Source organism: Paracoccus sp. PAR01, from assembly GCF_014851995.1.
In the GTDB taxonomy this organism is placed as follows: Bacteria; Pseudomonadota; Alphaproteobacteria; order Rhodobacterales; family Rhodobacteraceae; genus Paracoccus; species Paracoccus litorisediminis.
On sequence record NZ_JACVAW010000024.1, the window covers coordinates 1 to 43,605 of the forward strand.

Below are 43,605 nucleotides of genomic sequence, written 5' to 3' on the forward strand. Positions count from 1 at the left end.
CGCGGGTTTCATACTCGGCGATAACGCTGGCCTCGGCCTCCTCATCGTTCAACTCACCCCGATCAAACTGCGTCAGCCACAATTGGATGAGGTTGGCGGAGATCTGGTGCGTGCGCTGCGCATCCCGGCGGCCGATCACCCCGGCACGGATGTCCTGGCAGAGTTGCGGCTTTAACGGGGTCGAATGCCGACGATAGGGGACCTCGTGATGTCATGAGCCTTCTCCGATCAAGGCCCGTTCCGCGTATCAGTTTTTCAGGGTCCCGTGGTCCAGCCCGAGGGGTTCACTCCAGGGTTCACTCCATATTTGACTTCTATATTGAGACGCTGAAGCGGCTTGCCCCCGACGCGCAGTGGTGTGCGGCGGGGATCGGCCCTGCGCAACTGTCCATCAACGAATGGTCAATCCGCAAAGGGGGGGCACACTCGTATAGGGCTTGAAGGCAATGTCCGCCTTGATCGCGAACGCCTCGCGCCGTCGAATGCGGCACTCGTGCGCCGTGCGGTTGGTCTTTGCGAAAAATATGAGCGTCCCGTCGCCAGTTGGCAGCAGGCCCGTGCCATTCTGGGCCTACCGATGCGAGGGGGATGAAGCTCTCCCTCGATCTCTTCTGAAATATTCTTGGAAGCCCGGTGGCGAAGTCCCGAACGGTAGTCATTCCGTTTTAACGGGCTGCTGTCGCGCCCGATGATGTTGTCATAACCTCGGCTGCCGTCCGGGGTTATGCCATGTGATTGCGCTTTCCGTGGCGCTTGAACCGCGGGGTTTCGGCCTGTCATGGGTCATACTGCCTGCCTGGCTCGGACCATCAGCCTGCTTGGGCTAGATGGCGGGCTGATCGCGCCCCCCGGCCTCAGACAGGTTCCGCCATGGCTTTGACCGCTGCACGCAGATCGAAGCCGTGGGCTTGCAGCATCTCGAATGACGCGCTGATCAGACGTCGGCCCGCCATGTGAAGGGCGGGTGCGGATAGAGTTTCGACGGCGATCAGTCGGCCCGCCCGGAAAGCCAGCACCAAGGGCTCGGCCTGCGGCTGGGGCAGGGACATCACCCGGTCGGCCCCGGTCGAAAGCCCAGCGATTTGAAGCTTGAACTTGCCCTGATCGGACCAGAACCACGGCAGCGCGGCATAGTCTGCTGCGGAGCCATGCACCAGACACCGGGCGATATGGCGGGCGTGATCGACCGCCGCCTGGACGGATTCCAGACGGATATGCACGCCATCCGGATCGGGGAAGGACGCGACATCCCCCAGCGCCGAGATGGCCGGGTCCGAGGTGAGCAATTGCCCGTCCACGCGGATGCCATTGTCGCAGACAAGCCCTGCATCCGCCGCCAGTTCGACGTTCGGACGCACCCCGGTCGCGACCAGCACCAGATCCCCTGCGATCTGGCGACCATAGCGCAAGGCGACACCGGCGGCGGCCCCTTGCGGGTCGTGCAGGATCGCATCGGCCAGCGCGTCAAGGATGACCTCGCTGCCCATCTCGCGGTGCAACTCAAGGAATCGCGCCGACATCCCGGGGGAAACCGCGCGGGCCATCAGGCGGGGGGCAGCCTCGATCACGGTGACGGCGACGCCTGCCGCGCGGGCCATGGCGGCGAATTCCAGACCGATGAAACCGCCGCCGATCACCACGGCATGACGTGTCGCGGCCAGCCTGTCGCGGATATGGGCGGCGTCCGACAGGGTGCGCAACTCGACCACGCCCGGCGCGTCCAATCCCGCGATTGGCGGGCGAAAGTTCCGCGCGCCGGTGGCGAGAATCAGGTGATCATAGGCGTGGCGCGCGCCCGCTTCCGTCACGACCTCGCGGGTGGCGCGCTCAATGCGGTTGACGCGGGTGCGGTCCTGCAAGCTGATGGCAGCGCGGTCGTAGAAGCTGGCGGGTTTCAGCGTCAGCGCGCCTGCATCGCCATTGGCCATATAGGCCTTGGACAGCGGTGGGCGCTGATAGGGCAGGCCGGGTTCCTCGCCCAATAGCAGGATCTGGCCCTGATAACCTTCCTGTCGCAGGCTTGAGGCAGCCTGTTGGCCGCCCTGACCGCTGCCGATGATGACGATGCGTTCCATCCCGCCCCCGTTACAGCTGCGATTCCGGCAGGTGGATCACCAACCCGTCCAGTTCCGGGCGCATCTTGATCTGGCAAGACAGCCGACTTGACGCCCGCACCTCGGAGGCGGCGCAATCCAGCAGGTCGCTTTCGCCATCCTCTTGCGGACCGACGGCGTCAGTCCATGCGTCGTCGACGTAGCAATGGCAGGTCGCGCACATCATCGAGCCGCCGCATTCGCCGATGACGCCATCGACATCGTTCTGGACGGCGGCGCGCATGATGCTTTCGCCTGCGGTGACCTCGACAGGGGTGACGGTGCCATCGGCGGCGATGAAGGTGATTTTCATGGTCATTCTCCTTGCGGGACGCTGGGGTCAGCCCAGTTTGACGGGCAGGTTGATCGGGCCGCGAAAACCAAAGCCGCGCCACAGCACGGCTTCGGGTTCGGGCAGGGTCATGTCGGGGAAGCGCTCGAACAGGGCTTCCAGCATGATCGCGCCGACGGTGCGCCGCGCGATATGGGCACCGCCGCAATGATGCGGCCCCGAGCCAAAGGACTGGTGCAGGTTTTTCGCGCGGAACGCGTCGAAGCGCTCGGGGTGGTCGAACAGGTCCTCGTCATGATTGGCCGAGGCCTGAATCGTCATCACCGTATCGCCCTTGGGGATGTGAAAGCCGCCGATCTCGACATCCTCGGTCACCAGCCGGGACGAGGCCTGAATGGGTGCGACCCAGCGGATGCCTTCCTCGAAGGCTTGCCCCCATTTGCCCGCGCGCCGGACCTCGGCCAGTTGCTCGGGCTCGGTCAGGAAGCCATAGACGATGGTCGAGAGCGCATCGCGCGGCTCGTTGATGCCCCCGCCGATGGCGATCTTGATATTGGCGATGATCTGGCTGGTCGGGATCGGGTTTTCGGCATTCACCATCACCGACAAAGCCGAGCGATCGGGTGCCACACGCACCCGCGCGATGGCCTTTTCCAGCAACGCGTCCATTTCGGCATTGGCCCGGTCCGAGATCTCGAAGGGCTCGGGTCGCCAGCCGAAATTCCCCGCGCCGTCGATCAACGCCTGTGACCAGAAGATCATCTGCTGGTCGCTCGCCTCGGGGATGCCAAGGATATGGGCAAGGATGCGGGCGGCAATCGGGCCAGAGAGATCGCGATGCAGGTCCACGATCTGCCCTTTCGGCAGGCGGTCCAGATATTCATCCGCAAGCTGGCGATATAGCGGGGCCCAGACTTCCTGAATGGTCTTGGGCATCAGGGCAGGGGCCATGGCCATGCGCTCGGCCAGATGCTCCTTGCCGTCCTTGCGCATCAAGGTATGGGCCAGAAAGGCGCGCTTCATCGGCGTGTTCGGATCGTCCGAGGAAAAGATCTCGGGCGTGTCCTTGACGAATTTGCAATCGGCGGCCTTGGTCAGAAAGGTCCGGCCGACCGATTTCACGCGCAGAACCGGGGTTTCCGCCCGTAGTCGCTTGTAGATCGGATAGGGCGCGACGGTCAGCTGGTCGATGGTGATCGTGTCGTCCAGCGGTGCAAGAAGATGATCCAGCATGGCGAGCCCTTAGCGGATATGCAGCGGTAGAGCTTTCAGCCCGCGCAGCGTGTTGTTGTAGGACCGGACGGGCGTGCCCGCGATTTCGATGGCGGTGGCGTGGCGGGCCAAGGCCTCCAGCACGACCTCGCCCTCCAGCCGGGCGACAAGCTGTCCCACGCACATATGGACACCCGAACCGAAGCCGACATGACCGCTGGTCTTGCGGGTGATGTCATAGGCGTCCGCACGGTCCCAGCGGCGCGGGTCGCGATTGGCCGAGGCCAGAAACATCAGCACCTTGGCCCCTTCGGGAAGCGGCACACCCGACAGTTCGGTCTCGCGGGTGGTGGTTCGGAAAAAGGTCTGGACCGGGCTTTCAAAGCGCACGGCCTCTTCAAAGGCATTGCGGGCCAGTTTCGGATCGGCGCGCAGCGCCGCGAATTGATCCGGAAAGCGTGCAAGGCAGTAAAGCGCCGCGCCGATGCCATTCACCGTGGTGTCGATGCCCGCCGTCAGCAGTGAGCGGACCAGCAGCGTCGCCTCATCTGCCGTGACCTCGCCGCTATCGGCGGCGGCATGGATGCGTGCGCCGATACTGTCCGGGGCCAGATTCTCGCGCCGGCATTGCTCGGTCACCCAGGCGATATGGGGGGCGGCACGCGCCATCGCCTCGCGGCGCAGGGCATTGTCCGGGCCAAAGGCGTTGAAGGCCAGACCCGCATAGGGCAGCAAGTGTTCGCGCCCGTCTTGCGTCAGCCCGATGCGGTCTGGAAAGACCGAAAGCGGAAAGGCTTCGGCCAGATCCGCGATGCCGTCGAGCTTGCGCCCGATCAGCCCTGCGACCATCGCATCGGCGGCAGCCGCAAAGCCGTCGCGCAACTCGCGCATGGTGACGGGCGACAGCACGCGGGCCAGGACCTTGCGGGCGCGGTCATGTTCGGGCGGATCGGTTTCCAGCACCAGACTGGGCTGGCGCCACGGCTTTTCGCGGCTGAAATCCTGCAAGCCCACCCCGCGCGAGGAACAGAAGGTGCCCCAGTCGTTCAGGACCTGATGCACCTCGGCATGGCGCGCGACGGCATAGATGCCATAGCGTTCCAGCCAGACCACCGGCCCGGCCTCGCGCAGCCTTTCATGATCGGGAAAGGGGTTGTCGAAAAAATCGATGCTGAACGGGTCCAGATCCGAGCTTGGCAGGGATGCGATGTCGAGGCTCATGCGGCGGCTCCTTTGGCGATGACGCCCAGATGCTGTTCAAGTGGGCTTGGATCGGCCAGCAGCGCATCGCTACGGGCCTGATGGACGATCTCGCCCCGGTCGATGATCACGGCCCGGTCGGTGACCTTCAGGATCTTGCGGGCATGCTGTTCGACGATGATAGTGGCCAGCCCTTCGTCCCGGATGATTTGCCGGATCGAGGCCAGCAACTGCTCGACGATGATCGGGGCCAGCCCCTCGGTCGGCTCGTCCAGCAGTAACAGCCGTGGATTCAGCATCAGGGCGCGGCCCACTGCCAGCATCTGCTGCTCGCCGCCAGATAGCTGGTTGCCCATATTGGCGCGGCGTTCCTGCAGGCGCGGGAACATCGCATAGATGCGGGGCAGGTCCCATTTGCCGGGGCGGGCGGTAGCGGTCAGGTTTTCCTCGACCGTGAGCGAGGGGAAGATGTTTCGTTCCTGCGGGACCCAGCCGATTCCGGCATGGGCGCGGGCCTCGGGTGTCAGCCGGGTGATGTCGCGCCCGGCCAGCGACAGGTTGCCGCCAAAGCGCCGGGTGACGCCGATGATGCTGTCCAGAAGCGTGGTCTTGCCCACGCCATTGCGGCCCAGCACGGCCAGCGCCTCGCCTTGGGCTAGATGCAGGGACAGGTCGGGGATCACGACGGCATCGCCATGGCCGGCGCGCAGGTTCTGGATCGTCAGTAGCTCAGGCATGGGCATCGCTCCCCAGATAGACGGCCTGGACGCGCGGATCGGACATGATCTCGGACACGGTCCCGTCGGCAAAAAGTGCACCGTTGACCAGAACGGTGATGCGCTCGGCGAAGGCAAAGACCAGATCCATGTCGTGCTCGATCAGCAGGATCGACACGTCACGCGGCAATTGGGCGAGGGTTTCCAGCAGCTCGCCACGCTCGGCCTCGGGGACACCGGCGGCGGGTTCGTCCAGCAGCAGGACGCGTGGATTCGAGGCCAAGGCCAGCGCGATTTCCAGCAGGCGCTGTTTGCCATAAGGAAGCAGCCGCGTCGGGTGGTCCATGACCTCGGTCAGGCGGAAGCGCTCGATCAGGCCGGTGATCTCGTCAAGGATATCGGCGCGCGTCCCGACCCTGCGCCAGAAGTCGCGCCCGCCGCCCATGCGTTCGGACACCGCAAGCCCGATGGATTCGACCGGGGTCATCGCGCCGAACAGCTGGTTGATCTGGAAGGTCCGGCCCAGACCCAGCCGGGCGCGCTGGATCTGGCTTTTGCGGGTGATGTCATTGCCATCCAGCAGGATCTGCCCGCCATTGGACGGCAGTACCCCGGTCAGCAGGTTGACGAAGGTGGTCTTGCCCGCACCGTTCGGCCCGATCAGCGCATGGCGCGCGCCATGTTCCAATGTCAGCGACACCTTGTCGGTAGCAATGAGCCCGCCGAAGCGCTTCTCCAGCGCGATGGTCTGCAATGCGGCGCTCATGCCCGGTCCTCCCGGCGCAAGCGGCGCATCAGCGTGCGGGGCAGGGCGTTGAGATTCTCGCGCCCGATCAGCACGATGACCATCAGCACGAGGCCCATCCAGAACATCCAGTATTGCGGAGTAATGGCCGAGAACCAGTCCTGCAGCAGCTTGAAGGCAATCGCCCCGATCAGCCCGCCATACAGATAGCCGACGCCCCCCAGCACCAGCACCAACAACACATCGGCCGAGCGGTGAAAGGCCAGCACGTCCAGCGACACGAACATCGTGGTCTGGGTCAACAGCGCCCCCGCGACCCCGGCAATCAGCGCCGAAAAGGCGTAGATGCCAAGGATGCGCGGTCCCACCGGAATGCCCATGCTGCGGGCGCGCAGCGCATTGTCCCGGATCGCCAGCAGCGACAGACCGTAAGGCGAGGTCACGACCCGGCGCGCCAGCAGGAACAGCGCGAAGGTCACGATCAGGCAATAAGCATAGGCGGTGGTGCCGAACAGGTCGAACTCGAACCGGCCCAGCAGTGGGTTGATCGTCACCCCCTGCAAGCCGTCCGCGCCGCCGGTCAGCCATGCCGCGCGGTTCGCCGCCTCAAGCAGCAGCATGGCCACGCCCAGCGTCACCATCAGCCGCGTCAGGTCCGAGGCGCGCAGCAACAGCAGCGGCCCCGTCGCCAGCCCCAAAAGCCCGGCGGCCAGCGCCGCAAGGATCAGACCGGTCAGCGGCTCTCCGGTCAGGTGGACCGAAACCAGCCCCGCGACATAGGCACCAAGCCCGAAAAACGCGCCATGGCCCAATGAGACCACGCCCGCATAGCCGATGATCAGATCCAGCGAGAGCGCGAAAAGCCCAAGGATCACGATCTCGGACAGCAGCAGATGCCGGTCGGGCAGCAGAAAGAAACTGGCCGCCGCCGCCAGCCAAAAAACGATCTCGGCTGGTTTCAGTCGGCCCCGGCGCAGCAGGTCGCGGCTGGCGCGCTGGCCTGCATCGGGACGCGTCGCGGTTGCCGGGTGGGAAAGGGTGGTGTCACTCATCAGGGTCATCCTTCAGCGGGCGCGGGCGATCAGGCCCTGCGGGCGCAGGATCAGCAGCAGGATCATCACGAGATAGATCAGGAAGGCGCCAAGCTCGGGCAGGTAGTATTTCCCGGCGACATCAGCCGTGCCGATCAGCAGCGCTGCGATGAAGGGGCCGGTCAGGCTGGCCGTGCCGCCGATGGTGACGACGATCAGCACATAGACCATGATCTTCAGCGGAAAGGTCGGGTCGAGGCCCATCATCTCGATCCCCAGCGCGCCACCCAGACCGGCAAGGCCCGAGCCAACAGCGAAGGTCGCGGCAAAGATCCCGCCGACATTGATGCCAAGACCGCGCGCCGCGCGCTGGTCATCGACCGCCGCGCGCAGCCGCGCTCCGAACCGGGTGCGGCCAAGGATCAGTTGCAGCCCGACGACCAATGCCGCGCAGATGACGATCAGGAAGGCTCGGTAGCGGCCGATGCCGACGCCGAAGACCTCGAACCGGCCCTGCAACCAGCCGGGCAGGGTGATCAGTTGCTGACTGGAGCCCAGAAGCCAATCCGTCCCGGCCATGGCCATGAAGACCAGCGCGATCGAGAACAGCACCTGATCCAGATGGCTGCGACGGTAAAGCCGGGCGTAAAGCAACCGCTCGGCGATCACGCCCACCAGTGCCGGGACCAGAAAGGCAAAGGGCAGCGTCAGCAGGAACGGCATGCCCAGACGGTTCATCGCCAAGGCGGTGACATAGCCCCCGATCATGGCGAATGCGCCATGTGCAAGGTTCACGAAATTCATCAGCCCCAGTGTCACGGCCAGCCCGGCAGCCATGACAAAGAGCAGCATTCCATAGGCGATCCCGTCAATCAGGATGGTCAACATGGGCGCGTTTCCCTGGCATGCGGGTAGCGGCCCTGCGCCGATCGCCCGGCGCAGGTGAGGCTCCCGCAGGGTTGGATGGGTTCAGGAGCCGGTCTTGCCGGGGTCCTTGACCGCCTCAAAGGTTTCGAACTCGATATTCCAGAGCTGGTCGCCCTGGCGTTCGACGCGGCGCAGATAGACGTTCTGCACGATGTCGCGCGTCTCGGGGTCAATGCTGATCGGGCCGCGCGGGCTTTCCCAGGCCAGACCCTTAATCGCGGCGATCAGGGCATCGCCAGAACTGTCGCCGCCGGTTTTTTCCAGCGCGGCATAGATCGCATGCATCCCGTCATAGCCGCCGACCGCCATGAAATTCGGCCGCATCCCGTCATTGGCGCTTGCGAAATCGGCGACGAATTTCCTGTTCAGCTCACTGTCATGGGCCGCCGAGTAGTGAAAGCCGGTGATCGCGGCCAAGGCGGGGTCGCCCATGCCGTTCAGGATGTCGTCATCGGTGATGCCGCCATCGGCCAGCAGCTTGACGCCGGTCTTGTCGAGGCCCCGTTCGACGAATTGCTTCATGAACTGCGCGCCGACGCCCGAGGGCACGAAGGCAAAGATCGCGTCAGGCTTTTCATCCGCGACCTTCTGCAGGAAGGGCGAGAAGTCGGGGTTCTGCAGCGGCACGCGCAGGGTTTCTGTCACCTCGCCGCCCGCCGCGCCAAAGACCGCGACAAAAGTCTTTTCGGCGTCCAGCCCCGGACCGTAATCCGACACCACCGTCACGACCTTCTTCATGCCCTGGCCCGCGGCCCATTCGGCGATCTTGGAGGTCACCTGCGGCGTCGTGTAGCTGGTGCGCACGACATAGGGCGACTGTTCGGTGATCGACGACGTTGCGGCGGCCATGACCACGGCGGGAACCTTGGCACGGGTCGCCAGCGGCGCGGTAGCCATGGCCAGCGGCGTCAGGCCAAAGCCCGCGATGACGCCGACCTTGTCGCGTACGATCAGCTCCTGCGCCAGCCGCTTGGTGGTATCCGCGACCGAGGCATCGTCCTTGACGATCAGCTCGACTTTGCGGCCCGCGACCTCGTCGCCATTCTGCGCCATGTAAAGCCGCGCCGCCGCCTCAATCTGGCGTCCGGTCGAGGCAAAAGGCCCGGTCATCGGCAGGATCAGCCCGATCTTGAACGGATCGCCCGCGGCCAAGGCTGGCATTCCGGCAAGCGCAGTCGAGGCCACCAGGATCGCTCCCAGCAGCAGGTTTCGTCTTTGCATCTGATATTCCTCCATTCTCTGGCTTGCGGCAGCCCCCTCTGCTGCCGTTGACTGGTTTCAGCCGGTTTCCTCATCCGGCTGACGGATCAGAGACGCGCCACGAAGCAGTTCCAACGAACGGCTGGATTCGACGGCGCGCATCAGGTTTCTTTGCGACAGGCGGGCATGTTCGCGCATGATCGCTTCGGCCCGCGCGCCCTGACGGCTGCGGATGGCCTCGATCACGGTGCGGTGGTGATCCTGCCCGATCAGCAGATGCTGGCGCGCGGCGCGGTCGTTCTCATACATGCCAACCAGCGAGCTTGCCGAGGCGAAGGGCCGGTTGTTGGCCCGCGCCAGTTCCTGGATCAGCAGCGTGCTTTCGGTCGCCGCGACCAGCTTCTGGTGAAAACGGCCATTCAGCCGCTCATAGGTCGGAAGATCCGCGCGCGAGAAGCCGTCATCGGCCAGCAGCGCCTCGATCTGGGTGGACAGCGCGACAAGTTCGTCCAAAGCCGCGCCCGGACAGCCGCGCTCGGCCAAGAGCCGCGCGCAAAGCCCTTCGAGAACGCCGCGCAGCTCGATGGTTTCGGAAATTTCGCTGGGCAGAAGCAGGCGGATGACATAGCCGCCCGCCGGCATCGCGGTCAGCAGCCCTTCGTCGGTCAGGCGCTGAAGAGCGGCCCGGATCGGCGTGCGCGACATCGACAGCAATTCGGCCAGCTGCGTTTCGGTATAGCGCATCTCGGGCTCAAGACGGCCATCGATGATCATGTCGCGCAGGGTCATCGCCGCGCGAACGGTCTGGCTTTGGCCGATTCTTGCACTGTCCTCGGAAACCATCAAAACTCTCCTCCTGCAGCAAATGTATACAAAGAATTTTCGATACGAAAATAATTGATCATTATTCTACACCATAAGTCGTAATTTGATGATAAATTCGCCCGTATGTGTATACAGAGATAACTCGAATCCGCAGGGCCGACCGTTCCACGAATGGCGCCGGCGAGGCCAAAAGCGTGTCCGCCGCTCGATGCAGATGCCGCGCCATGATCGCGCTGGCACGATCCGCATGCCACGCGATCGTCGCATCGGCCAAGGCGCGATGTTCGTTGTCCGCGCCGCACCCGACGAGCGGGAAATGGCATCCGGAGATGTCGATGGGTTCGACCTGTGTGGACAGCTGATTGTGCAGGCGTGACCACCAGATGCTGTCGCAGTCCGCGACCAAAATGTCGTGGAAGGCTCGACCGTGCTTTTCTGCCGGGGCGATTGCCGTTCACAAAACCAAGTCGCAACATCGGATAGGGCCATGCCAAGAACACGAGTCCTCGGTCAAAGCTCATCGAGCGGCGGGCATGGGCTGGCAGGGGGCGAGGCTGGTGATCAGGCCGTCCAAGATCGAGCGAGAGTGGCGATGGGCATTTTTTAGCTGCACTGTGAGGCGGCTGACCCGCTCGACCAGTGAGGTCAGGTCGGTGGCGCCGAATTTCTTGCGGAACGGGATGTTAGGCAATCGAGGCGTTTTGGCTCACCGAATGTTTGGGCAGAATACCGCCGTCTTATGCCCCACGGGTAGAAGCGTGACGACTTCGCGCAGCGTGCGGTTCGGGAGGAATCTTGGCGAATAGGCGCATCTGGCCCGCAGCAGGGCCTCTCTCGCCGCTGATCGTCTCAAACAGTTCGGTAGCAGGCCAAAGATCTCGCCGCGCTTGACCTCAAAAATTGATTTTGGACAGAAGCTGACCGTCAGCCAGGTCCAGCAGGGTCAATGCCGGCTCGGTGTCATCGCGCTTGCGCGAATGATACCGAAACAGGCTTTGCTTCCCAAGGTCGCGATGAAGGGATTAATCCTCAGGCCTGTGATGATAAGGCCGTAGGAGTCCGTGCCTGTTCCCGCGCACTGCCCCCTCATTAGCGCCAGTGCGTCCGATCCGATCACACGCATTACCATGGCCGAGCAGATTGCCGACCGTCCGATAACAGGACCGACCGAAAGATCGATCCCGCGCGATGATGACGAGTGCTTGACCCAGCGCCACAATGATCTTGTCGCTCGACATTCATAAAGTTGCGCTGGGGCGGGAAATATTCGCTGGAGAAACTCGGCTAGACCGCAACCAGAAGTAACATCGCAAGTGCTGAAAACTTGCGCTGTCGCAGGATTGCCCGCAGCTCCAATGTCATGTCAGCGCCTCCGGAACAGCGGCTGGCGCTTGGCGGCAAAGGCCGCGCGACCCTCGTTTGCGTCTTCGGTCGCAAAGCAGATGGTCTGCAGGTCGCGCTCATAGGCGATGGCCTGTTCCAGCGGCATGTTGAAAGCGGCGGCAAGGTTGTCCTTGGCGGTCTCGGCGGCGATGGGCGCGCGTGCGGCAATGGTTGCGGCGATCTCGACCGCGCGGGCACGCAGGGCGTCGGTCGGATGAGTTTCGCTGACCAAGCCCCAGTTCAGCGCCTTTTGCGCGTCGATCGGCTCGCCGGTCATCACCATCATTGCAGCGTTCGAGGGACCGATGGAATGGGCAAGCAGCGCTGTCATGCCGCCGCCGCCGATCCAGCCCAGCTTGATCTCGGGGGCGGCCATGCGGGCGGTCTCGGCGGCGATGCGGATGTCGCAAGACAGTGCCATTTCAAGGCCCCCGCCGAAGGCATAGCCGTTGATCGCCGCAATCGACGGTTTACGCAAGGCGCGGAGGGCATCGCAATATTCGGTGCGATTGCGGAAATCCCAAGGCGTGGCATAGCTATCGAGCAGCGAAATGTCCGAGCCTGCGCAGAAAGCCTTGCCCGTTCCTGTCAGGACAACGGCGCGAATGACGTCGTCGTCGTTGCAACGGTTGACGGCATCGACCATCAGCTCGGCCATTTCCGGGGTCATGGCGTTCAGCTTTTCCGGGCGGTTGTAGGTGATGATACCGACCTGCCCCTCGATTTCGAATATCAGCGGCGCGGTCATGCAGGCATCTCCGTTTTGTGCGAGACCTGGAACAGGTCGGCGATTTGTGCGGCAAGGGTTTCGGGGGCGGTGTCTGCCGCGAACCCTTCGCGCAATGTGGCCGAGGCTGCGGCCTGGAATGCGATGAAACCGTCATGGCGCGGTCGGATCGAGGCAGCCTCGAGCGTCGCCGCGGTCGCCGCGAAGAAATCGCCTGTCTGGCTGTTCACCCGCGGATCAAGCCATGCCTCTCGGGTGCCGGGCTGGCCATCGTGGTCGGGGATGAAACCGCGCTGGACCTCGGGGCTCATCAGCCACAGCAGGTGCTGCCGCAGGGGTTCGTTGACCGTGCAACGGGTCGAGATCGCGATGCCGGTGCCCCCAAGGATCGAGCCGGGGCTTCCATCCGCTGTGATCCGCGGTGCGTCGGAAAAGGCCAGCGGAACGGCACGCGAGGGTGCGGCGTAGTTCACATATCCATAGATCATCGGGCACAGCGCCACATCGTCGTTCCCGCCCGACATATGCTCAAGAATGCCGATGGGGTTCAACGCTGCGACTGCAGCAGGGCTGTGCGCGGCCAGATCGGCGAGCAGCGCGATGGCGCGGATTGCGGTTGTGTTGGCCATCCAGCGGTCGCCGTCGCGCAGGTTCAGGCCCGGTTCAATGGCCTGCACGACCGAAAGGAAGGACAGGAAGGCATGCGGCCCGCCCAGCGACAGCGCGACCTTGCCGGTCTGGCGCGACAGTTCCGCAACCTCGTCCCAAGTGCGGGGCGGGGTTTCGACCAGATCGGGGCGGCGGGCCATGACCTGCGTCGCCGCATCCAGCGGCAGCGCCCAAGGCCGCCCCTGCATCACATAGCTTGCCATGCTGGGGCCGATGGCGCGATTGGAGATTGCGTCCAGTTCCTCGGGTGAGAACACCTCGTCCAAGGGGCGCAGGCAACCAAGCGACAAGGCTTCGCCCAGATGCGGGTGGTCGAGGACAACCAGATCATAGCGCGCGCAAAGCTCGCCGATCGGGGCGCTTTCGAAGCCCTCCAGCGGTTGCGCGTCCCAGCTGATCGGACCGCCTTGGGCCTGCGCGGCTTCCAGCGCGTGGCGACCCCGCGGGTGGTCCCATGTCAATCCGCGAAACATCAGACCTCTCCCCGGCCGACGGCACCCTGGGCGACGAGCGCTGCGATCTCAGCCGCATCATAGCCTGCGGCGGACAGCACCTCGTCGGTATGTTGCCCGGTCAGTGGTGCGCCGTAGCGCAATTCGGACGGGGATTTCGAGAAACGGATCGGGAAACCGGGTGTTTTGACCCGACCTTCGGTCGGGTGGTCGTATTCGATGAACGTGCCATTATGGGCGATCTGCGGATCAGCCAGCAGGTCCGAATAGCCATAGACCGGACCGACCCAGATGCCCTCGGCCTCCAGCCGGGCCAATGCATCGGACTGGGTGAACTTGGCAATCGCGGCGCGGACCAGAGCAAAGGTCTCGTCGCGTTGCTCCCATCCGGCGCTCGTCTCGTCGAGTTCCGCAAGGTGCGGGGCGTCCAATGCACGGGCAAGACCAGCGAAGCTCGGCATGGCGAGCGCGATGAACTTGCCGTCATTCGTCCCGAATATGCCGTATGGCGAACGGATATAGACATGGGCATGGGGCTCAGCCGAACGGGTCTGCGGCTTTTGGCCGATCGTATAGACCGAGAGTTCTTGCATCTGGATGGTGGTGATGGCGTCGAGCATATTGACCTCGACCTTCTGGCCCTCGCCAGTCCGTTCACGATGGTAAAGTGCCGCCAACGCGCCCTCGAAGGCGGTATAGGCGGTGATGGCATCGACCAGATATTGCCCGGCCGGGGTAGGGGCCTCGCCCTCGCGTCCGGCGGACAGCATGGCACCGGACATGGCCTGCAGCAGCAGATCCTGACCGGGGCGCTTGGCGCTGGGGCCATCCTCGCCATAGCCAGACATCGAGACATAGATCAGGCGCGGATTGATCGCGGCAAGGCTGTCGTAATCGACCCCCAGCCTGGCCGCCACGCCGGGCCGGTAGTTCTGGATGAAGACATCCGCCGTCTCGACCAGCTTTTGCAGGACCTGCTTGCCGCCTTCGGATTTGAGGTCCACCGCCAAAGAGCGCTTGTTGCGGTTCAACGACAGGAACGAGACATTGATCTTGTTGCCGGTGATACCGCCTGCTGGGGCGTGACGCTGCCATTCTCCGGTCAGCGGTTCGATCTTGATGACGTTAGCGCCCAGATCGCCCAGCCGCTGCGCCGCAAAGGGGCCAGCCATGGCGATCGAGCAGTCGAGGACGGTAATTCCGTCGAGAATGCCCATGATATGCTCCTTAATGCATGGTCCAGCCGCCATCGACGGCGAGGGACTGTCCTGTGATGAACCCGGCCTCATCGGACAGGAAAAAACGAATACTGGCGGCGATATCGCCGGGATGGCCGCGGCGCTTGATCGCCTGCGAATCCATGATCCGGGCGGTATAGCCCACGGGATCGGGATGGATCTTCTCGGCATCCGTCGGGAAAGCGCCGGGGGCGATGGCATTGACCGTGATGCCCCATTTGCCGAATTCCCGCGCCCATGCCCGGGTCAGTCCCAGCAAAGCGCCCTTGGACTGGACATAGGGCACGAGGTTCTCCCACCCGCCGGTCAGAGTGATCGAGGTAATGTTGATGATCCGGCCCCAGCCCTGCGCGCGCATTCCCGGCAGGGCGGCGCGGGTGCAGATCAGCGCGGCTTCCACATTGACGGCATGGACCAACGCCTGTTCCTCAAGGCTGTATTCCTCGAACGGTTTCGACGGATAGATTGCAGCGTTGTTGATCACCGCATCCAGCGCGCGCGTGGTGGTCAGCTGGTCCAGCAGGGATTGCAGCGCGGGCTTATCGGTCAGGTCGCATTCGATCAGATGCAGCCGCGCCTTGAGATCGGCTGGCGTATCCGCGATCAGGCTTTCGTTCTTGCGCGCATCGCGATCCAGAACGATCACTTCGGCCCCCGCAGCCAGAAGTTGCAGGGTCGTCTCATGGCCCAATCCACCCGAGGCCCCTGTGTAAAGAATGCGGCGTCCGGTCAGGTTGCTCATCAGCGGCCCTCGATCTTGCGGAAGTTTCCGGTCGGTTGCGGATAGTCGGTGTCGGGCTGGGAATGGATGCCGCGAATGCGTGCCTCGGCTGCGGTGACGGCCTCGGCATCGGGCAGGATGACGAAGCGGCTGTCATAGGCGCGTTCTTCGCCATGGTTCAGCCAGATCATTTCGCCCCGCTCGCGTGCGGCAAGATTGCCCAGAACATGGTTGGTCGAGGGCTCGATCCCCAGCGCATATTGGCCCGATTGCAGGTTCTGCCATTCGTACTGGCAGGGGAACTGGTCCTTGCGGGTCACGACCATGAAGCCAAGGCCAAGCCGGTCATTGACCAATGCCACGGGAACCTCTCCGGCGGCATCGGCGACCAACTCGTGTTGCCAGACCTGCTCATGGAAATTCATCTGCGGCGCCGGTAGGCTGCGATAACCCACGCCTTGCGCCTGATAGCTGCCCTCATGCGCGGCCCAGACGGTTTCGGCGACGGGGGCGAGGTAGCGCGCGCCTTCCTCCAGTACGGGATGGCCGACATTGATGTGATAGCAATACATATGCGGCGTGCGGTAGAAGCCGCGGTTCACGACCCTGTCGGACAGGCGGATTTCATCCGTGCCGACTTCGATCTCGATGCGGCGATGTAGTTCCAGATGTTCACCGAAAACGGCGGATTGGGTGATAGTGCCCTCGGCCCAGAGGAAGCAGCGGTCGCCTTCCCACCGCTCACCGTAGCCGGTCAGATGCGCGGGGATCGTCCCGGCGCGGCCGTGCAGCGAATGCGAGGCGGTCTTGCGCGGGCCATAAACATAGCTGTCAGTCGGGACCTCGTTCATGAACAGGATATGGTCCAGCCCGCAGGTCACCATCAGCCCCGAAAAGCTGCGCATCCAGCCAAGGCCGCCTTCGCCCTCGTATTCCGCCAGCGAGGGGTGGCGGAAGCCCGAGGGCGAATGCCAGCCGATGGCACGACCGTTATGCTCGCAATCGGCGATGTCCATGCAGCGATCAATGAGGACGGTGAAGCGCAGGCCCGATCCGCTGCGGAATTCCAGCATCCGGTTGCCCCGCTCCAGCCCGTTGGACAGCTTCATCAGCCGGACGCCTGCGGCATGGGACAGGCCACCGCTGGCGGCCTCGATGTCGCGCCGGGTAAAGGTTTTGCCGTAAAGTTCTACCATTATTCCTTGTCCTGCATGATGCGAGGTCCGTTGGCAGGACGGGAAATCGTCCGCCCTGCCAAAGACTGCCGGGAAGGGTCAGCAGCCGTTTGCGCGCAGCTTGCCGTCAAGGAATGCCTTGGCGCGGGCCACGTCGGATTCGTCCAGATGCTCGATGATCATCGGGATGTTGGGGTGTTTCTGTGCCAGCCGCTGCAGGTACAGGTCATAGTTCAGCTCACCCAGACCGGGGGCTGGCAGCTCGATCTCGCCGACGCCGCGGAAGGTGTGGCTTTCCGCCGCCGAGGCATCACCGATATCCGAGTGCTTTTCCGATTTGTCGTCGCCCGAGCGCTTCACGTCCTTGGCATGCGCGATCTTGATCTTGTCCGAAAGCGCGTCGAAGACGTAGTTCAGCGTCTTGTCCATCTGGCCGATGTTATGGGCCTCGAAATAGTTGGTCGGGTCCATCAGCAGGCCAAGGCCGGGATGATCGACCTCGGCGAACATGCGCAGGGTTTCCTCAACCGAACCGACGACGTTGTTCACATAGGTTTCCAGCAGGAAGACCGCGCCGTGATCCCATGCGAATTTCGCCAGATCGGTGATGACTGCGCGGCAGTCGTCCCAACCTTCCTCGGTCTTGTTCTTGGGGTGGTGGACCCAATCGCTGCTGGTGTCGAAGGTCCCGGTCTCCGAGATCACATAGGGCGAGCCGAGATATTGCGTATGGGCCAAAATCTCTTTCAGGCGGTCCAGACGGACCTTGCGAGTGGCCGGATCGGGATGGACGATATTCGTATAGGCCGAGGTGCAGCAGATCGGCAGGTGGTGGTCGCGGAACGTGTCGCGGATGGTGCGGCATTTTTCGGGCGTCACTTGACCGTCCGAGACATCGATATCGCTGAAATGCAGGTCCAGCTGGACTGTATTGAAATTATGGGCGCGGATCTTTTGCGCCGTGGTTTTCAGATCATAGGGGAAATACCCTGTGAAAATCCCTGCTTGCATCATGACTGGTTTCCTCCCGTTTCAGTCCTGAGAAATATCGTGGGCGACGGTCCGGGCCTCGTCGATCGAGCGATAGGCCGCCTCGACCAGCGCCATGGTCCGAACATTGTCGGCGACCGAAAGGGCAGGGGCCTCGCCGCTGTGGATCGCCCATTGCAGCTGCTCCATCACGCCGATGAAGGCATGTGGAAACCACATCGTGTCCCATTCCGGGCTGACCCATGCGCCGCCGGTTTCCTTGCGCGAGGCATAGGTCAGCGTCGAAGGTGCGCCGGTCGGCCAGCCGATCGTGCCCTTGGCGACGCCCTCGGTCCCTTCGACGCGCCAGTTGATGTGCTGGTCGTCGGCGTAGCCCTCGGCGCTCGGACCGGACCAGACATCTTCAAGCGACAGCGCCAGCAGCCCCGAAGGAAAGCGCAGCATGGTCGAGACGATGCCGTCCTGATGCGCGAACTCGGTGCGCGGATCGGTGCGGGTGACGGTCGTGACCTCGCTGGGGTCGCCGAACAGGAACCGCAGCACGTCGAGATGATGAACGCTCATATTCGACAGCGTCAGCCGGTCGTAACCTTGCAGGAAGCCCTGCCAATGCGGGATGGCGTGCATGTCGATCTGGGCAAAGACCGGCTCTCCCAATGCGCCGTGATCCAGAAGCTGTTTCAGCACCCGCATCGATTGATCGTAGCGCATGTTCTGGTTGACCGAGAGGATCTTGCCCGCGGCCTTGGCCTCATCGCGCAAGGCCCGCGCTTCCTCCAGCGACAAAGCCAGCGGCTTTTGCGCAAGGATGCCCTTGATATGCGGCTGCCTCAGGGCGTGGCGGATCAGCGCGGGCTGCAGATGCGGCGGATAGGCGATGTCGATGATGTCGAGCGAGGCATCCGCGATCAGCGCCTCGGGCGTGTCGTGCACGGAGGCAATACCGTAGCGCGTGGCGATTTCTTCGGCCTTTGCCCGGGTCCGCGAGGCGATGGCCCCCACGGTAAAGCCACCAAGGCGATAGGCTTCCAGATGGCACTCGGCCATGATCATGCCCGCGCCAATAGCACCGATACGATAGTCACGGCAGCGGATCACCGGGTCCGCGGTCAGATTTAGGGCTGTCATGTTCCTCCTCCGACGGGCCTCCTCCTGCCCGCAGCTTGCCGAAAGATGGCACGCAAAAAACGTCACCAGCAATCATCTATTCCCGTCATTTGCCATCATTTTACGTCATTCGTGAGGTTAATCGGCAGATTCTGTCTTGCGTGATGATGGAAATGAGGTTTTTGCTGGCGTGCATCACCGCCCTTTCAGGACCGAAATGCGCACCACCATCATTGAAATTGCCGAAAGGGCCGGGGTTTCCCCTGCCACCGTGGACCGTGTGCTGAACGGGCGCAGCGGCGTGCGGGAGCGCACGCGCGAAATCGTCCAGACAGTGGCGCGCGAACTGGGTTATTTCGGACCTGCGGAGGCACAGCAGTCAAGGCGCGTGCGGCTGGACTTCGTGCTTCCCGCGGGCAACAACAGCTTCATGCGCAACCTGCGCAGCCAGTTGATAGACGAGGCCGCGCGGCACGCGGATGTCCAGTTGCGTATCCATGATGTCGAGGACTGGGGCGGTGGTCGCATCGGTCGCCGTCTTGCCGAGCTACGCGGCCAGACCGATGCCATTGGCGTCGTCGCCCCCGACCGTCCCGAGATCCGCGAAGAACTAAACGCCCTAGCCCGCGAAGGTGTCCGCATCGCGACGCTGGTTTCCGATGTGCCGGCCATCGACAAGGTCGGCTATATCGGGGTCGATAACCGCGCTGCGGGACGTTTGGCGGGGCTGCTGCTGGGGCGCTTTCTTGGTCCGGCAATGAACCGCAATATTGCGCTGTTCGTCGGTTCGCGCGCCTATCGCGGCCATGAGGAGCGCGAGATGGGGTTCCGCTCGATATTGGCCGACGAGTTTCCCGACCTGCGCATCACCGGCTATGCCGAGGTGGGCGATGACCGTGAGCATGCCTATGACGAAATGCGGCGCATTCTGAGCACGGGTCAGGTCGACGGCATCTATAATATCGGCTCGGGAAATCAGGGTATCGCCCGCGCCCTGCGCGAGGCCCAGTTGAACCAGCGCACCGTTTTCATCGGGCATGACCTGACTGATGCAACCCGGCTCCTCCTGCTTGACCGGACGATGGATGCGGTGATCGACCAGAACCATCGTGTTCAGGCGCGGGAGGTTGTCAGGCTGCTGGTTTCAGCGGTCCGCGGCACGTCCGAGCAAGAATACCCACCGCGACTTCAGGTCGTGTTTCGAGAGAATATCCCTTTGAGTTAAGGGCGCTTGGATCGCCGTTGGAGAGGACATCGAGTCTGGGTCCATTGATTTGATGCGCTGGCATAGTTCGGATTGTCGTGGGGAGGCCTGACTACTGATCAACCCGCTCTGACGGTCTATGCTAAAGCGACCTCGCGCGCTTCTCTGCTGACAGACACAGCCGTCCGCGTGTCGCGTCTTGCTCAACATAGTTTCACCAACCGCAACGGGTGACCTTAAGCGCTAACTGGCAGTTTTGTTTCTGCCCTCTATCTGGGGGTGATCCGCATGCCTTTTGCCCCCGAGCATGGCCTGCCGGGAGCCGCTCACTCCTCGATCTCGGTGATCCCGGTCCAGACTCTCGTGTGAATGAGGACATGAGGTCGTTGCGCGACCACAGGATCGAAATGAGCCCTAGCTGGTAACATTTACTGATCAAAGGCCGGGCCTCTTCGGATGTGCTTGGGAGCGTCGAGGCCGAGATCGCCTATGGGGAATTGATGAGAGCGGCGAGAGTTTCAACCAGTCCGATGTTTGCGCTTAATGGTGCCAAGGTGCGGTTCCTGGGGACGGACCGTTTCGATTGACTGGATGGATCGCGCCTGCATGTGGCGACAGTGGCCGGTCTGATCGACAGTGGATTGCGGCACCGGATCGTCGACTATATCGACTTGATGCGGATGGTGAAGGCAATTTGTCGAAGGTCGGCCGCAGTCGAAGAGATGTTCCGGCGTATGGTCTTCAGTGTTCGCGCCCTGAATCGCGACGATCACGTGAGAAACCACGCCTTTATCATGGATGCCCCAGGATCCTGGTCCTTGGCGCACGCCTATGACGTTTCTTTCTCTGAAGGACTGGGTGGTGAGGCCGGGGAAGGGCGGAAGCCTGATTTGGTGGCATTTCCGGAAGTGGCGCGCATTGCCGGGATCCGGCCAGCAAGGCGTGATGACATCATTGCCGAGGTGGATGGCGCAATTAGCTCAATGGCTTGAGACTGGAAGGGATTTGGATGTACCCGAGCGCTTGCTGACGCAGATTCGAGAGAAATGGCGAATGCAAGACGCTGGAAATGAACCAGATCATGAAAGGACCCGGCCGGTTTGAGCCGGTTCTTGGAGACTAAATCACTGCGTGGTAGCGTGCGGCGCGTTGCATTTTCCTCCCAGCGATCAGGCGTCGCAGCGCTTCGCCACTGCTCGGCTCCACTCGCATGCCGACGGTGGCGGTCCATGCGTCACCAGCTAAAGTGCGGAAACCGACATCGCAAAAGAACGGTACCTACCGCCCCGCGATCAGAATATGGGCTGATCCCTCATCGGCGGGCAGGTGAAAAAGACATGCGGTCTTACAGTTGAGAAGAATCCCAGAGCGGAGCAACAATGAGTATCGCAGCTTAAAGTCCGAGCAAACGACAGGACTCCGGCCCATTGCCGCCGATTGGTGGTGGCGAATATTGCCCGGCGGCAATCACCACAGCGGCCAGTCAGACGTGCGGCAGCGAAACGCTCTCAGCTAGTTACGGTGCGGACGGTCTTTGCCCCTGAAGAGGTACTCGCCGCGCGTCTTCAGGCCAATATTCCAGGGTCGTGGATGATGCGGCCACCGCAGATCGTCAGGATTACGCCCAGATCGGGGATCTTGATTGGATCCACGGCTTCGATGTCCCCGCCCAGTATCACAAGGTCGGCGGCGAGCCTGGTGCGCAGGGTTCCCGTCACCTGGTCGCGATGGGCCGCCCAGGCGCCGCCCGCCGTGTAGGCGTGCAGCGTCTCTAGCAGCGACAGCCGCTCATCGCGGGCACTGTCATAGGGCTCTCGCGTCAATGCCGCAGCGATCCCACGCAGCACCGAGACATCTGCCACCGGCCAGTCACTGGAGAAGGCGACTGCGGCGCCTGCCTTAGCCAGGCTGCGCCATTGGTAGGCATCCGCCCAACGCGCTGCGCCGATCCGCGAAAGCGTCGGCTGCAGCGGGAAATCCATCGCCCCCGGCGCGTGGGGCGGTTGCAGGCTGGCGGTGATGCCAAGTGACGCCAGCCGGGGAATGTCGGCGGGGTCGATCAGCTCGATATGTTCGATGCGGTGGCGGCTGTCGCGGGGACCGTTGGCGGCGCGGGCCGCCTGATAGCCATCTATCACCGCCCGCACCGCGCCGTCGCCGATGGCATGGACTGCGATCTGCAAGCCGCGCCGGTCGATCTCGGTGGCGATTTCGTCGAAGCGCTCCGGCGGGAACAACGGCTCGGACCGGTGGCCGGGCTGGTCGGGATAGTCTTGCAGCATAAAGGCGGTTCTGCTGTCGATCACCCCGTCCATGAACATCTTGACGAAGCCGGAACTGATCCAGTCATCGTCGAACTCCGCCGTCATGGCCGAGGCGCGGTCGAGCGCGTCCAGCCCCATATGCGGCTTGAAATGGAACGGAACCTTCACCCGAAGAGGCAGCGCGCCCTCGGCCTGCATCTCGGACAGCAGTTCCAGCATGTAACGGTTGCCGTCCATATTGACGAGGCTGGTCACGCCATGCGCGGCGCAATGCATCATCCCCTTCAGCAGCAGCGCCTTGTCCGCGGCGCGCTCGGCCTGCGTGGGCCAAGGATCGGGTTCCTCGCCGGTGGCAATGCCAAGGTTGACGCGCCCTTCGCCCGCAAAGGCGATCAACGGACCGAAGGCTTCGAACTCGCGCAGCTCGCCGGTGGCAAGGCCGTCTTCCCCCATGACGACCTCATGGCCATGCGGCATCTTGGCACCGTGGAGCAGCCCGGCAGCCTCCAGCGCGGCGGTGTTGGCCCAAACCGTATGCAGATCGGGCGACATCATCGCGATGGGGCGGTCGGCGATCATCTCGTCGAGATCTTGGCGCGTGGCGGGTTTGTCGAGGATGGTGTAATGCGCCTCTTGCGCCATGAGCAGCGGCATATCGGGGTTCGCGGTGGCAAAGGTTCGGAAGGCGGCACCCACCGCCTCGGCCCCGTGCAGATGACCGATATGCAGATGCGTCAGGTCCGCACCGCCAAGACCCACATGGACATGCCCTTCGAAGAAGCCGGGCAGCACCGTCCGCCCGCCTGCGTCGATGATCCTTGTCCCCGGCCCGGCCAGCGCAGCCACCTCTGCTGCGCTGCCCACCGCGAGGATGCGTTCACCGGCAATGGCCACGGCCTCGGCGCGGGGGTGGTCCGGGTCCATGGTCAGGACGCGGGCATTGGTCAGGATCAGGTCGGCGGTGGTCATGAGGTGGTTCCCGAGAGCGGCAGTCGCAGCGATGCGGCTTACTTCAGCTTGATGGCGAAGTGCTTGCGCACCGGCTCCTCGATGGTCCAGGTGCCCTTGAAGGTCGGCTCGACCACGAAGGCGTCGCCAGGTGTCAGCGTGACCGGGGCACCGCCGTCGGGGGTGATGGTGATGCGGCCCTCGATCAGGTGAACGAACTCATAGAACTGGTAGCTCGCGTGCCAGGTGCCGGTCGTCGCCTCCCAGGTGCCCGAGATCATGCTGCCATCGAGCGAGCTGTGCTGCACCCAGTAGCGCATGGTCGGATTGCCCTCGATCTTGGTCCAGCCCTCAAGGTCGGTGGTGATGGGCTCCGGGCCCGGTTCGGGGAAGCGGAAAACCGTGTCGTTCATTATCTGTCCTCGTGAGGCGCTTATGGGGTCGCACCACTTGGTAGGCGGCGCCCGCGTGGCGCGCAAGCCAGACCATCGGAGCAGGCACGCGATCCCCAAAGGGGCTGGCGAGAGGGCGCTAAATCGTCAAAGACTAAAGCGCGCGAAGAAAGTAGGCAGGGATACGATACGAATGGACATTCGCAAGGCCAGGGCATCGGATGCCGCGCATCTGGCGCGCTTCATCAACATGGCGGCGGACGACCTGCCGCTGCATTTCTGGCGCAAGACGGTCGGCCCGGAGGGCGACCCCTGGGCGCTTGGGCAAGAGCGCGCGGCGCGCGAGACGGGCAACTTCTCCTACCACAACGCTTGGCTGGCCGAGGTCGACGGTGCGGTGGCCGCCTGCCTGCTCGGCTATGCCGCCGAGGACCAGCCCGGCCCGATCGACCCGGACACACCGCCGATCTTCGTGCCACTGCTGGAATTGGAAGCGCTGGTGCCGGGATCATGGTACCTGAACGTTCTGGCCACCTACGAGGCCTTTCGCGGCAAGGGATTAGGCAGCGCGTTGCTGGCGTATGCTGAAGCAATCGCCGTCGCCGCCGGTCACGACACCATCAGTCTGATCGCCGAGGACACGCATCAGGACGCTCTCCGCCTCTATACGGCGAAGGGCTACCGGCAGGTCGCCCGCCGTCCGGTCGTCAAAGACGACTGGGATGTCGATGCAAGCGAATGGATATTATTCACGAAGCCCGTCGGTATCACCTGATCTGGCTACGCAAGGCCGCACCCGGAAGAGCCGGGTCAGTTCTGCGCCCCGGTGCCGATGAGGGGGTGGCAATGTTGCCGTGTCCACGCACACAAAGTGCTGCATCGTGCCAAAGCAGACAGACCTCGCTTTCCGCGTCGTCGCAGTCGTCGCAAACGGTAAAAACGAAATCCATTCGTGGCGCTTCGGGACGTTTGAACGCGTCCCAGCTTTTCGAACGGAGGCCGTCGGCTTCATGTTCGAGCCGTTCGAGCCGCTTCAGGGTAAAAGGATGCATCTTGGCTTTCGGCATCGAACCAGCCGTGAAGCGTTGAAGCGGCCCTTGCCTTCGGTTTTCAAAAATGGCCTCGGCCATGATGGAGCGGGCTGAGTTTCCGTGGCAGAGAAACAGGACGTTGTAAGCTTGGTCGGACATGGCATCCGCAGCAGATGCGGGTGATTAGGTCCAGATCGCGCAGTCAGGGCGGCCTGACGTCGCAGTAATCTGGCATGAAAAGCCGGGCGGACCTTGTGACCTCGTCCCGAAATTCTGGACTTTCGTACTTGTTAACTGCGGCCCTTGCTCCGTCAAAGAAGGTGGGCCGACATTCTGCGCGCAGGAAAGTGGGTTGATATGGCCTGACCTTTAGACAGCTTTCCAGAAACCCAAAATACGTGTGAGCTCTGCGCACGAGACCTCACTTGCGGTCGTAGAAGACCGATGACATCATGACGTCAAATAGTGCTCGTGGTGGGATATGCCGAAAGCCAAGAAAGCCAGTACTTCTGAGCCAAAGGAGGATAAGATCAACACCTCCCTTCGCCTTGATCGTAAAACCCTGAAGGCGCTAAAGGTCCGCGCTATTGAAAACGACACCAGCGTCCAAAAAATCATCGAAAAACTGATCACAGCCTATCTCAAGAAGACGGCAGAACGGTAACCGTGACCAAAGTGGCAAGTGGCATCATCGTCCTCGACGGACTCCCGAACATAGAGGAACGCATCGGGAAACTCACAGCACGGGTGAACGAGTCAAAGGATGACATACCCTTTGTGCTGCTTGACTGTCATGACGAGTCGATCCGAAAAATCGACCGGGCTCTGATGGAAACCGGCGAGACGCTGACTTTGCTCAGTAACAGTGAGGTCCTGACCCAGCCAGGCAAAGGCTCGGGGCGGTTTGTTGCGGATCTGGCCGACGGTCCGACGAAACGCGCGCTGAAGGGAACCTCGCCGCTAAGGAGCCTGCTGGTCGTCGGCTCGGGCATGCTCAACCATGCACAGCTTGCGCTGGTGGATGACGAGGGCAAGACCCATGCGCGGGCTGATCTCACTGTGCTGACACCGGACGGCGCCGGCCGCACGGTGACGCTGGTCTCGTTGCAGGGGCTCCGGGGCTATGACAAGGCGCTCGCGGCGTTGTCGGCATATCTGCGCGGCCCCGCCCCGGAAAAGGACCATGGCATCGCGGACCTGGTGGACATGCTCTTTCCCGAGCACGAATCCTATGATCCGAAGCCCGAGACCGCGATCGCACCGGACGAGATCGCCTATGATGCCGCCAATGACATCATACGGACCCATCTTGCCGTGGCGCGCCGGAACGAGGCCGGGATCATCGCCGACCATGACAGCGAATTCCTGCATGACTACCGTGTCGCCTTGCGCAAGATCCGCTCGGTCATCAGCCTGTTCCGTGGCAGCTATGGAGAGGCGCAGACTGCGGACCTTAAGCGGCGGTTTTCTGATCTCATGGCCCCGACCGGCCGGTTGCGCGATCTGGATGTCTATCTGCTAGGACGCGATGCCTTTTACGACTTGCTGCCCGAGTCCCTGCATGACGGGCTGCGATTGATGTTCGACATCTTCATCCGCGAGCGCCGACGCGAACATCGCAAGTTCGTCAAGCTTCTGGAAAGCCCGCAATATCGGATCGCGCTGACCGAACTGGAGGTCATCTTCGCGCAAGGCTCCGGCCCGGAACCCGGTCCGGAGGCCGCGCATCCGGCGCAGGACTATGCCTGTGGGCTGATTTGGCATCGCTATCGAAAGGTCTGCAAGATAGCGGCCAGGATCACCGAGGAAACGCCGGACGAAGAGGTGCATGAGCTGCGGATCAACTGCAAGAAGCTGCGCTATCTGATCGAGCTTTTCGCGCCGCTTTTCCCGCGTGGACGACTCAAGGCGCTTCTGTCACCGCTCAGGGAACTTCAGGAAAACCTTGGTCTTTTTAACGACTATTCAGTCCAGCAGGCCGCGCTGCAGGACTTCCTTGCGCATCACCCGCTCAAGGCACAGCAGGATGAACGCGCCATGGCCACCAGTATCGGCGCGCTGATCGCGATCCTGCATCAACGCCAGGCACAGGAACGGGCGCGTGTTGTCAAAAGTTTCGAAGCTTTCGACAGCCCGGCCACCCGGCGCGAGTTCGCCAGCCTGTTTCGTAGGAAAGGAGCGTGATGTGAAGATTATCGCCTGTTACAGCAACAAGGGCGGCGTCGGCAAAACGGCGACAGCGGTGAACCTTGCCCATGCTTTTGCCCGGTCTGGCGCGCGGGTGCTTCTGTGCGACCTGGACCCGCAGGGGGCGTCGGGATTTTATTTCCGCGTCAAACCCTCGAAGAAGCTGCTGGATGAGGCCTTCTTCAAGGATGCCGAACGCTTTGCCAAGGCGATCCGCGGCAGCGATTTCGACAATCTCGACATCCTGCCCGCCAACATGAGCTTCCGTGATTTCGACGTCTTTCTGTCCCGCATGAAGCACAACCGCGAACGGCTCGGCCGATCACTGAAATCCGTGGCGGGGGATTACGACATTGTCCTGCTGGACTGCCCACCGAACATCTCGATGCTGGCAGAGAACGTCTTCGAGGCCGCCGATCACATCGTCGTCCCGGTCATCCCGACGACACTGTCCGAGCGGACCTTCGAGCAGCTTCTCGATTTCCTCGATGACCATGCACAGGCCGACAAGATGAAGGTCGTGGCCTTCTTCTCGATGGTGCAGAAGCAAAAGACATTGCATGCCGAGACCATGGCCCGCATGCGAGAAACCTATCCTGATCGGTTTCTCGCGGTCGAAGTCCCGTTCTCAACCGATATCGAGCGGATGGGCACACATCGCGCGCCCGTCTCGACCTTCGCCCAGACGCGCCCGGCAGCAAAAGCCTATGACGAACTACAGCGCGAATTGCGCGCGCGCATGGAAGGAAACGACGGATGACTGACCGACCGCTGGAAATTGAGCGCAAATTCCTGCTACGCGTCCTGCCCGACCTCGACGGCGTCCCGTCAGCCGAGATCCGGCAGGGCTATGTCACCTCCTCCGAGGATTCTATCGAGTTGCGGCTGCGCCAATCCGACGAAAACCATTTCCTTTCGATCAAGGGCGGTGAGGGCCTTGTCCGTTCCGAGCGCGAGGTGGCGATCACCGCCGCGCAATTCGAGGCGCTTTGGCCGGAAACCGAGGGTCGGCGGGTGGAAAAGACCCGCTTCAAGGGCGGGCTTCCCGGTGGTCAGACCTATGACCTCGACATCTATGCCGGGGCATTGAAGTCGCTGATGACCGTCGAGGTGGAGTTTCCTTCGGAGGCCGCTGCGGAGGCTTTCGTGCCGCCGGACTGGTTCGGCATGGATGTGACGCTGGACAAGCGCTATCGCAACAAGGCGCTTGCAGTAGTGGATTCCGAAATGCTTGCGAAGCTTACGGGCTGATGAAGAAGCGTTATGGGGCGATGTTCCGTGCCCCCGGTAAAGCATGACGACGTGATCGTGGTTGCCAACCGGACAAGTGCCGGATCGCCAGCATGTCCGGCGCGCATTCGGCCAAGCGTATGGCCTATGAGGCGGTACACCAGCGTCGTGACATCGAAAAACGGCACCTCGGAATGGGCGCTTCAAGCCCCAGCTGATCAGGTGCCATCCCTGTTTACGCCTGCATAGCGTCAGGTCACGTTTGGCACGACATTGCGAAACAGGATATCCTTGGCGAAGCCTTTCGGCCGCTCCTGTCGCTTTCCGAATTCGGGCTTCCTGAACTTGACCCTCTCATAGGGGATGGACGCCAGCAGATGTGTGATCGCATTGATCCTCGCGCGTTTCTTGTCGTTTGAGTCGATGACCCACCACGGTGCCTGCTCGGTGTCGGTCATGCGGATCATCTCGGAATAGGCCGCAGTATAATCCCACCAGCGACGGTAGGATTCGACATCCATCGGGCTGAGTTTCCATTGCCGCACGGGGTCCTCGACGCGCTGGCGGAAGCGTCGCTCCTGTTCTTCCTCCGAGACATCAAGGAAGTATTTCAACAGGATCACCCCCGACCCGACCAGCCAGGCTTCCAGTTGAGGCAGACCTTTCAGAAAGTTTTTGACCTTGGCTTCAGGGGTAAAGCCCATCACGCGCTCGACACCAGGGCGATTGTACCAGCTTCGGTCGAAGATCACGATCTCTCCGGCGGCCGGAAGCTGACTGATATAGCGCTGCATGAATATCTGCGATTTTTCGCGATCGCTCGGCGCCGGCAGGGCCACGACGCGAAACACCCGCGGACTGACCCTTTCCGTGATGCGCTTGATCAAGCCACCTTTGCCTGCCGCGTCACGACCTTCGAAGATCACCACGATGCGCGCCCCGCTGTGTTTGACCCAAGCCTGCAGATGGGCAAGTTCGACCTGAAGGCGGGCGATCTCTTTCTCGTAGGTCTTGCGATCAAGCTTGGCCCCCTGATCCGCTTGTACTGTGTCGACCGGGATGTCCTTCTTCTTGCCCATGACCTTCTCCTGTTCGTCGATTACGCGGGCGCTGGTTCATTCCTTGCGTCCGCCGCTTCAGGTGCCGCGGCCCTGAAGGCGCGCAGCGCGTCATCCAAATCGTCAAAGATCATCGCCGGACCAAGTCGCGAGCTGAACCGGCAGCGCTCAAGCAGCGTCCAAACGCTTGATTGCACCTCGCTTAGGCCCATCCGGATACCAAGTCCCTCAAGATCGCGATGCATGTCCTCAAGCATGGCAATCGCGGTGCTGTCGATCTGCGTTATCGCCGAGGCGTCAATGATCAGCCAGCGTGTGTCGGGGGCGTGTTCGGCAATGATCTCGCGAAGCTGGCCATCGACGTGATCTGTATTGAAAAACAACAGATTGCCCTGAACAAAACAGATCAGAAGCCCGGCAACAGGCTGCACATCGGCTGAGCGGTGCAGCTTGTAGAACCCCAACCGTCCGGGGATCTGCCCCAGCAATGCCACCCTTGGCTGGATCTCCTTGAGGATGACGTAGACAAAGGTAGCGATGATCGCCACGACGACCCCTTGCAACACGCCGAAACTGATCGCGCCGGCCATGGCGATCAAGGCAAAGCCGAATTCGACCCGGCTGATGCGCCATATCTGTCGCAATCCGTCGAGGTCGATCACGCTCAGCGCCGCGGCAATCAGGATTGCCCCCAGCGCCGGGATCGGCAGGATCCGCAGATAGCTGGCAAAGAAGGCGACAGCGATGGCCAGCACAATCGCCGCCGCCAGCCCGGCAAGCTGGGTCTTTCCACCGACCGAGAGGTTAACGGCCGTTCGGGAATCCGATGACGTGACCGCAAATCCGCCCAGAAGGCCGGACACGATGTTTGCCGCGCCAAAACCACGCAGTTCGGCATTGGGGTCCACGTCCTCGCCAGTTCGGGCGGCAAAGCTGCGCGCCGTTATGATGCCGGCGCCGAAGCTGACGACAAAAATCGCCGCCGCGCCCAGCATCAGATCATCAAAGGGTAGCCCGGAATGAACCGGGAAACCGATAGATGGCAGTCCGGTCGGCAGGTTTCCGACGATCCTGATCCCCTTGGCCTCGAAATTGAAGATTGCGGATAGCAGCCCGGACAGGGCGACGACAATCACCGGACCGGGTATGCCCACCGGTCGCATCCTGACAAATTGCAGGATCGCGAACATGATGAGGGCAAGCAGAAGCGAAGGCCAGTGGATGCTGTGCGCCTTCTGTATCAACTCGGTCAATGGCCCGACCAGCCCGTCGGATTCGATCTTGAGCCCGGTCACGCGGCCGATTTGGCCGATGATGATCGAGATCGCCACGCCGATGAAGAAACCAGCGAGGATCGGCCGTGAAAGCAAGCTCGCGATATTGCCCAGCTTCAATGCGCTGGCCGCAAAGCAGATGAGACCGACGCCGATCGACAGCAGCGATGCTGCGCCGACAAGATCGGCCTGCGACAATCCCGGCATTTGCTGAAGGACTGTCGCCAGCACCGCCGCCATGACGGCCATGGTCGCGGCATCCGGCCCAACAATCAGCCGACGTGAGGGACCAAGCAGCGCATAGCCGATCACCGACCCGATACTGGCATAAATCCCGGTTTCAGGGGGCAACCCGGCAATTGCCGGATAGGCGATGGCGCTGGGAATGCCCACAGCGGCAATGGCAAGCCCCGCTGAAACGTCAGAGGTCAGCCATCCCGGTCGATAGCCTTGCAGGCTTGGCAAAACGCGCAGCCAAGCAGAGGGTTCGACTTTCTTCCGCTCTTCTGGCGATAGTTTCGGTGGGATGCCTACCATTCACTGAGACCTCGCCACTCAATCCTGCTCAGGCAATGAGAGGCAGCCGATTGTCCTGCCCGTCTGGCCGGATGCTCTGGCAGACTCTCTGGTGTCCGATGCCTCGCTGGCATGCAAGTAATCCCAAGCCGAAATCACACCGCCTTCGGTGCCCAATCCAGATAGAAACCCACGTCTCCGGGCATGCCATCGGGAAAGTTGATGATCATCGCTTTCAGCTTGTAGCCCTTTGGCTGCAGGTTTGTCTTGAACCTGTCGTAGAAATCCCGCGCCTTGCCTTGCAGCGTCTCGGGCCAGTCACGTTCGGCATTGTTGATAGCCCGGCCGTTATCGGTGCAAAGCTTCGAGGGGAAGCTGTAGACCATCACCTCGAACTGGCCCTTCTCGACCGCATTCATGACAAGGCGGCGGATCAGTTCGCGTTCACGCTCGCTGACTTCACCCTTGAGGAACTCCTCGGCGGCACGGGCGCGCTCCTGACGCTCGGTGTCGAGAAGCTTGGCGCGGCGCTCCATTTCCTCCAGCTCTTTTTGCAGATGCAGCAGGCGCAGCTCATCGGCGGTCGGGACGGCGGCTTTGGGGTCGGATTGGGTCATGGCCCTGTTTCTCCTTGCGCTGGATTTGTCAGGAAATGCTGCTAGCCTCCGGACAACCGGCTCCCCGGAAGATGCCACATTTGGCAGTAGTCCGGCTCGTATCGGCAGGTAATTTACAGTAATTAACGCCGCCGGTTTGGGGCAGATTGCCGCATCGCGGCTAAAACTCGGGGAGGCCGCGCTTCAGAGCTGCTTGGCCCGCACAGGCCGCCCTTGACCCAGCCCCAGTCATGAGAGCGATATGACGCAAGGCACCAACCCAAAGCGTCCCCGATAGCCCGATCACGTTGCCATGGGCGCTGCCCTTGTCAGCGGACTCCATCGTCGCCAGAGCGCCCGTCCGAGGTATTATGATGCCCCCAAGGCCTCGTTACGCGCCACGGCACCGACGGCGACGGCCTACCCACCGCGCATTCTTGCGGGGTGGAATGACCTCATGGGCTCCACGCTCGGCGATCGGAACCATCGGCGGTAAAGCTACCAATCACCTCACCCGTCGGAATCTCGCAAAGCAGATCGGGCAAAGAGGAGGGTCAGAAAACAGTCCGGCGGACTGTTCTCCCGCCGAATAGGCCGTCATCGAAATGGATCCGGGTGACCTCAACAGCCAAGACGTTCAATATTTGCTCATCCATCGCGAGGTGGATCTTACGTCAGACCCGCCGCTTGGCGATGCCATGCTTGCGGGCGTGCCGCTCGCCCTTCACTTCAGTACCGGGGCTGTCGATCAGCAGTGCAGCTGCCCTCTGGAGCCGCGATACAGGATGGTCACGGCAAGCGTCTTCTGGCGACGTGAGAGTGCTGAACTGAGGAGGGCAAGCGAGTCTTTCCGTGGAAGGATCGCCCGACGAAGGGCACCTTCCAGTTCACGCCGATCAGACGCAGGAATCCTTCCTCAAAGCCGGTCGTTTCCCGCAAGGACATGCCAAACAGCACCTTCCTTGTCAGGCACGTCGTCCGAGATCAACGGAAAGTTTGATGACAACACATCGTGCTAGTGCAGCGAATGGCGGTTTTCCGCACGGCTGCCAGCTCATTGGGGATTTCGTTGTTCACAGATCAACTCCCTCTGACAAGGTGAGTGCGTCATCAAGATCGGCGCCACCTTCGTTCGGCGCATCGAATGGGTGCCATAGGCACTGGGTTCCAGGCCTATCGAATTCACCCATTCCCGCAGGATCCGCGCGTTCTGTCGTGTCGACAGGTGCGGCCTGTGGTGCAGACGACTGGCCCATAAGTACTTAAGGGTAACTGCAGAATGACAGAGAATATGAGGTGCATACCGCTAAGCCACCCTGCTTATTTGGCGCGGCACAGCAGCGATGACGAATACCGAGGTTAATGCGAGGAGCACGGCTCCGAATAGGATCGGCGCCAAGGGGCCACCCAGATCAAGTGCGTATCCGCCCAGGCCAGCTCCAGCGGTATTGGCCAACTGGATCACCGCGACCTGCAAGCCTCCTGCGCTTTCAGCGTCATCGACCAACTCGCGCGTCACCCATGTAGACCATGCGACCGGGACGAAGCCAAAGCCAAAGCCGTAGATCGCGATTAATGCGACAACTGCGAAGGGAATAGTGCCGAACGTGGCTAACCCGATCGCACATCCGGCCAGAACCAAGGGTGCAAAAGCCAAAGTAATGCGAAGACTGTGGCGCAGAGCAATGGAAGACAGCGACGTTCCGACGAAGTTCGCTACGCCGAAGACTAGCAGCACGAAAGAGACACCCTCAACACCGAAGCCAGAGACACGCTCGAAGAACGGCTGCAGATAGGTCAAAACGGAAAACTGTCCGGAAAAGACGGCGAAGATCGCGAGCATTGGCAAGCATACGCCAGGCCGACCGAGGAGCGCGACGACTGCCGCGAAGTTACCACTCCCACGGGGAGGCATCTTGGGAAGCGTGATCGCCTGCCAAATCAGGCAGATGACTCCGAATGCCGCCGCCACGATGAACACGCCACGCCAGCCGATCAGGCCGCCGAGGAAACTACTGAGCGGGGCCGAGGCAACCATCGCAACAGACACCCCGCCAAACACGATCGACAATGCTTTGGGCACGTCCGATGCGGGAACCAGTCGCATGGCGAGAGACACCGCCATCGCCCAGAAGCCGCCCAGTGCCAGGCCGAGCAGCACACGTCCGACCAGCATCCATGCATAGTTCGGTGCAACAGCAACAATCAGACTGGATGCGATCAGAAGCACCGAAAAGCCCATGACGACGAAGCGTCGATCAACGCCTCTGGTCGCGGTGGTGACGAACAAGCTGGCGAAGATGGCGACGAAGGCCGTGACCGAGACCGACTGACCGGCCATGCCCTCACTAATCGAGAGACCTTGCGCCATAGGGGTGAGCAAGCTTACCGGCAGCAATTCGGCGGTAATGAGCGCGGCCACGCCAACGGCAATGGCAAAAATTGCGGGCCAAGCGGCGGTTTTGGGTGGGCTATTGTTTGGCATTCTACGGTCCTTGCCTTCGGGCCTCCCAACCCGGCGTTACGTTGAGAGCGAGATGTAGGGCTGGACCGTCTGTTGCACTACGTGTTATTAATTTGATGTAGTGTGAAACAGAGTTTCATAATGACACGGCCGAACCTGAACGATCTGAGCACTTTTGTTGCGGTCGCCGATGCGGCTAGCTTCACAGGCGCGGCAGCGAAACTGGGCCTGTCGACGTCGGCGGTTAGCCACACCGTCAGAAAGCTGGAAGCTGAGCTTGGTGTCCGGCTTCTCAACCGGACCACTCGAAGCGTCACCCTGACAGCGGCGGGGGAGCGGCTGATGTCGGGCTTCGCCCCGATGCTCAACCAGCTTGACGAACATTTGGCAGCGCTGGCGGATCTGAGGGAGAAACCCGCCGGCAACCTCCGGATCACCAGCGATGAGTATGCCGTCGAGACAGTTCTGATGCCCGCGCTTGCAGAGGTGGCCCGTGACTACCCTGATATCCACGTTGAGATCGTTGTCGACTACGGCCTCATCGATATCGTAGCCGAGCGTTTCGATGCCGGAATTCGCCTTGGCGGCATTATTGCCAAAGACATGATCGCCATGCCGATCAGTCCTGAGATGCAATCCATAGTAGTCGCGGCCCCCAGCTACATGGCAGGTCGACCCGTTCCTTCCGTTCCAGCGGATCTGATGCAGCACCGTTGCATCAATTTGCGCCTACCGACGCACGGTAATATTTATGCTTGGGAGTTCGAGCGAAACGGCCGTGCCATGGAGGTCAATGTCAATGGCCCGCTGGTTTTCAACAGCCTGACTCCAATCTACTCGGCAGCCCTGCGTGGCCTTGGTTATGCATACATGCCTGCACTTCTTGTCAGAGAAGATCTTGCCGCCGGTCGACTTATCAGGGTTCTCGAAGAGTGGACGCCGCCCTATGAAGGATATCACATTTACTATCCCAGCCGCCGCCAGATGATGCCCGCGTTCCGTGTGCTGCTGGATACACTACGACGAAACCGGATTGCTCACTGTTAGGTTCGTCGAGTGCGTCGCAAGTTGCCTACGCGCCCTTTTTCTGCGGAAAGATCGAGGGTCCGACAAGGACTTGAAAATGCAGATTTCGGCGGTCTGGCGGTCGGAATCTCGGGAGGAGATCCGCTTGCCACAGGATTTGAGGCACCGCATCCAATCGCCGGGAAAACAGTCCCGCGGACTGTTTTCTGGCCGTATATGTCCGGCGTGCCCGCACTGACGGTGAAAGTCCGCGGTTGATAATGTTTATGATCCAAAATGGACATCGGCGGGCATGAGGGGCCAGCGGCGGCGGCTTTGATCTCATGAGGAGTAGCGCTCGATCTGCATGCAGACACGTGCTGGACCTATACCGGTTTCGTTCCTGTCAGGTGCTCATGTTATGCAGACCTTCTGCTCGAAGGTCGCTGGATCACACCACCTGCAGCGTGAGGGCAACGACGTGGAACAGCTTCCTGCCGATGTCGATGCCGAAAGCGGCAGTCTCAGGAATTGATCTGGTTCCCATCCTTTCTTTCCATTTGATGGGGGCTTCCCTGACGCCAGGGTAGAGTGCAGGGCGGACTATCCTAATTGATGCCGCAGCCAGCTCAACACCGCGAGAGGGCCGAGAAAGCCGTGGCGACAAGAAGGGTGAGCATTGCGCTCGACCATTGTCCCCGGACCAATGGCGGACATGGTCTCGCCCTGTCGGGCGTTCGACGTCAACGAGACTTGCTTCATCACAATGCGCGACATCGCTCACGACATGCAGGATACGCCGGGTCACCGGCGCTTCCTTCACTCTTCGCCGCGCCGGCGCAGCCAGCTGCGATAGCCACGATTGCGCCGCCGGGTGCGCAACAGATCGCTCAGCAGGACGCCCGGCGCCCAGGCCGCAGCATTCGGGACCTTGCCCTGGCCCATCCGCCGCAACTGCAGCTTGGTCATCGCCATCGTCGCAAGGCCCGCCAGCGCGCGCCGCCTCCAATGCACTGCGGGAACTGTCACTGCCATTTCGGCAGTAAGCCAGCGTTTCGGCAAGTCGGGCGCATAGGCCAATGCCTGGGCGATGCCGACCATCGCCACGCCCTCCCGCCCCTCCTCGGGCGAAAGGGCGTCCTCGGCGGTGCCGCGGCGGCGGATACCGCCGGTGACCATGACAGGCATCTTGGCCACCGCCACAATGTCGCGCGCGAAATCGAGGAAATAGGCCTCTCGGGTGCGGGTGCTGGCGCGCTTCGTCTCCTCCTGTGGGCGCCCGTGCATGGCCGGGCTTTCATAGCTGCCACCGGAAACCTCAACCAGATCGACGGCTTCGGCATTCAACATCTGGACCACGGACATCGCATCCGCCGCCTCGAACCCGCCCTTCTGGAAATCGGCTGAGTTGAGTTTGACGCCTACGCCAAAACCGGGGCTGACGCGCACTCGGACGGCGCGGACGATTTCGATCAAGAGGCGTGCGCGGTTTTCGAGGCTACCGCCCCAAGGGTCATCGCGCCGGTTGGTCAGAGGCGACAGGAACTGGCTTAGCAGGTAGCCATGCGCGGCATGGATCTCGACGCCGTCGAACCCCGCTTGTTCTGCCAGCGAGGCGGTCTCGGCAAACTGACCTATGACGCGGGCAATATCCGTCTCGGTCATGGCGCGAGGTTGCGCGAAAAGTTGCGAATATCCCTCGATCTCGACCTGCACGGCCGAGGGGGCGATCGCTTGCGGATTGGTGGCGACATAGACCTGACGGCCGGGGTGGTTGATCTGCATCCACATCCGCGCGCCCTGCGCCTTGCCTGCCACCGCCCATTCCCGGAACGGCTGCAGCGATTGGTGTCGATCCAGAACCACCCCGCCCGGTCCGGTGACCGCATCTGCCGCCACCATCACGTTTCCGGTAATCAGCATCCCGGCCCCGCCTGCGCCCCAATGCCGGTAAAGCCCCCGCAGCGCTGCACCCGGCAGATGCTGGCGATCCGCCATGTTTTCTTCCATCGCGGCCTTGGCGATGCGGTTCGGGACGGTCTGTCCGTTGGGCAGCAGGAGTGGCTGGAAGAGGGTCGATTCGAGTTGTTTGTCGAACATGTCTGCGATCCTTGCTATCGGTTCGCAGCCTATATAAGGTTTGAACCTATGTTTAAGGTCAAGGGTCCTTCGCATGAAAATAGGAGACATCGCGAAAGCTGCCGACGTGACCACCTCGCGCATCCGGTTTTACGAGCGAAAGGGGATCATTCCGCCCGCAGATCGCGGCAAGAACGGCTATCGTGACTATCCCGAGGATCTGGTCGCCCTATTGCGCTTCATCGAACAGGCGCAAGGCCTTGGCTTCACCCTGCGCGAGATCGCCGATGTGGAAATCGGCATCGGGGAACACATCGTGTCCTGCACCGACGCCTTGGCATTGTTGGCAAAAAAGCACGCGGCCGTCGTCAGCATGATCGCCGAAGCCAAAGACAGGAAGCATCGAATTGAGTCGCTGATGGCCGAACTTGAGGCGAGCAGGCTAAAAGAGAAGGTTGTGGCGACCGACTAAGTCGGAACGTCACTGGGCTGCTAGTTCCAAAGCAGCCTTTCGTTTCCTTTGCAGCGAGTGGCAACATCCGTCCTCCGGGCGCTTGATCCCGTGACTTCGAGATTGGAAGTCCTGCGCTGGCGAAGGGTGGAAATGTCCGCATCGTGTGGCGGCAACCGGCAGTTCGAATGTCGACTTGTCCCAGAAGTTCGTCGGGCGCTGCCCCGGCGGCCTTCGCGACGAGCGGCAACTTCGTCCTGCATTACAGGCGAAGCCGTGTGCTCTTGGTTGCGCTTTCCGATAGCAGGGCAGCTAGCTCGATTGTCGTGTATAGTCGCCACCAGCAATCAAAGGAGCAAGTAAGACGCATGACGCAGACATCTGGCACGCTTCGGCTGGTGGTGCCGCAATGGCAGGGTGGCGAGAACCACGCCTATCCGCTCGGGGCGCGAATGCTTGCATGGCTTGCGCCGCAGAACGGGGACAGGACAGTCGAGATCGCTGTGCCCGATCCCTCTGCCATGCCACTGCCACTAGAGGGCGGGATTGCCGGACGCGCTGCTCTGATGGAGCAGATGAAACAGATCCGCAGCGTTCTTGAACATCATGCGCCGGAGCGGGTCGTTATCTTTGGCGGCGATTGCCTCGTGAACCAAGCGCCCTTTGCTTGGTTGAACGAACGTCACAACGGGAAGTTGGGAGTCCTCTGGCTCGACGCGCATCCCGACGTAGCGACCCCCCGCGACCGCTCGCGCGCGCACACCATGGTGCTTGGCAACCTGCTGGGGCGCGGTGATTCCGAAATGGCGAGCGAAGTCGCGGTGCCGCTCGACCATGCGCGGGTGATGATGGTTGGCCTGTCGCGGCTTTTGCCCTACGAAGCCGAGGAGATCGAGGTTTTGGGACTGCTGGCGCTCGGCACGGATCAAGTTGCGTCATCCTCCGATCAGATCCTGGATTGGATCCGGGCTGAAAGCATCACTCACCTTGCTGTGCATTTGGACCTCGACGTGCTGGATCCGCAGGTCTTCCGGTCACAGGGCTTCGCGGTGCCGGGGCAAGTGCTGGAGGGCGTGATGGCCGAACGCGTTGGGTCGATGACATTCGAGCAGGTCCTGCGCATCATCCGCGACGTCTCTGCGGCTTGCGACGTCGTGGGGCTCGGCATTACCGAGCATATGCCGTGGGACGCAATCAACCTGCGCAACACATTAGCTGGCATACCGATCCTCTCTGGACTGTGAAGGAAATCGGGCGGTGCAGGACAGACTTCACGGACGACCGGTTAGCCGGCGCGAGGTTTCACTGGCGCAGTATATACGTCTGATCATGCGCGATCCCGTCAGGGTGTTTGCTATCAAAGCGCCGCAACGAAGGGCAGCTTAGTCGACGATTTTCTCGCCGCAAGGCGATCGTCCTGACGGTCACATCTTCCACGTCATAACCGAGTTAGCGGACCGTGCTATCCATATTCGAGTGACCGAGCAACTGTTGCTCAGCCCGACGGTTGGGGGTCCGCAGACAGACTCTCGTCGGCGCGAAATGCCGCCCAGCATCAATAGTGCTCGACCGTCGGCTATGGGCCGACGCCTATCGATCAAATAGGGCTGGGGTGACGATTTTGGGAAACCGCGCAAATCGCCCTAATGTGATAGCGACGGCCGCTCGATATTGGTCCCGGCGGCTCGAAACATTGTTCGGGGGGGGCCTGTCGTTTGCTCGGACGTGGAGCTGCGACACTCAGTGTTGCGTCGTTCTAAGATTCCCCCCAACCTACACTTGGCGTAATTACTGAGGTCCGGTTGGTGGCGATGAAGAAAAGAGACCTCAGAAACTCCAGCCGTGGTGCCATCGCGGCGGGCGCGGCAGCGGCGGGGGTCGTGTCTTTCGGCACGATTTTGCTTGGCGCGGCCGCGCTTGGTGCCGTCGCCGTGGGAGCGCTCGCGGTCGGGCGGCTCTCTGTGCGCCACACAAAGCTGCGACGGGTCGAAATTGATAATCTTACTGTCGGTCGCCTCAATATCGGCGGTGACAGGCGAAGTGTCAGCGTCCGGGTGCGGGCGCAGCCGGGCAAGGGCGAAGCGCTGCAACGCTTGATCGCTGGGGAGGTCGGTGCAATCGCGTCGAACGCTACCCTTCTGGCGCATCGCTCCGAGGTAGACCCCGAGCTTTTTATGCTCCAGGCCTCGTGGTCCGTCGCAGACCGCGACACTCCCTACGAGCGCCCGTTAGTTCTCGATGCGTTAATTCGCGAAGCCGCTGCGAACGGGCTCATCGCCACGTCGTCTGCGGAACCGGTCGCCCTCGAAGTCTTTCGGTCGATCTGACCTGGCCCGGTTGGCGCTTGATCGACCCCCTGCTTGACGACGCCAATGGTCCACTCATCGCTACGTTTTACTCCTTGTAGCATGAGCGAGCTTCCACTCAGTCAGTACAGGAAAGTGGCGCAGAGCGACGTTGTTTTTGAGCCCATAGCGGCCATTCCGCAGCGGGCGATATCGCTGCAGTGCAGCATTTCCGAAGCAGACCTTCAAGCCTTGGGCTTCGGGGCGAAGAGGTCGTCAAACCAAGTATGGCTCCAGTCGCAGCTTGGCTAGCGCTTTGGCATGTTGATATCCGACGAATGGTACTTAAGCGCGAACCAGCATTGTTGTTCCGTCAAGGTTTGCTCAGTGCCCTATCGTTGGACATCAGGGCGGAGGTTTTGCGTGCATACGTTCCTCAATACGCAGGCAAGGGATGGTGTCGCGCCGGCATCGGGCACGGAGAGTTGAAGCGCGTAGCGTATCCCCAACTTAGCCAACTCGTTCGAGAACTGTGGGATGATGCATATACTGGCCATGATAGTCGGGAACTTCTGCTAGAGATGATTTGGCTAACGCTGCTGCCGAATTGCGCGGATCTATCGCTTGCAGCGGCTCTGGACAACACATTGGAGCCACATCATCGCACCTACGCGTCTTGGGGCATATTGGCCGCGGGAAATCTGGACAAAAAACAAGAGCTGGCACAAGCCATTTTGAGTTGGGCTCTCCCACAACGCATTACAAGGAATGTTCTACTAAGAATGGTGCCTTCGTTGATCGGGATAAGCGACTTCTTGCAGCTCGTGGATGGACTGGACAGCACGCCAAACGATGTCCACGGGCTAAACTGCACCATCTGTCGTGCAGACAAATCCTACGACCTAAGCCGCGAAGAACAAATCACTTTACGGGATGCACCGGCAGAGGCCATCTGAACAACACGACAAGTTGATTGCCGTATGTACTGCGCTCGATCTGTAAAGGACCACTACCAAGACGGACTGTATGCGAGTTGTCATGCAACAATTCCGAAGAATGACGAAGAGCCGACAGCTTGGGCGAAGGCGCTGGCAGTCCATTTCGGGGAATGACGAAGTCGAGACGGGTCACGTAATCGGCCAGTCGCCCTTGCTTTCCGTTGCGGGTTTCTGTTTCCAGCCGGTGCACCAGATCGACGACGTTGAAGAAGCGGCCACGGGTGCCATTGCGGATCAGGGCGCGGGCAACTGCGATGGCGAGATGCGTCTTGCCGGTGCCCGTGCCGCCGATCAGGACCACGTTGCGCTGATCCGCGACAAAGTTGCCCGTCGCCAATTCCCGGATCAGGCCCTCGTTGATCGGAGTGCACGTAAAATCGAACTCCTCGATATCCTTGGCCAAAGGCAGCTTGGCCACCGTGAGTTGGTATCGAATGGACCGGGCCTGCTTCTCGGCAATCTCGGATTGCAGCAGGTCGCCGACAATACGCAGTGGCTCATGCTGGCGCTTGATCCCGTTCGCCATGACTTCGTCATAGGCGCTGCGCATGCCGTAGAGCTTGAGCGTGCTCATCAGATCAAGGACTTGAGTGCGTTCCATGCTGAGATGCCCTCCTGAGGCTGTCGTGAGCCGCGCGCAGTCGGCCACAGGCTCGTGGGTCAGGCGCAACGCGGCTGGGGTGAGCAGGAATGGCGGCGGTGCGGGCTCGCGCCGCCTGGCGAGGATATTGATCACGACCGGGGCGGAGTGGACGCCATTGTCGAGAGCCTCCCGGCAGGCGCCCTCCACCGCGGGCAACCCATCATCGGCAACGCAACTGAGGATCTGGATCATCTGCTGATCGCCATCGTCAGCGCCCTGCAACTTGCGCCGGATGGCTGCCAGTGCTGGCGGCAAGAGCCAGTTCCGGAACGGTGCACCATTGCGCAGGGCACCCGGTTTGCGCGCCAAAACAGGCACATAGTGCCAAGGATCATAGACGACCTCGCTGCGCCCGAAGGCCCGGATATGTTCGCCCACGATCACGCCATTCTGCCGGATCACGATGCGCTCGGCATAGGCATAGACCTCGACCGGTCGCCCGACAGCCGTCGCCAGAACCGAATACCTGTTCCTCAGGAAAACGATCCCCCGGATCGTTTTCTGATCTTCGTCACTTGTCGAACCGGACCGAGCAGGTCTTGGAGAGCGAGACCATGTCCACCATTGGTCCGAGGACAATGGTCGAGCGGCCGGCACGCTGTGGAAGCCGTCAAAGTGGCCAGCATAGAGAACGAGTTTGGGCCGTTCGGCCTCGAACATCTCCCACACGGTCTTGTCCGACTGCTCGGGATGGCGATGTGCCTTGGCATAGGCCACGCATTTGTCGATCAGCCAGGCGTTCAACTCATAAAGGCTTTTGATCCGAAGCCGCGGCGTGAAGAAGCGCTCCCGCACCAACCCCACTTGGTTCTCGACCTGTCCCTTCTCCCAGCCAGCCGCAGGTGTGCAGGCTACGGGATCAATCAGGTAGTGGCTGAACATCTGCAGGAGTGAGCCGTGAACGCCATCGGTCCGAGTGAACGGGCGAACACGGTTGTAGAGGCGCTTCTTTCCAGTGAAAACCGCCTCCACCGCCGTCTTCATATTGTCGTAGATGCCGCGCGTGCAGGTGCCCCGGAAAAAAGCGAAGGCGCGGTCATGGGCATCGAAGACCATTTCCTGGCTCTCGCGCATATAGGCGCGCACCAACACATCCGGCTATGGCAGAGCCGGACATGCGCGACCTTCACCGTGACCGTCGCGCCTGCTATCACCACGACCTCATGGCTCCAGTCGAATTGGTAGGCCTCGCGCGGTTCGTAATAGAGCGGCACATAGGCTTCGGTGGTGGTGGTGCCGCGCCCCTGCGACCAGGTCTTGGCGAAGCGGCGAATGGCGTCATAGCCACCCTCATAGCCAAGCGCCCGCATCTCCTCAAAGATCCGGATTAGGGTCAGCCGTTCTCGTGACGGCTTGCCTGCGTTTGAACTCAGAAACTGCTCGAGCTGCTCCTGCCAGGGGCCGATCCGAGGCAAGGGCTGGCGGGTTCGCTCGTAGCTGAACTCCGTCTCATCAGACCGAAGGATCTTCCGCACCGTGTTGCGCGACACATGCAACTCACGCGCGATCCTCTTCATCGACCAACCCTGGACGTAGAAGGCCCGCCGGACCCTCGCGATCGTATCCACCCCCTTCATCCCCTTCTCCGTCTGCTGACCCGCAGCAAACGGACTGACGAAAAATAAAAGGGGTCAAAATTCGGCGCCGATGTCTCCGTTCAAGGGGACAAAGTTGCACGCCGAAACACAGCTCTATAGTTTTCCGGCTGCGCAAAACAGATCGCGGCGTTTTTGATTTCACACAAGAAGCTGTTGCGGTCGATAAGAATCGTACAGATATTCGGCTTCACCACGAACCATGCCCGGCTATGCAACAGTCGAATTGGGAAGAGAGACATGGAGCTTGCGCGAACTGGAGCACGCTCTAAACAACCAGCTAGTCGGTAAATACCTACAGCACGACAATTGCCGTGCAGGGTGTCTACTGATTTGCCCAGCTAATGCGAAGCGATGGCGACACCCCGATACAAATGCATGGAAGTCTCTGGCGGACGTAGTCGAATATTTGGAAATGATGGCAAGAGAGGTGATGGCTGCACGCCCAGAACTACATGTTGCGGTAAAGGGGATTGATTACTATCGAGCCTGAGAGGTTTCGAGCTATCAAAAACTGATGTGATCAATTCAAGAGTGCCCTGCCTACCAATTTTGGACCATCTAAAGCCGGAGTTTCCGGCCTTGGTCATGGCGGCGGGCTGGTGACGCGGCCGGGAAAGTGCAGCGCGCTCGGGACGTTGTATCCGATGGCGCTGTGGGGTCGGTCGTCATTGTAGTGTCT

The 43,605-nt window shown here is 61.6% G+C and carries 37 protein-coding genes and 6 pseudogenes; 12 read left to right on the forward strand and 31 right to left on the reverse strand.

Features of this window, described 5'->3' with window-relative positions:
- Nucleotides 1-303: 303 nt before the first annotated feature.
- Nucleotides 304-592: pseudogene (locus IB235_RS21545) on the forward strand (3-keto-5-aminohexanoate cleavage protein); the annotation flags it as partial.
- Between the two features lie 262 nt (nt 593-854).
- Here IB235_RS21545 and IB235_RS21550 read toward each other — a convergent pair.
- The 18 genes from IB235_RS21550 to IB235_RS21635 all read right to left on the reverse strand — a co-directional run bounded on the left by IB235_RS21550 (nt 855) and on the right by IB235_RS21635 (nt 18,724).
- Nucleotides 855-2,075, reverse strand: coding sequence for an NAD(P)/FAD-dependent oxidoreductase (locus tag IB235_RS21550; RefSeq protein ID WP_192338476.1), 1,221 nt, complete (start codon nt 2,073-2,075; stop codon nt 855-857).
- 10 nt (nt 2,076-2,085) lie between these two features.
- A complete protein-coding gene (locus IB235_RS21555; RefSeq protein WP_370576964.1) occupies nt 2,086-2,406 on the reverse strand; it encodes a 2Fe-2S iron-sulfur cluster-binding protein in 321 nt (106 codons plus the stop codon).
- Between the two features lie 27 nt (nt 2,407-2,433).
- Entirely contained in the window at nt 2,434-3,618 is a 1,185-nt protein-coding gene (locus IB235_RS21560; protein WP_192338478.1) for a cytochrome P450, read from the reverse strand.
- Nucleotides 3,619-3,627: 9 nt separating this feature from the next.
- Nucleotides 3,628-4,818, reverse strand: coding sequence for a cytochrome P450 (locus IB235_RS21565; RefSeq protein ID WP_192338479.1), 1,191 nt, complete (start codon nt 4,816-4,818; stop codon nt 3,628-3,630).
- Nucleotides 4,815-5,534, reverse strand: coding sequence for an ABC transporter ATP-binding protein (locus IB235_RS21570; RefSeq protein ID WP_192338480.1), 720 nt, complete (start codon nt 5,532-5,534; stop codon nt 4,815-4,817). The genes IB235_RS21565 and IB235_RS21570 overlap by 4 nt, the downstream gene beginning before the upstream one ends.
- The gene (locus IB235_RS21575; RefSeq protein WP_192338481.1) at nt 5,527-6,279 is read right to left on the reverse strand and encodes an ABC transporter ATP-binding protein; all 753 of its coding nucleotides are present in this window, start codon (nt 6,277-6,279) and stop codon (nt 5,527-5,529) included. Before IB235_RS21575 ends, IB235_RS21570 begins: the two co-directional genes overlap by 8 nt.
- Nucleotides 6,276-7,310: a branched-chain amino acid ABC transporter permease gene (locus IB235_RS21580; protein ID WP_192338482.1), complete on the reverse strand. Its 1,035-nt coding sequence runs from the start codon at nt 7,308-7,310 to the stop codon at nt 6,276-6,278. The genes IB235_RS21575 and IB235_RS21580 overlap by 4 nt, the downstream gene beginning before the upstream one ends.
- Nucleotides 7,311-7,322: 12 nt before the next feature.
- Nucleotides 7,323-8,177, reverse strand: coding sequence for a branched-chain amino acid ABC transporter permease (locus tag IB235_RS21585; RefSeq protein ID WP_192338483.1), 855 nt, complete (start codon nt 8,175-8,177; stop codon nt 7,323-7,325).
- 81 nt (nt 8,178-8,258) lie between these two features.
- Nucleotides 8,259-9,437 (reverse strand): ABC transporter substrate-binding protein, encoded by a 1,179-nt coding sequence (locus IB235_RS21590; protein ID WP_192338484.1) that lies wholly within the window; start codon nt 9,435-9,437, stop codon nt 8,259-8,261.
- A 57-nt stretch (nt 9,438-9,494) separates the two neighbouring features.
- On the reverse strand, nt 9,495-10,259 hold the full coding sequence (locus IB235_RS21595) for a GntR family transcriptional regulator (RefSeq protein ID WP_192338485.1): 765 nt from the start codon (nt 10,257-10,259) through the stop codon (nt 9,495-9,497).
- 61 nt (nt 10,260-10,320) lie between these two features.
- On the reverse strand, nt 10,321-10,647 hold the full coding sequence (locus tag IB235_RS25950; RefSeq protein WP_192338486.1) for a hypothetical protein: 327 nt from the start codon (nt 10,645-10,647) through the stop codon (nt 10,321-10,323).
- A gap of 957 nt (nt 10,648-11,604) precedes the next feature.
- Nucleotides 11,605-12,372 (reverse strand): enoyl-CoA hydratase/isomerase family protein, encoded by a 768-nt coding sequence (locus IB235_RS21605; RefSeq protein WP_192338487.1) that lies wholly within the window; start codon nt 12,370-12,372, stop codon nt 11,605-11,607.
- A complete protein-coding gene (locus IB235_RS21610) occupies nt 12,369-13,493 on the reverse strand; it encodes an extracellular solute-binding protein (protein ID WP_225612521.1) in 1,125 nt (374 codons plus the stop codon). The genes IB235_RS21605 and IB235_RS21610 overlap by 4 nt, the downstream gene beginning before the upstream one ends.
- Complete coding sequence (locus IB235_RS21615; protein WP_192338488.1) at nt 13,493-14,689, reverse strand: CaiB/BaiF CoA-transferase family protein; 1,197 nt, start codon at nt 14,687-14,689, stop codon at nt 13,493-13,495. The genes IB235_RS21610 and IB235_RS21615 overlap by 1 nt, the downstream gene beginning before the upstream one ends.
- Before the next feature lie 10 nt (nt 14,690-14,699).
- Complete coding sequence (locus IB235_RS21620; protein ID WP_192338489.1) at nt 14,700-15,452, reverse strand: SDR family NAD(P)-dependent oxidoreductase; 753 nt, start codon at nt 15,450-15,452, stop codon at nt 14,700-14,702.
- Nucleotides 15,452-16,627, reverse strand: a complete 1,176-nt coding sequence (locus tag IB235_RS21625; RefSeq protein WP_192338490.1) for an aldose 1-epimerase family protein — start codon at nt 16,625-16,627, stop codon at nt 15,452-15,454. The genes IB235_RS21620 and IB235_RS21625 overlap by 1 nt, the downstream gene beginning before the upstream one ends.
- A 78-nt stretch (nt 16,628-16,705) precedes the next feature.
- Nucleotides 16,706-17,620: a sugar phosphate isomerase/epimerase gene (locus IB235_RS21630; RefSeq protein WP_192338491.1), complete on the reverse strand. Its 915-nt coding sequence runs from the start codon at nt 17,618-17,620 to the stop codon at nt 16,706-16,708.
- Between the two features lie 18 nt (nt 17,621-17,638).
- Nucleotides 17,639-18,724 carry a Gfo/Idh/MocA family protein gene (locus IB235_RS21635; RefSeq protein WP_192338492.1) on the reverse strand — a complete coding sequence of 362 codons (1,086 nt, stop codon included), beginning with the start codon at nt 18,722-18,724 and terminating at the stop codon, nt 17,639-17,641.
- Nucleotides 18,725-18,920: 196 nt separating this feature from the next.
- On the opposite strand from IB235_RS21635, the gene IB235_RS21640 reads away from it, so the two are divergent.
- Together IB235_RS21640 and IB235_RS25325 are read left to right on the forward strand one after the other, a co-directional pair.
- Nucleotides 18,921-19,928 carry a LacI family DNA-binding transcriptional regulator gene (locus IB235_RS21640; protein WP_192338493.1) on the forward strand — a complete coding sequence of 336 codons (1,008 nt, stop codon included), beginning with the start codon at nt 18,921-18,923 and terminating at the stop codon, nt 19,926-19,928.
- Nucleotides 19,929-20,515: 587 nt separating this feature from the next.
- Nucleotides 20,516-20,899: a HipA domain-containing protein gene (locus IB235_RS25325; RefSeq protein ID WP_370576965.1), complete on the forward strand. Its 384-nt coding sequence runs from the start codon at nt 20,516-20,518 to the stop codon at nt 20,897-20,899.
- 573 nt (nt 20,900-21,472) lie between these two features.
- On the opposite strand, the gene IB235_RS21650 is transcribed toward IB235_RS25325, so the two are convergent.
- Both IB235_RS21650 and IB235_RS21655 read right to left on the reverse strand, forming a co-directional pair.
- On the reverse strand, nt 21,473-23,140 hold the full coding sequence (locus IB235_RS21650; protein WP_192338494.1) for an amidohydrolase: 1,668 nt from the start codon (nt 23,138-23,140) through the stop codon (nt 21,473-21,475).
- A gap of 38 nt (nt 23,141-23,178) precedes the next feature.
- Complete coding sequence (locus tag IB235_RS21655) at nt 23,179-23,532, reverse strand: cupin domain-containing protein (protein ID WP_192338495.1); 354 nt, start codon at nt 23,530-23,532, stop codon at nt 23,179-23,181.
- Nucleotides 23,533-23,704: 172 nt separating this feature from the next.
- Between IB235_RS21655 and IB235_RS21660 the strand changes: the two genes are divergently transcribed.
- Nucleotides 23,705-24,286: a GNAT family N-acetyltransferase gene (locus tag IB235_RS21660; protein ID WP_192338496.1), complete on the forward strand. Its 582-nt coding sequence runs from the start codon at nt 23,705-23,707 to the stop codon at nt 24,284-24,286.
- Here the strand turns inward: IB235_RS21660 and IB235_RS21665 are convergent.
- Nucleotides 24,279-24,701: an arsenate reductase ArsC gene (locus IB235_RS21665; protein ID WP_192338497.1), complete on the reverse strand. Its 423-nt coding sequence runs from the start codon at nt 24,699-24,701 to the stop codon at nt 24,279-24,281. The genes IB235_RS21660 and IB235_RS21665 overlap by 8 nt on opposite strands.
- A 322-nt stretch (nt 24,702-25,023) precedes the next feature.
- Between IB235_RS21665 and IB235_RS21670 the strand changes: the two genes are divergently transcribed.
- The 4 genes from IB235_RS21670 to IB235_RS21685 are packed head-to-tail and all read left to right on the forward strand — an operon-like array spanning nt 25,024 to nt 27,980.
- A complete protein-coding gene (locus tag IB235_RS21670) occupies nt 25,024-25,206 on the forward strand; it encodes a ribbon-helix-helix protein, CopG family (protein WP_192338498.1) in 183 nt (60 codons plus the stop codon).
- A 2-nt stretch (nt 25,207-25,208) separates the two neighbouring features.
- On the forward strand, nt 25,209-26,726 hold the full coding sequence (locus IB235_RS25955) for a CHAD domain-containing protein (protein WP_192338499.1): 1,518 nt from the start codon (nt 25,209-25,211) through the stop codon (nt 26,724-26,726).
- Nucleotide 26,727: 1 nt separating this feature from the next.
- Complete coding sequence (locus IB235_RS21680; protein WP_192338500.1) at nt 26,728-27,489, forward strand: AAA family ATPase; 762 nt, start codon at nt 26,728-26,730, stop codon at nt 27,487-27,489.
- Entirely contained in the window at nt 27,486-27,980 is a 495-nt protein-coding gene (locus IB235_RS21685) for a CYTH domain-containing protein (RefSeq protein WP_192338501.1), read from the forward strand. Before IB235_RS21680 ends, IB235_RS21685 begins: the two co-directional genes overlap by 4 nt.
- Before the next feature lie 230 nt (nt 27,981-28,210).
- Here the strand turns inward: IB235_RS21685 and ppk2 are convergent, their stop codons facing one another.
- The 6 genes and pseudogenes from ppk2 to IB235_RS21710 all read right to left on the reverse strand — a co-directional run bounded on the left by ppk2 (nt 28,211) and on the right by IB235_RS21710 (nt 33,888).
- Complete coding sequence (gene ppk2 / locus IB235_RS21690; RefSeq protein ID WP_192338502.1) at nt 28,211-29,038, reverse strand: polyphosphate kinase 2; 828 nt, start codon at nt 29,036-29,038, stop codon at nt 28,211-28,213.
- A gap of 20 nt (nt 29,039-29,058) precedes the next feature.
- The gene (locus tag IB235_RS21695) at nt 29,059-30,828 is read right to left on the reverse strand and encodes a SulP family inorganic anion transporter (protein ID WP_192338503.1); all 1,770 of its coding nucleotides are present in this window, start codon (nt 30,826-30,828) and stop codon (nt 29,059-29,061) included.
- Between the two features lie 134 nt (nt 30,829-30,962).
- Nucleotides 30,963-31,424 carry a histidine kinase gene (locus IB235_RS21700; RefSeq protein WP_192338504.1) on the reverse strand — a complete coding sequence of 154 codons (462 nt, stop codon included), beginning with the start codon at nt 31,422-31,424 and terminating at the stop codon, nt 30,963-30,965.
- A gap of 285 nt (nt 31,425-31,709) precedes the next feature.
- Nucleotides 31,710-32,378: pseudogene (locus tag IB235_RS25335) on the reverse strand (transposase); the annotation flags it as partial.
- Between the two features lie 139 nt (nt 32,379-32,517).
- Nucleotides 32,518-32,667, reverse strand: a pseudogene (locus tag IB235_RS25340) (integrase); the annotation flags it as partial.
- Nucleotides 32,668-32,709: 42 nt separating this feature from the next.
- A complete protein-coding gene (locus tag IB235_RS21710; protein ID WP_192338505.1) occupies nt 32,710-33,888 on the reverse strand; it encodes an MFS transporter in 1,179 nt (392 codons plus the stop codon).
- A 120-nt stretch (nt 33,889-34,008) separates the two neighbouring features.
- On the opposite strand from IB235_RS21710, the gene IB235_RS21715 reads away from it, so the two are divergent.
- The gene (locus IB235_RS21715) at nt 34,009-34,914 is read left to right on the forward strand and encodes a LysR family transcriptional regulator (RefSeq protein WP_192338506.1); all 906 of its coding nucleotides are present in this window, start codon (nt 34,009-34,011) and stop codon (nt 34,912-34,914) included.
- Here IB235_RS21715 and IB235_RS25345 read toward each other — a convergent pair.
- A pseudogene (locus IB235_RS25345) lies at nt 34,885-35,064 on the reverse strand (hypothetical protein); the annotation flags it as partial. The gene IB235_RS21715 and the pseudogene IB235_RS25345 overlap by 30 nt on opposite strands.
- A gap of 627 nt (nt 35,065-35,691) precedes the next feature.
- The gene (locus tag IB235_RS21720) at nt 35,692-36,972 is read right to left on the reverse strand and encodes an NADH:flavin oxidoreductase/NADH oxidase family protein (RefSeq protein WP_192338507.1); all 1,281 of its coding nucleotides are present in this window, start codon (nt 36,970-36,972) and stop codon (nt 35,692-35,694) included.
- A gap of 73 nt (nt 36,973-37,045) precedes the next feature.
- On the opposite strand from IB235_RS21720, the gene IB235_RS21725 reads away from it, so the two are divergent.
- From IB235_RS21725 to IB235_RS21735, 3 genes are all read left to right on the forward strand, one after another.
- On the forward strand, nt 37,046-37,423 hold the full coding sequence (locus tag IB235_RS21725) for a MerR family transcriptional regulator (RefSeq protein WP_192338508.1): 378 nt from the start codon (nt 37,046-37,048) through the stop codon (nt 37,421-37,423).
- Nucleotides 37,424-37,770: 347 nt separating this feature from the next.
- Nucleotides 37,771-38,646 carry an arginase family protein gene (locus IB235_RS21730; RefSeq protein ID WP_192338509.1) on the forward strand — a complete coding sequence of 292 codons (876 nt, stop codon included), beginning with the start codon at nt 37,771-37,773 and terminating at the stop codon, nt 38,644-38,646.
- A gap of 561 nt (nt 38,647-39,207) precedes the next feature.
- Nucleotides 39,208-39,729, forward strand: a complete 522-nt coding sequence (locus tag IB235_RS21735; RefSeq protein ID WP_155042192.1) for a hypothetical protein — start codon at nt 39,208-39,210, stop codon at nt 39,727-39,729.
- 1,065 nt (nt 39,730-40,794) lie between these two features.
- Here IB235_RS21735 and IB235_RS21740 read toward each other — a convergent pair.
- Nucleotides 40,795-41,286, reverse strand: a pseudogene (locus IB235_RS21740) (ATP-binding protein); the annotation flags it as partial.
- Nucleotides 41,264-42,905: pseudogene (gene istA, locus IB235_RS21745) on the reverse strand (IS21 family transposase). The pseudogenes IB235_RS21740 and istA, both read right to left, overlap by 23 nt.
- Between the last annotated feature and the right edge of the window lie 700 nt (nt 42,906-43,605).

Coding starts and splice junctions, on each gene's coding strand:
- IB235_RS21550 (WP_192338476.1), bottom strand. CDS start 2,075: ATGGAACGCATCGTCATCATCGGCAGCGGTCAGGGCGGCCAACAGGCT.
- IB235_RS21555 (WP_370576964.1), bottom strand. CDS start 2,406: ATGAAAATCACCTTCATCGCCGCCGATGGCACCGTCACCCCTGTCGAG.
- IB235_RS21560 (WP_192338478.1), bottom strand. CDS start 3,618: ATGCTGGATCATCTTCTTGCACCGCTGGACGACACGATCACCATCGAC.
- IB235_RS21565 (WP_192338479.1), bottom strand. CDS start 4,818: ATGAGCCTCGACATCGCATCCCTGCCAAGCTCGGATCTGGACCCGTTC.
- IB235_RS21570 (WP_192338480.1), bottom strand. CDS start 5,534: ATGCCTGAGCTACTGACGATCCAGAACCTGCGCGCCGGCCATGGCGAT.
- IB235_RS21575 (WP_192338481.1), bottom strand. CDS start 6,279: ATGAGCGCCGCATTGCAGACCATCGCGCTGGAGAAGCGCTTCGGCGGG.
- IB235_RS21580 (WP_192338482.1), bottom strand. CDS start 7,310: ATGAGTGACACCACCCTTTCCCACCCGGCAACCGCGACGCGTCCCGAT.
- IB235_RS21585 (WP_192338483.1), bottom strand. CDS start 8,177: ATGTTGACCATCCTGATTGACGGGATCGCCTATGGAATGCTGCTCTTT.
- IB235_RS21590 (WP_192338484.1), bottom strand. CDS start 9,437: ATGCAAAGACGAAACCTGCTGCTGGGAGCGATCCTGGTGGCCTCGACT.
- IB235_RS21595 (WP_192338485.1), bottom strand. CDS start 10,259: ATGGTTTCCGAGGACAGTGCAAGAATCGGCCAAAGCCAGACCGTTCGC.
- IB235_RS21605 (WP_192338487.1), bottom strand. CDS start 12,372: ATGACCGCGCCGCTGATATTCGAAATCGAGGGGCAGGTCGGTATCATC.
- IB235_RS21610 (WP_225612521.1), bottom strand. CDS start 13,493: ATGTTTCGCGGATTGACATGGGACCACCCGCGGGGTCGCCACGCGCTG.
- IB235_RS21615 (WP_192338488.1), bottom strand. CDS start 14,689: ATGGGCATTCTCGACGGAATTACCGTCCTCGACTGCTCGATCGCCATG.
- IB235_RS21620 (WP_192338489.1), bottom strand. CDS start 15,452: ATGAGCAACCTGACCGGACGCCGCATTCTTTACACAGGGGCCTCGGGT.
- IB235_RS21625 (WP_192338490.1), bottom strand. CDS start 16,627: ATGGTAGAACTTTACGGCAAAACCTTTACCCGGCGCGACATCGAGGCC.
- IB235_RS21630 (WP_192338491.1), bottom strand. CDS start 17,620: ATGATGCAAGCAGGGATTTTCACAGGGTATTTCCCCTATGATCTGAAA.
- IB235_RS21635 (WP_192338492.1), bottom strand. CDS start 18,724: ATGACAGCCCTAAATCTGACCGCGGACCCGGTGATCCGCTGCCGTGAC.
- IB235_RS21640 (WP_192338493.1), top strand. CDS start 18,921: ATGCGCACCACCATCATTGAAATTGCCGAAAGGGCCGGGGTTTCCCCT.
- IB235_RS21650 (WP_192338494.1), bottom strand. CDS start 23,140: ATGACCACCGCCGACCTGATCCTGACCAATGCCCGCGTCCTGACCATG.
- IB235_RS21655 (WP_192338495.1), bottom strand. CDS start 23,532: ATGAACGACACGGTTTTCCGCTTCCCCGAACCGGGCCCGGAGCCCATC.
- IB235_RS21660 (WP_192338496.1), top strand. CDS start 23,705: ATGGACATTCGCAAGGCCAGGGCATCGGATGCCGCGCATCTGGCGCGC.
- IB235_RS21665 (WP_192338497.1), bottom strand. CDS start 24,701: ATGTCCGACCAAGCTTACAACGTCCTGTTTCTCTGCCACGGAAACTCA.
- IB235_RS21670 (WP_192338498.1), top strand. CDS start 25,024: ATGCCGAAAGCCAAGAAAGCCAGTACTTCTGAGCCAAAGGAGGATAAG.
- IB235_RS21685 (WP_192338501.1), top strand. CDS start 27,486: ATGACTGACCGACCGCTGGAAATTGAGCGCAAATTCCTGCTACGCGTC.
- ppk2 (WP_192338502.1), bottom strand. CDS start 29,038: ATGGGCAAGAAGAAGGACATCCCGGTCGACACAGTACAAGCGGATCAG.
- IB235_RS21695 (WP_192338503.1), bottom strand. CDS start 30,828: ATGGTAGGCATCCCACCGAAACTATCGCCAGAAGAGCGGAAGAAAGTC.
- IB235_RS21700 (WP_192338504.1), bottom strand. CDS start 31,424: ATGACCCAATCCGACCCCAAAGCCGCCGTCCCGACCGCCGATGAGCTG.
- IB235_RS21710 (WP_192338505.1), bottom strand. CDS start 33,888: ATGCCAAACAATAGCCCACCCAAAACCGCCGCTTGGCCCGCAATTTTT.
- IB235_RS21715 (WP_192338506.1), top strand. CDS start 34,009: ATGACACGGCCGAACCTGAACGATCTGAGCACTTTTGTTGCGGTCGCC.
- IB235_RS21720 (WP_192338507.1), bottom strand. CDS start 36,972: ATGTTCGACAAACAACTCGAATCGACCCTCTTCCAGCCACTCCTGCTG.
- IB235_RS21725 (WP_192338508.1), top strand. CDS start 37,046: ATGAAAATAGGAGACATCGCGAAAGCTGCCGACGTGACCACCTCGCGC.
- IB235_RS21730 (WP_192338509.1), top strand. CDS start 37,771: ATGACGCAGACATCTGGCACGCTTCGGCTGGTGGTGCCGCAATGGCAG.